This is a genomic window from Parabacteroides sp. AF39-10AC (assembly GCF_003635405.1).
Taxonomy (GTDB): domain Bacteria; phylum Bacteroidota; class Bacteroidia; order Bacteroidales; family Tannerellaceae; genus Parabacteroides; species Parabacteroides distasonis.
The window spans coordinates 24,254-81,924 of sequence record NZ_QTLP01000006.1 but is presented as its reverse complement, the minus strand read 5'-3'; the positions used below and the strand labels follow the sequence as shown (position 1 = coordinate 81,924).

General features: G+C 45.4%; 56 protein-coding genes (1 of these 56 cut by a window edge). 25 read left to right on the top strand and 31 right to left on the bottom strand.

Annotated elements, in window-relative coordinates; translation table 11 throughout:
• The 4 genes from DW033_RS07230 to DW033_RS07215 all read right to left on the bottom strand — a co-directional run.
• Window positions 1-1,200, bottom strand: the 5' portion of a protein-coding gene (locus DW033_RS07230) for an efflux RND transporter permease subunit (protein WP_048928037.1). Its footprint begins 1,959 nt before the window's first position; 1,200 of the gene's 3,159 nt are visible here — the first part of the coding sequence; it begins with the start codon at window positions 1,198-1,200; the stop codon falls past the left edge of the window.
• Window positions 1,201-1,205: 5 nt separating this feature from the next.
• On the bottom strand, window positions 1,206-2,369 hold the full coding sequence (locus DW033_RS07225) for an efflux RND transporter periplasmic adaptor subunit (RefSeq protein WP_005865934.1): 1,164 nt from the start codon (window positions 2,367-2,369) through the stop codon (window positions 1,206-1,208).
• An 89-nt stretch (window positions 2,370-2,458) separates the two neighbouring features.
• A complete protein-coding gene (locus tag DW033_RS07220) occupies window positions 2,459-2,839 on the bottom strand; it encodes a hypothetical protein (protein WP_048928036.1) in 381 nt (126 codons plus the stop codon).
• Window positions 2,840-3,006: 167 nt separating this feature from the next.
• Complete coding sequence (locus DW033_RS07215; protein WP_048928035.1) at window positions 3,007-3,738, bottom strand: copper homeostasis protein CutC; 732 nt, start codon at window positions 3,736-3,738, stop codon at window positions 3,007-3,009.
• Window positions 3,739-4,115: 377 nt separating this feature from the next.
• Between DW033_RS07215 and atpD the strand changes: the two genes are divergently transcribed.
• The 13 genes from atpD to thrC all read left to right on the top strand — a co-directional run bounded on the left by atpD (window position 4,116) and on the right by thrC (window position 17,536).
• A complete protein-coding gene (gene atpD, locus DW033_RS07210; RefSeq protein WP_048928034.1) occupies window positions 4,116-5,633 on the top strand; it encodes a F0F1 ATP synthase subunit beta in 1,518 nt (505 codons plus the stop codon).
• A gap of 5 nt (window positions 5,634-5,638) precedes the next feature.
• Window positions 5,639-5,872: an ATP synthase F1 subunit epsilon gene (gene atpC, locus DW033_RS07205; RefSeq protein ID WP_005861798.1), complete on the top strand. Its 234-nt coding sequence runs from the start codon at window positions 5,639-5,641 to the stop codon at window positions 5,870-5,872.
• 12 nt (window positions 5,873-5,884) lie between these two features.
• The gene (locus DW033_RS07200) at window positions 5,885-6,316 is read left to right on the top strand and encodes a hypothetical protein (RefSeq protein ID WP_008774073.1); all 432 of its coding nucleotides are present in this window, start codon (window positions 5,885-5,887) and stop codon (window positions 6,314-6,316) included.
• Window positions 6,294-7,343 carry a F0F1 ATP synthase subunit A gene (gene atpB / locus DW033_RS07195; RefSeq protein ID WP_008774074.1) on the top strand — a complete coding sequence of 350 codons (1,050 nt, stop codon included), beginning with the start codon at window positions 6,294-6,296 and terminating at the stop codon, window positions 7,341-7,343. The genes DW033_RS07200 and atpB overlap by 23 nt, the downstream gene beginning before the upstream one ends.
• A 62-nt stretch (window positions 7,344-7,405) precedes the next feature.
• Window positions 7,406-7,660, top strand: coding sequence for an ATP synthase F0 subunit C (gene atpE, locus DW033_RS07190; protein WP_005861792.1), 255 nt, complete (start codon window positions 7,406-7,408; stop codon window positions 7,658-7,660).
• A gap of 14 nt (window positions 7,661-7,674) precedes the next feature.
• Window positions 7,675-8,175: a F0F1 ATP synthase subunit B gene (atpF, locus tag DW033_RS07185; protein WP_005861790.1), complete on the top strand. Its 501-nt coding sequence runs from the start codon at window positions 7,675-7,677 to the stop codon at window positions 8,173-8,175.
• A 3-nt stretch (window positions 8,176-8,178) separates the two neighbouring features.
• The gene (locus DW033_RS07180; RefSeq protein ID WP_005865923.1) at window positions 8,179-8,721 is read left to right on the top strand and encodes a F0F1 ATP synthase subunit delta; all 543 of its coding nucleotides are present in this window, start codon (window positions 8,179-8,181) and stop codon (window positions 8,719-8,721) included.
• A gap of 12 nt (window positions 8,722-8,733) precedes the next feature.
• Complete coding sequence (gene atpA / locus DW033_RS07175) at window positions 8,734-10,311, top strand: F0F1 ATP synthase subunit alpha (protein ID WP_005861786.1); 1,578 nt, start codon at window positions 8,734-8,736, stop codon at window positions 10,309-10,311.
• Entirely contained in the window at window positions 10,299-11,162 is an 864-nt protein-coding gene (locus DW033_RS07170; RefSeq protein ID WP_122380995.1) for a F0F1 ATP synthase subunit gamma, read from the top strand. The genes atpA and DW033_RS07170 overlap by 13 nt, the downstream gene beginning before the upstream one ends.
• Before the next feature lie 156 nt (window positions 11,163-11,318).
• A complete protein-coding gene (locus tag DW033_RS07165; RefSeq protein WP_005865917.1) occupies window positions 11,319-12,284 on the top strand; it encodes a DMT family transporter in 966 nt (321 codons plus the stop codon).
• A 282-nt stretch (window positions 12,285-12,566) separates the two neighbouring features.
• Window positions 12,567-15,008: a bifunctional aspartate kinase/homoserine dehydrogenase I gene (gene thrA / locus DW033_RS07160; protein ID WP_057329079.1), complete on the top strand. Its 2,442-nt coding sequence runs from the start codon at window positions 12,567-12,569 to the stop codon at window positions 15,006-15,008.
• 2 nt (window positions 15,009-15,010) lie between these two features.
• Window positions 15,011-16,219 (top strand): cofactor-independent phosphoglycerate mutase, encoded by a 1,209-nt coding sequence (locus DW033_RS07155; RefSeq protein WP_122382603.1) that lies wholly within the window; start codon window positions 15,011-15,013, stop codon window positions 16,217-16,219.
• A gap of 3 nt (window positions 16,220-16,222) precedes the next feature.
• Window positions 16,223-17,536 carry a threonine synthase gene (thrC, locus tag DW033_RS07150; protein ID WP_122144278.1) on the top strand — a complete coding sequence of 438 codons (1,314 nt, stop codon included), beginning with the start codon at window positions 16,223-16,225 and terminating at the stop codon, window positions 17,534-17,536.
• A gap of 996 nt (window positions 17,537-18,532) precedes the next feature.
• On the opposite strand, the gene DW033_RS07145 is transcribed toward thrC, so the two are convergent.
• Both DW033_RS07145 and DW033_RS07140 read right to left on the bottom strand, forming a co-directional pair.
• The gene (locus tag DW033_RS07145) at window positions 18,533-18,973 is read right to left on the bottom strand and encodes a DUF695 domain-containing protein (RefSeq protein WP_005861774.1); all 441 of its coding nucleotides are present in this window, start codon (window positions 18,971-18,973) and stop codon (window positions 18,533-18,535) included.
• 118 nt (window positions 18,974-19,091) lie between these two features.
• Window positions 19,092-19,574: a ferritin gene (locus DW033_RS07140; protein ID WP_005861772.1), complete on the bottom strand. Its 483-nt coding sequence runs from the start codon at window positions 19,572-19,574 to the stop codon at window positions 19,092-19,094.
• Window positions 19,575-19,731: 157 nt separating this feature from the next.
• Between DW033_RS07140 and DW033_RS07135 the strand changes: the two genes are divergently transcribed.
• The gene (locus tag DW033_RS07135; RefSeq protein WP_048928115.1) at window positions 19,732-20,235 is read left to right on the top strand and encodes a methylated-DNA--[protein]-cysteine S-methyltransferase; all 504 of its coding nucleotides are present in this window, start codon (window positions 19,732-19,734) and stop codon (window positions 20,233-20,235) included.
• Window positions 20,236-20,280: 45 nt separating this feature from the next.
• Here the strand turns inward: DW033_RS07135 and DW033_RS07130 are convergent, their stop codons facing one another.
• The 7 genes from DW033_RS07130 to DW033_RS07100 form a co-directional block, all read right to left on the bottom strand.
• Window positions 20,281-21,561, bottom strand: a complete 1,281-nt coding sequence (locus tag DW033_RS07130) for a DUF2262 domain-containing protein (RefSeq protein ID WP_121961270.1) — start codon at window positions 21,559-21,561, stop codon at window positions 20,281-20,283.
• 90 nt (window positions 21,562-21,651) lie between these two features.
• A complete protein-coding gene (locus DW033_RS07125; RefSeq protein WP_048928027.1) occupies window positions 21,652-22,602 on the bottom strand; it encodes a transporter in 951 nt (316 codons plus the stop codon).
• A 112-nt stretch (window positions 22,603-22,714) separates the two neighbouring features.
• Window positions 22,715-25,285, bottom strand: a complete 2,571-nt coding sequence (locus DW033_RS07120; RefSeq protein ID WP_048928026.1) for a glycoside hydrolase family 38 C-terminal domain-containing protein — start codon at window positions 25,283-25,285, stop codon at window positions 22,715-22,717.
• Window positions 25,286-25,352: 67 nt separating this feature from the next.
• Window positions 25,353-26,738, bottom strand: coding sequence for an SGNH/GDSL hydrolase family protein (locus tag DW033_RS07115; RefSeq protein ID WP_048928025.1), 1,386 nt, complete (start codon window positions 26,736-26,738; stop codon window positions 25,353-25,355).
• Between the two features lie 163 nt (window positions 26,739-26,901).
• Window positions 26,902-28,416, bottom strand: coding sequence for a RagB/SusD family nutrient uptake outer membrane protein (locus DW033_RS07110; RefSeq protein ID WP_048928024.1), 1,515 nt, complete (start codon window positions 28,414-28,416; stop codon window positions 26,902-26,904).
• Window positions 28,417-28,449: 33 nt separating this feature from the next.
• Entirely contained in the window at window positions 28,450-31,710 is a 3,261-nt protein-coding gene (locus tag DW033_RS07105; RefSeq protein ID WP_233554148.1) for a TonB-dependent receptor, read from the bottom strand.
• Window positions 31,711-31,956: 246 nt separating this feature from the next.
• Window positions 31,957-32,997 (bottom strand): FecR family protein, encoded by a 1,041-nt coding sequence (locus DW033_RS07100; RefSeq protein ID WP_005865901.1) that lies wholly within the window; start codon window positions 32,995-32,997, stop codon window positions 31,957-31,959.
• A 338-nt stretch (window positions 32,998-33,335) separates the two neighbouring features.
• Between DW033_RS07100 and DW033_RS07095 the strand changes: the two genes are divergently transcribed.
• Window positions 33,336-34,631: a site-specific integrase gene (locus tag DW033_RS07095; protein ID WP_117599391.1), complete on the top strand. Its 1,296-nt coding sequence runs from the start codon at window positions 33,336-33,338 to the stop codon at window positions 34,629-34,631.
• 93 nt (window positions 34,632-34,724) lie between these two features.
• On the opposite strand, the gene DW033_RS07090 is transcribed toward DW033_RS07095, so the two are convergent.
• Together DW033_RS07090 and DW033_RS07085 are read right to left on the bottom strand one after the other, a co-directional pair.
• The gene (locus DW033_RS07090) at window positions 34,725-35,042 is read right to left on the bottom strand and encodes a helix-turn-helix domain-containing protein (protein ID WP_005858007.1); all 318 of its coding nucleotides are present in this window, start codon (window positions 35,040-35,042) and stop codon (window positions 34,725-34,727) included.
• A gap of 1 nt (window position 35,043) precedes the next feature.
• Window positions 35,044-35,337: a helix-turn-helix domain-containing protein gene (locus DW033_RS07085; RefSeq protein ID WP_008629224.1), complete on the bottom strand. Its 294-nt coding sequence runs from the start codon at window positions 35,335-35,337 to the stop codon at window positions 35,044-35,046.
• A gap of 242 nt (window positions 35,338-35,579) precedes the next feature.
• Between DW033_RS07085 and DW033_RS07070 the strand changes: the two genes are divergently transcribed.
• From DW033_RS07070 to DW033_RS07055, 4 genes are all read left to right on the top strand, one after another.
• Window positions 35,580-36,422, top strand: a complete 843-nt coding sequence (locus DW033_RS07070) for a ComF family protein (protein ID WP_233554146.1) — start codon at window positions 35,580-35,582, stop codon at window positions 36,420-36,422.
• Between the two features lie 117 nt (window positions 36,423-36,539).
• Window positions 36,540-38,108, top strand: coding sequence for a tyrosine-type recombinase/integrase (locus DW033_RS07065; protein ID WP_122382600.1), 1,569 nt, complete (start codon window positions 36,540-36,542; stop codon window positions 38,106-38,108).
• Window positions 38,105-39,070: a tyrosine-type recombinase/integrase gene (locus DW033_RS07060; protein ID WP_122382599.1), complete on the top strand. Its 966-nt coding sequence runs from the start codon at window positions 38,105-38,107 to the stop codon at window positions 39,068-39,070. Before DW033_RS07065 ends, DW033_RS07060 begins: the two co-directional genes overlap by 4 nt.
• Complete coding sequence (locus DW033_RS07055) at window positions 39,060-40,079, top strand: tyrosine-type recombinase/integrase (protein ID WP_122382598.1); 1,020 nt, start codon at window positions 39,060-39,062, stop codon at window positions 40,077-40,079. The genes DW033_RS07060 and DW033_RS07055 overlap by 11 nt, the downstream gene beginning before the upstream one ends.
• 275 nt (window positions 40,080-40,354) lie before the next feature.
• On the opposite strand, the gene DW033_RS07045 is transcribed toward DW033_RS07055, so the two are convergent.
• The 16 genes from DW033_RS07045 to DW033_RS06965 all read right to left on the bottom strand — a co-directional run bounded on the left by DW033_RS07045 (window position 40,355) and on the right by DW033_RS06965 (window position 52,443).
• Entirely contained in the window at window positions 40,355-40,945 is a 591-nt protein-coding gene (locus DW033_RS07045) for a DUF4948 family protein (RefSeq protein WP_117599388.1), read from the bottom strand.
• Between the two features lie 18 nt (window positions 40,946-40,963).
• A complete protein-coding gene (locus tag DW033_RS07040) occupies window positions 40,964-41,635 on the bottom strand; it encodes a hypothetical protein (RefSeq protein WP_117599387.1) in 672 nt (223 codons plus the stop codon).
• Window positions 41,636-42,031: 396 nt separating this feature from the next.
• A complete protein-coding gene (locus DW033_RS25300; protein ID WP_117599385.1) occupies window positions 42,032-42,868 on the bottom strand; it encodes a hypothetical protein in 837 nt (278 codons plus the stop codon).
• 183 nt (window positions 42,869-43,051) lie between these two features.
• Window positions 43,052-43,705, bottom strand: coding sequence for an ankyrin repeat domain-containing protein (locus DW033_RS07025; RefSeq protein WP_122382597.1), 654 nt, complete (start codon window positions 43,703-43,705; stop codon window positions 43,052-43,054).
• A 57-nt stretch (window positions 43,706-43,762) separates the two neighbouring features.
• Window positions 43,763-44,374, bottom strand: a complete 612-nt coding sequence (locus DW033_RS07020) for a hypothetical protein (protein ID WP_117873676.1) — start codon at window positions 44,372-44,374, stop codon at window positions 43,763-43,765.
• 63 nt (window positions 44,375-44,437) lie between these two features.
• A complete protein-coding gene (locus tag DW033_RS07015; protein WP_117873675.1) occupies window positions 44,438-44,773 on the bottom strand; it encodes a hypothetical protein in 336 nt (111 codons plus the stop codon).
• Between the two features lie 89 nt (window positions 44,774-44,862).
• Entirely contained in the window at window positions 44,863-45,369 is a 507-nt protein-coding gene (locus tag DW033_RS07010) for a hypothetical protein (RefSeq protein ID WP_117513391.1), read from the bottom strand.
• Window positions 45,370-45,450: 81 nt separating this feature from the next.
• A complete protein-coding gene (locus DW033_RS07005; protein ID WP_004326133.1) occupies window positions 45,451-45,942 on the bottom strand; it encodes a hypothetical protein in 492 nt (163 codons plus the stop codon).
• A 76-nt stretch (window positions 45,943-46,018) separates the two neighbouring features.
• A complete protein-coding gene (locus DW033_RS07000; protein WP_032581402.1) occupies window positions 46,019-46,372 on the bottom strand; it encodes a hypothetical protein in 354 nt (117 codons plus the stop codon).
• Between the two features lie 65 nt (window positions 46,373-46,437).
• Window positions 46,438-47,013 carry a hypothetical protein gene (locus DW033_RS06995; protein ID WP_118419577.1) on the bottom strand — a complete coding sequence of 192 codons (576 nt, stop codon included), beginning with the start codon at window positions 47,011-47,013 and terminating at the stop codon, window positions 46,438-46,440.
• Between the two features lie 108 nt (window positions 47,014-47,121).
• Window positions 47,122-47,409 (bottom strand): hypothetical protein, encoded by a 288-nt coding sequence (locus DW033_RS06990; RefSeq protein ID WP_233554144.1) that lies wholly within the window; start codon window positions 47,407-47,409, stop codon window positions 47,122-47,124.
• 48 nt (window positions 47,410-47,457) lie between these two features.
• A complete protein-coding gene (locus tag DW033_RS06985) occupies window positions 47,458-49,338 on the bottom strand; it encodes a P-loop NTPase fold protein (RefSeq protein ID WP_122382629.1) in 1,881 nt (626 codons plus the stop codon).
• A gap of 96 nt (window positions 49,339-49,434) precedes the next feature.
• Window positions 49,435-49,983 (bottom strand): hypothetical protein, encoded by a 549-nt coding sequence (locus tag DW033_RS06980; RefSeq protein WP_009041193.1) that lies wholly within the window; start codon window positions 49,981-49,983, stop codon window positions 49,435-49,437.
• 73 nt (window positions 49,984-50,056) lie between these two features.
• A complete protein-coding gene (locus DW033_RS06975) occupies window positions 50,057-51,076 on the bottom strand; it encodes a hypothetical protein (protein ID WP_122382595.1) in 1,020 nt (339 codons plus the stop codon).
• Entirely contained in the window at window positions 51,073-51,762 is a 690-nt protein-coding gene (locus DW033_RS06970) for a hypothetical protein (RefSeq protein ID WP_008620113.1), read from the bottom strand. Before DW033_RS06970 ends, DW033_RS06975 begins: the two co-directional genes overlap by 4 nt.
• A 54-nt stretch (window positions 51,763-51,816) precedes the next feature.
• On the bottom strand, window positions 51,817-52,443 hold the full coding sequence (locus tag DW033_RS06965; protein WP_122332407.1) for an SMI1/KNR4 family protein: 627 nt from the start codon (window positions 52,441-52,443) through the stop codon (window positions 51,817-51,819).
• 109 nt (window positions 52,444-52,552) lie between these two features.
• Between DW033_RS06965 and DW033_RS24620 the strand changes: the two genes are divergently transcribed.
• From DW033_RS24620 to DW033_RS06935, 6 genes are all read left to right on the top strand, one after another.
• Complete coding sequence (locus DW033_RS24620; protein ID WP_199712365.1) at window positions 52,553-52,900, top strand: hypothetical protein; 348 nt, start codon at window positions 52,553-52,555, stop codon at window positions 52,898-52,900.
• A 371-nt stretch (window positions 52,901-53,271) separates the two neighbouring features.
• Complete coding sequence (locus tag DW033_RS06955; RefSeq protein ID WP_122382594.1) at window positions 53,272-54,246, top strand: ArdC family protein; 975 nt, start codon at window positions 53,272-53,274, stop codon at window positions 54,244-54,246.
• A 69-nt stretch (window positions 54,247-54,315) separates the two neighbouring features.
• On the top strand, window positions 54,316-54,954 hold the full coding sequence (locus DW033_RS06950) for a hypothetical protein (protein WP_122382593.1): 639 nt from the start codon (window positions 54,316-54,318) through the stop codon (window positions 54,952-54,954).
• A gap of 54 nt (window positions 54,955-55,008) precedes the next feature.
• The gene (locus tag DW033_RS06945; RefSeq protein ID WP_008629237.1) at window positions 55,009-55,218 is read left to right on the top strand and encodes a hypothetical protein; all 210 of its coding nucleotides are present in this window, start codon (window positions 55,009-55,011) and stop codon (window positions 55,216-55,218) included.
• 11 nt (window positions 55,219-55,229) lie between these two features.
• Window positions 55,230-55,778, top strand: coding sequence for an SLOG family protein (locus DW033_RS06940; RefSeq protein WP_122382592.1), 549 nt, complete (start codon window positions 55,230-55,232; stop codon window positions 55,776-55,778).
• A gap of 149 nt (window positions 55,779-55,927) precedes the next feature.
• Complete coding sequence (locus tag DW033_RS06935; protein ID WP_122382591.1) at window positions 55,928-57,640, top strand: ParB/RepB/Spo0J family partition protein; 1,713 nt, start codon at window positions 55,928-55,930, stop codon at window positions 57,638-57,640.
• Window positions 57,641-57,671: the final 31 nt, after the last annotated feature.

Sequence of the window (57,671 nt, the reverse complement as noted above, 5' to 3'; positions counted from 1 at the left end):
CAAGGCAAACAAAGTCAGCATATTGATTGAGAAACCCAGCATCTGCATAAAGAAGAACGTACCGATCAACGATACCGGAACGGCGATAGCGGGTATCAGCGTAGACCGGAAATCCTGCAAGAAAAGATACACCACGATAAATACCAAGATAAACGCCTCCAGCAAGGTCTTGAGCACGACCGATATGGAAGCGTCCAAGAAACGGGATACGTCGTACGAGATATTATATTCCATACCCGGAGCAAACGTCGTTTCCTTCAATTCCTCCATCTTCGCCTTGATCTGCTGGATCACCTCACGGGCGTTCGAGCCCGGACGCTGCTTGATCATGATAGAGGCCGAGGGCTTTCCGTCCGTCATGGAGATCATATTATAATCCTCGGAATCAAACTCGATCGTAGCCACGTCTTTCAGGCGAAGCACGGAACCGTCCGGCAGGGCTTTCAAGACGATCTCGCCATATTCCTCCGGCGTGCTGAACTTACCGCTATACTGCAAGACGTATTGCAATTGCTGCGGGATCTTGTCGGAGCTGATACCCGTCTTACCCGGCGCCGCCTCGATATTCTGCGAGCGGATCGCCTCCGTAACCTCTTGCGGCGACATATTATAAGCCGCCAACCGGTTCGGGTTCAGCCATACACGCATCGCATAGTCGCGGCTACCCATGATCTCCACGAATCCCACGCCATCGATGCGCTTCAACTCACGCAAGATATTGATATCGGCAAAGTTATATACGAATTTCTCCGTATGGGTACTATCCGAGCTCATGATGTTCAGGTACATCAACATACTGTTTACCTCCTTCTCCGTAATCACGCCGGCACGGATCACCTCTTCCGGAAGCTCATCCAGCACGGTGGTCACACGGTTCTGCACATTCACGGAAGCTACGTCCGGGTCGGTACCGACCTTGAAATAGATCGTAGTCAAGGACATACCGTCGTTCGTACAAACAGAGGTCATATAGGTCATTCCGGGCACGCCGTTGATGGCACGCTCCAGCGGGGTCGCCACCGTTTTCGCCATCACGTCGGCGTTCGCTCCAGTATAACGGGCGGTAACGGTAACGGATGGGGGCACGATATCCGGGAATTGGGTGATCGGCAAAGAGTTGATCGCCAGCAATCCCAAGAAGACAATTACCACCGAGATCACGCCCGATAAGATAGGGCGTCTGATAAATATTTCAAACATAGGGCTTACTTATTATTCTCGATTTCGTTAGACGATTCCAATTGGCGACGGATCGTGGCTCCATCTACCATATCGGGATTGATAGTCATGCCGTCCGTGATCATCTGAACACCCTCGTAGACGATGACGGTCTGGTCCGGCAAATCCTGTGTCACGTAATAAGAACCGTGGCGGGCCAACGGCTCGAAGCTACGTACGCTCACCTTTCCATCTTCCGCTACCGTATATACATAGGTAAAATCCTGTATCTCGAAAGTGGATTGCTGAGGAACCAAGACGACGTTCTCCATCTTGGTCAGCATCCGGATCTTACCGGATACGCCATGTCGCAGCAAACGTTCCGGGTTCGCGAAACGGGCACGGAAAGCGATCGATCCGGTACCCCGCTCAAAGTCGCCCTCCACGGTCTCTACCTTCCCTTTATACCGATAGGTGGATTGGTCGGAAAGGATCAGCTCCAGATTATTATACTCCGGCTGGTCGATACCGCTCAACTGCGTCCGTTTATATTCCAGATACTCCTTCTCGTTGATCTTGAAATAGGCGAACATATCCGATACGTCCGTCAAGGAGGTCAATAAGCTGCTCGGCGTAACCAAACTTCCCACCTTAAAGGGGATGCGGTCCACGTATCCCTCGAAAGGAGCCGTGATCGTCGTGTACGAGAAATTAGTCTCCGCACGTTGCAAACGGGATTTGGCCTGTTGCACCTGCAAGCGTGCCACGTCCGCCTCGGCCATCGCCTGCTCCAGACGGATCGGCGAGATGATATCTTTCTCCACCAAACGCTTGATGCGGTCTACCTCTACCTCCGCCATCTTCAACTCGGCTTGGGCCTGTTTGTGATGGGCTTGCGCCTCTTTCACCTCCTCGTACAATTCCGCCGAGGAAAGCTTGAAAAGCACCTGCCCTTTCTTCACGTGCTCGCCCTCGTCCACAAGGACGGCCTCCACGAATCCTTCCACTTTAGGTTTCACCTCTACAAACTGTACGGCTTGTACATCCGCTACATACGACTGCGGCACCTCGATCGTGGTCGTGGTTAACCGCATCACCGGCGTATGATCTTTCTTCCCGGACTTTTTCTCCCGGTTTTGGCTACAAGATACCCATACACAAGCCGTTAAGCATAGTAAGGGTAAATAGTTAGAAAACAATTTTATCCTCATAAAACTTATAGATTTATAATTATTTGAATACAACGAAAAGCACATGGCGAATCACCCCATGCGCGACAATAAGAAACAGGTAAGTTCTACTAAATCAGATAGGAACAGAACCAAACGAAATTCTGTGCTTTGTGTAGGTTATAAAATAAAGGAAGCTTGGCGCATTGCCGTAGTTCCAAGGAATGAATTAATTCATGTAAATCCAGAATCGTAAACAGGTCCCATATCAAATCGATCTCCAAGGCACGGATTTGCACTTGCTCTTGACGTACCGTTCGCAAGGAGGCGTTATCGTCAAAATCCAACAATACATCGGGCGCCTCTTGATCGACCATTTCCATTGAGGTAGTGGTAATATTCTCCGGAAAGAAATCGCTTCCAATGGAATAAAACTGTAACAGCACCAACATGATCATAAGCATGATACGCTGGTGAAGCCCAAAACGATTATTCACTGTTACATTTAGCATCTTTTATCCAATGGAGGCGCAAAGATAAACAATCTTTTTGGGAAGAAAAAACATTTCACCCGCATACGAGTATTGGTATCGCCCCACGCCAGTATAGGCATGAGGCGATGCCGGTATAGGCGTAGGGCTACACCAATACCGACACAGGCTCACGCCTATACCAGCACTTAAATATATGCCTTTACCTTCTCCCGATCCGTTTGCACCGTCTCGAATTCGGAGGAGACGATACAGCTTCCCATCGGGACATTTTCATTGCGGTATTCCATTTTACTATATACGATACTTCGGGCGGACGTATGAAACTCTTTCGCTCCTGTCTCCGCCTCTATTTTCCCGATATTATTCTCACGTACGCCACATCCCGGCATGATGATGATCCGTCCGTCCGCACGTTTCACCAGCTCGGCGATCAAGGGGATTCCTTTCACGGCATCCGATTGCTGGCCGGAGGTCAAGATACGGTCGCATCCCAACTCGATTAGCTGCTCTAACGCAGTGAATGGGTCCCGGCAAACATCGAAAGCACGATGACAAGTTACGGACAGAGGTTTTGCCGCCTCGATCAAGCGCCGCATCAAGGGTACATCGATATCCCCGTCTTTCGTAAGACAGCCGAAAACGACGCCATGCACTTTTAGCTCCTTGCACAGTTCTATATCCAATAGCATGGATTGCACCTCGGCTTCCGTATACAAGAAATCACCGCCTCTCGGACGGATAATCACATTGATATCGATCTTGGAAGTCAGAGCCTTCGCCGTCTTGATCTCTCCATAACTAGGTGTAGTTCCCCCTTCGGGTATCCCGGCGCAAAGCTCTACACGGGTAGCGCCTCCCGCCTCCGCCTCCACACAGCTTTGAGCGGAGTTCGCGCATATCTCAATAATTCGTTTCATGTTTATTTAGTATTGTTGACGTACAAAATTACATAAATATCACCACTTGCTCAACAGAACCACAAATAACTATCCGATACCATTAAAAACACCCCTATTATGGATTAACAAAATAAAACAGAACTGTCACCTTTACTATCAAAAAGGTAGCAAATTCGTATCTCCTTATCTATCTATGCCTTAGAAATTTGACTATAGCTTTCTGATTCGTCCAAATAAGAAACAAATTGGTCTATTTCGGAACTATAGCTAAATAGTTTAAAGTTTAACTAATCTCAAAAAGACACAAAAAGTTCTATTTTCAAGGATCGAAACGCCATAAAACGTAATATTGCAACGACATTTTAATAGGTTAAGATAAATAACAAATAGGCTTTATGGGAGAAATAAAAGGCTATATCTCACAGGTTATCGGCCCGGTAGTGGATATCCACTTTGATTATGGGACAGAAGAAACAGTAACCCTCCCCCGTATCCACGACGCCATGGAGATTTCCCGTCCGAACGGAAATATCTTGATCGTCGAAGTTCAGCAACACATCGGGGAAAACACCGTCCGTACCGTAGCGATGGATACGACCGACGGATTGAGACGAGGCATGGAGGCCGTGTCATACGGAATGCCCATCACCATGCCGACCGGCGACCAAGTCAAAGGACGTTTAATGAATGTCACCGGCGACCCTATCGATGGCATGGCCCAGCTTACTAAAGACGGGGCTCTTCCCATCCATCGTGAGCCTCCTAAATTCGAGGATCTGACAACGACCCAAGAGGTCTTGTACACGGGTATTAAAGTAATCGATTTATTGGAACCTTACGCCAAAGGAGGTAAGATCGGACTTTTCGGAGGAGCCGGAGTGGGCAAAACGGTATTGATCATGGAATTGATCAACAACATCGCAAAGAAAAACAACGGATTCTCCGTCTTCGCCGGTGTGGGTGAACGTACACGTGAAGGAAATGACCTATTGCGTGAAATGATCCAATCCGGTGTCATCCGATACGGCGAGGAGTTTAAGAAGAGTATGGAGGCAGGTAACTGGGACTTGTCGAAGATCGATTACGATGAATTGGCTAAGTCGCAAGCTACCTTGGTATTCGGGCAGATGAACGAACCGCCGGGCGCCCGCTCGTCCGTAGCCTTATCCGGTTTGACGATCGCCGAATCCTTCCGTGACAAAGCCTCTGAGGGAGAAAGAAAAGATATATTATTCTTCATCGATAATATCTTCCGTTTCACCCAAGCCGGTTCCGAGGTTTCCGCCTTGCTGGGGCGTATGCCTTCCGCCGTAGGTTACCAACCGACATTGGCCACGGAAATGGGAGCTATGCAAGAGCGTATCACTTCAACCAAGAAGGGCTCCATCACCTCCGTACAGGCGGTGTATGTTCCTGCCGATGACTTGACGGACCCGGCTCCGGCGACTACCTTTACGCATTTGGACGCAACAACCGTCCTCAGCCGCAAGATCACGGAACTCGGTATCTATCCGGCCGTAGACCCGCTGGAATCTACATCCCGCATCCTTGATCCGCTGATCGTAGGCAAGGAGCATTACGACACAGCGCAACGGGTAAAACAAATCCTGCAACGGAACAAGGAACTTCAAGATATCATATCCATCCTCGGTATGGAAGAACTTTCCGACGAGGACAGGCTAACGGTCAACCGGGCCCGCCGTGTACAACGTTTTCTGTCCCAGCCCTTCTCCGTGGCGGAACAATTCACTGGCGTACCCGGTGTCATGGTCTCTATAGAGGATACGATCCGGGGATTCAAGATGATCATGGACGGGGAAACGGATGACATACCCGAACAGGCATTCTTAAACGTAGGAACCATCGAGGATGTCTTGGAGAAGGCCAAGCAGCTGAAAGAACAAGCAAATTAATCGATATGAAACTGGAAATTGTATCACCGGACGGCATTCTTTTCGAAGGCGAGACCGAATCTGTCTCATTCCCGGGAGTTGCCGGTTCATTCGATATCTTGCCTCATCACGCCCCATTGATAGCAGCGTTGAAGGCGGGTACGATCCGGTTCGAGGCAAACGGCAAAAGACAAGAACAAACGATACAAAGCGGATTCGTAGAGGTAAAAGACGACATCCTATCCGTTTGCGTCGAATAAAAACATACGACAATGAATGGCAGATTAAAAATGAGGTTAATGGGTTTGATCACGTTTATCAACGTGGCAATAGGCGTTTCATTGGGTGGTTTATTATATACCATCTGGCCGGAACACTATTTCTCGTGGTATCCGTCCATTCCCTTCTTTTACTGGGTCATGGCCATGGCGATGACTTTCTTCCTAGACCGGGTAAAAAGGAAAAACGGAGATGTGACCGTAACCATGTACATGCTAGTCCGGTTGTGTAAGTTCACGCTCGCTTTCGTCTTCTTATGGATGTACGCGGCGTTTGTCGGGCAACAATTAAAGACATTTGGTTTCACGTTGATGTTATTCTATTTCATTTACCTCGGACTGGAGACTTACATTTTATATCTGTTTGAAAAGAAAAGAATGAAAAGAGAGAAAAGGGAAAAGGATGATGAGTACAATCAAAGATAACAAATACATATGGATCGCTTTCTGGATGTGGCTCAGCTTTCTCACTCCGGCAAAAGCGGCGTCCGGCGAGATAGACGTGCAGGATATCGTCTTCTCCCACATTCAAGACGCCTATACATGGCATATCACGGAATGGAACGGACAAGAGATTGCGATTCCCCTGCCTATCTTGGTAAAAAGCGAGGAAAGAGGATGGGATTTATTCCTGTCATCCCATCTACATCAAGGCCGGACGCATCACAATTATTATATCGCCGGGGAAGGTGAGCATGCGGGAAAGGTTGTTGAGAAGAACAGTGCCGGAGAAGAGGTTCGCCCGATGGATTTCTCATTGACCAAGAATGTTTGCGGACTGTTCCTCAGTTGCGGTCTCTTGCTTTTCATCGTTCTCCGAACCGCCCATTGGTATAAAAAGCACCCGAACGAGGCGCCGGGCGGATTTATCGGATTGATGGAAATGGCCATCTCCTACATACAAGACGGGGTGATCAAAGAGGCGATCGGAAAAGAATATAAGCCGTTCTCGTCCTATTTGCTGACGGTATTTTTCTTTATCTTGATCAACAACCTGATCGGAATCATACCTATTTTCCCGGGAGGCGCTAATATTACGGGAAATATAGCGGTAACAGGCGTATTGGCACTTTGTACGTTTATAGCGGTCAACCTGTTCGCCACGAAAGCGTACTGGAAAGAGATCTTTTGGCCCAAAGCGCCGATCTACTTGAAACTGCCCTTGCCGATCATGCCGTTCGTGGAGTTCTTCGGGGTATTCACCAAGCCGTTCGCGTTGATGATCCGTCTGTTCGCCAACATCATGGCGGGCCATACGATTATCTTGGCGCTAACCTGTTTGATATTCATAACGGCAACCATGGGAGTAGCCGTGAATTTCGGTATGACGATCGTATCCGTCTTGTTCTGTGCGTTCATGAACTGTCTGGAATTGTTAGTGGCTTGCTTGCAAGCTTATATTTTCACCCTGCTGTCGGCCAACTATATCGGATTGGCCAAGGTAAGGGAATAAATCCAAAGAAATTAAGGTATTAGAATTATATTATTAAGGTTACTAATTTAAAATTAAACACTATGTTATCGACTATTTTATTACAAGCGGCAGCCGGGATGGGCGTAGCGAAGATGGGAGCCACTATAGGAGCGGGATTCGCCGCCATAGGTGCAGGTATCGGAATCGGATTGATCGGTAAAGGTGCCGTTGAAGCTATTGGACGCCAGCCGTCGGCCGCAGGAGAGATCCGTACCTCGATGTTGATTATGGGAGCGTTGGTAGAAGGTGTGGCATTGTTCGCTATTGTCGTATGTTTCTTAGCGTTGTTCCAATAAAAAAGTAACAAACTATGTCTTTATTAACACCGGATTCAGGGCTTCTATTCTGGATGATCGTTTCATTCGGGATTGTCTTCGTGATCCTTTCCAAATACGGTTTTCCCGTGATCGTCAAGGCAATCGAACAACGGAAAGCTTACATTGACAATTCCTTAGAGACGGCACGTCAGGCGAATGAGCGACTTGCCCATATCCAAGCCGAGGGCGAGAAGATGCTAGCCGAGGCCAAGGAAAAGCAAAACGCCGTCCTGAAGGAAGCCTTTGCCGAAAAGGAGCGGATCATCGAGGAGGCACGTAAAAAGGCCGTCTCCGAGGCACATCTGCAGATAGAGGAGGCTACCCGGCGTATCCGCGAAGAAAAAGAGAAAGCTATTCGCGAAGTCCGCTCGGAGATAGCGGATCTGTCTATCGCTATCGCAGAGAAAGTAATGAAAGAGAAAATCGGCCGGGATAAGGAACAACAACAGATGATCGACCGGCTGCTGGATGAGGTATCGTTTAGTAAATCGTAAGGTATGGATATAGGAACTATTTCTTCCCGGTATGCCAAGGCGCTTTTCTCCCTAGCGAAAGACAAGGGACAGGAAAGCCGGGTATATGATGATATGAAGATGTTGGCGGACAGCTTCTCGATGGAGCCGGAGCTTAGGGGTGCCTTGAGCAACCCGATCGTTTCCGTACCGGAGAAAGTGAAATTGCTTACGGCGGCGGGGGGTATCGAGGTATGCGAGCTATATACACGTTTTATCAATCTGGTATTAGCCCATAAACGGGAGACACTACTGCCCTTCATCGCATACATTTATATCCATTTGTACCGGAAAGAGAAGAAGATTACCCGGGTACGATTCGACACAGCCGTAACGGTAGACGATGCGGTCAAGTCTCACCTGCAAGACAAGCTGCGGAAAGAGACGGGATGCACGATCGAGTTCTCCGGCCACGTGGAACCGGAACTAATCGGGGGCTTCCGCCTACGCATCGGCAATTACCGGATAGACGCCAGCTATGCGACGCAACTACGGGATATCCGTACCGGGCTACTCGAAAACAGATAAAAAAGAAGAAGTATGACAGAACAGATAAAAGTGAGTGAAGTCTCCTCCATCCTGCGCCAGCAATTGGAAGGAATCCATACCAGCATCAAGCTGGAGGAGGTCGGGACCGTATTGCAGGTGAGTGACGGCGTGGCCCGCATCTACGGGCTGGATAATGCGGAGGCGAACGAGTTGCTTCAATTCGATAACGGGATGGAAGCGATCGTGATGAACTTGGAGGAAGATAATGTAGGCGCCGTCCTTTTAGGTCCGACCGACCAAATCAAGGAGGGCGACACCGTAAAACGCACGGGCCGTATTGCCTCTATCGATGTCAGCGAGGGGATGATCGGGCGTGTGATCGATCCGTTGGGAAACCCGATCGACGGGAAAGGCGAGATCCTTGGCGAGACTTGCGAGATGCCGCTTGAGCGCAAGGCTCCGGGCGTGATCTTCCGTCAGCCGGTAAACGAGCCTTTGCAAACCGGTATCAAGGCCGTAGACGCTATGATCCCTATCGGAAGGGGGCAACGTGAGTTGATCATCGGCGACAGGCAGACGGGAAAGACCTCGATCGCTATCGATACCATCATCAACCAACGTAGCAACTACGAGGCAGGGAACCCGGTTTACTGTATTTACGTGGCGATCGGGCAAAAGGGTTCCACGGTAGCGGCCTTGGTGAACACCTTGCAAGAGAAAGGCGCCATGGACTATACGATTGTCGTAAGCGCGACCGCCTCCGACCCGGCAGCCATGCAATATTTCGCCCCGTTCGCCGGAGCGGCCATCGGAGAGTACTTCCGGGATAGCGGACGACACGCCTTGGTAGTCTACGACGATCTGTCCAAGCAAGCGGTCGCCTACCGTGAGGTCTCCTTAATCCTTCGCCGTCCTTCCGGGCGTGAGGCGTACCCGGGTGATATCTTTTACCTGCACTCCCGCCTATTGGAACGTGCCGCCAAGATCATCAACCAGCCGGAGGTAGCCCGTGAGATGAACGATCTCCCCGAAAGCATGAGAGACAAGGTGAAAGGCGGTGGCTCCTTGACCGCTTTACCGATCATCGAGACTCAGGCGGGAGACGTATCGGCTTATATCCCGACCAACGTGATCTCTATCACCGACGGACAGATATTCCTTGAGACCGATTTATTCAACCAAGGGAACCGCCCGGCTATCAACGTCGGAATCTCTGTTTCCCGTGTAGGCGGTAACGCGCAATTAAAGGCGATGAAAAAGGTAGCGGGTACCTTGAAAATCGATCAGGCTCAGTTCCGTGAATTGGAATCATTCTCCAAGTTCGGGGGCGAGATGGATGCCGTCACCGCTTTCACGATCGATAAGGGGCAGAAGAATACCCAGTTACTGATACAGCCTCAATATAGCCCGATGCCGGTGGAAGAGCAAATCTCGATCCTTTATTGCGGAACGCAAGGTCTGCTGAAAGAGGTTCCATTGGACAAGGTGCATGAGTTCGAGGCAAGGTTCTTGCAAGAGTTACGTACCTCTCACCAACGGGACGTACTGGATGTCTTAAAGACCGGCGTTATCAATGATGAGATACGAGGCATATTGGAAAAAACAGCGAAGGAGCTATGGGTTCATTGAAAGAAATAAAAGTCCGGATCGCCTCTATACGGAGCACGCAGAAGATCACCGCCGCCATGAAAATGGTATCGTCGGCCAAGCTTCATCATGCCCAGACGCAAACCGAGCATACACTTACATATGCTAATAAACTATCCGCTATCTTAAACGGTCTTCTTTCGGCGGAATGCGACCTAGACTCACCTTACACCGAACAGCGTAAGGTGAGCAAGGTGGCTATCGCCGTATTCGCCTCGAGCACGGGTTTATGCGGGACATTCAATGCCAATATATGGAAAGAGTTATCCGCCACGATCCAGACTTATAAGAACCAGCAAATAGAGGTAGGCCTCTACCCTATCGGCAAGAAAATAGCGGATGAGCTTCATAAAGCGGGGTATAGCTTCGACACTGATTTCGTCACGATCGGCGAAAAGCCGTCTTATGAAAGCGCCGTATCCTTGGCGAACCGTCTCATGGAGCTGTTCGTCACGGGTAAAGCGGACCGGGTGGAATTACTGTATCACCATTTCAAGAACATGGCGACACAAGTCGTAACCCACAAGACGTATCTTCCCCTTTCCCTCTCGGATACGGAAGCGGCGGAAACAGCCACCGACTACATCCTTGAGCCCTCGGCGGAAGAGTTGCGTAACCGGCTTTTCCCGAAATTGCTGAACCTAACCATCTATACGATCCTACTCGACACCTCGACCGCCGAGCACGCCGCCCGTATGATGGCTATGCAGACCGCCAACGACAACGCGAACGATTTAATCCAACAATTAACTTTGCAATATAATAAAACCCGCCAGCAAGCCATCACCAACGAATTGCTGGATATCATGGGAGGAGCGGCCGTTTCATCGTAATAAAAACGGGATGCATCCTTGACTAAACAGACAATGATCCGTATGTAAAACACTTTACTAACGGATCATTTCTTATTTACAAAAAAAAGTAAGACCTTTGCTCACCAAAACATAAGCCTGTATACATTTATATTATACCAATCAAGGATCGTACTTATGATGAATCAAGAAAAGCTAAAGGGGCATCTCCTTATTTTAGCGGCCAACATCCTGTTCGCCATTAATATGCCCGTATCCAAATATCTACTCCCCGAGCATGTGCAACCCGAGGCGTTAACCAGTATGCGGATGAGCTTCGCTTGCGTGATGTTCTGGATCACCTCCCTATTCGTTCCCTATGAGAAAGTGCCGTTGAAGGACTTGGGACTTCTATGCCTTTGCGCCCTTTGCGGAGTAGGCTTGAACCAAGGGCTGTTTATCTGGGGATTGAATACCACGTCGCCGGTAGACGCTTCCATCATAGCGACCGCCGTCCCCATCTTTGTCATGATCTTGGCGGCCTTGATCCTAAAGGAACCTATCACACGGATGAAAACGTTCGGGGTACTGCTTGGTATATGCGGGGCGATCTCCTTAATACTACAATCCACGCAAGGTTCCAATCAAGCGAGCAGTCTAGGGGGAAACCTCTTGATTACGGTTAGCGGATTCATGTACTCGATCTATTTGGTAGTATCCAAGCCACTAACACTCAAGTACTCATCCGTCACGATGATGAAATGGATGTTCCTGTTCTCCACGCTGATTACCCTGCCTTTCGCTATCGAGTCCATCTGGAATACCCCGGCTTTCCATAAAGAGGTCTTCGACGGCCAAGAGCTGGGAGCCATTTTCTTCGTGCTATTCGGGGCCACGTTCGTACCCTATTTATTAATACCGCTGGCCTTAAAGCGAATCCGCCCGACTACCGTCAGCATGTACAATTATATCCAACCGATCGTAGCTTCCTTTATCGCCGTATTCATCGGTCAGGATAGTTTTAGCGTAACGAAACTAGTATCGGCCGCACTTGTTTTCTCCGGCGTCTATTTAGTGACCCAAAGCAAGAGCCGGGCGGACCTTGAACAACAAAATAGTCAATCTTTTGACAAAAACGCTTGCAATATGAAAAATAATGCGTAATATTGCCCCCATAATATAAAAGAATAAGTAGCATACAAAATCAATGATGAGTGTAGAGTCCTCATATTATACATGGGCATTGATGACCCCTTGGGGGGTTAGAATCTATTAATAAGCATTCGCGTAGACCACGTCACGCTATGTCGCAATCTCGTATTGCATCCTTTTTTATTTCTCCTTTTACATAAATAAGTTTAATCAATCGGTTATTGTCGGTTGTTAATCATGAAAAAGCCTTTTCTTGATTGTCAATCCTCGATGAACCATTAAAAATACATATCGATGAAAGTATTAAAATTCGGCGGAACATCCGTAGGTTCCGTGAATAGTATCTTAAGTGTAAAGAAAATAGTAGAGGCTATCGAAGAGCCCGTAATCGTGGTTGTCTCCGCCTTAGGGGGCATCACCGATAAATTACTGGCCACTTCTACCATGGCTTCTAAAGGCGACCTTGCCTACGAGAAAGAATTATCGGAGATCATCGCCCGCCATCTGGACGTGATCGAGGGAGTGATAGAGGACAAGGAGGTACGCATAGATGTCCAGAAGAAAGTGATGGCTTTACTGGATGAATTGAGCAATATTTTCAAAGGTGTTTATTTGATTAACGATTTATCCGCCAAGACATCCGATACGATCGTAAGTTATGGCGAGCGCCTATCTTCCTTGATCGTCTCGAACGTGATCAAGGACGCTAAGTTGTTCGACTCACGCAAATATATCAAGACAGTCAAGCAATTCAACAAGCATATCGTGGATTTCGACTTGACCAACAAGCTCATAAAAGAGACCTTCTCGCCGCTGCCTAAGGTTTCCTTGGTGCCCGGATTCATCTCTTCCAGCACGGAAACCGGAGAGGTTACGAACCTCGGACGAGGGGGATCGGATTATACCGCCTCCATCTTGGCGACCGCCTTAGACGCTAACACCTTGGAGATCTGGACAGACGTGGATGGTTTCATGACCGCCGATCCCCGTGTGATCAGCTCCGCCTACGTAATCGACCGGCTTACTTTCACGGAGGCGATGGAGTTGTGTAACTTCGGGGCGAAAGTAATCTATCCGCCGACGATCTATCCGGTTTATCATAAGAATATCCCGATCCGTATCTTGAATACCTTCAACCCGACCGCTCCCGGAACCTATATTTCGAAAGAGCGGGTGAAAGAGGAAGGCAAGGCCATCATCAAGGGTATCTCCTCCATCAACGATACCTGTTTGATCACGGTACAAGGTTTAGGTATGGTGGGCGTGATCGGCGTGAACTACCGGATCTTTAAGACGCTCGCCAAGAATGGCATCAGCGTATTTATGGTATCGCAGGCCAGCTCCGAGAATAATACGACTTTCGCCGTACGTAACGCCGACGCTGATTTGGCCGTACAAGTATTGAACGACGAGTTCGCCTTGGAACGTGCGCAGGGTGATATGAACGATACCGTAGCGGAGAAGGATCTGGCTACCGTCGCTATTGTAGGCGAGAACATGAAACGTACCCCGGGTATCGCCGGGAAGCTGTTCGGTACGCTGGGACGTGCGGGCATCAGCGTGATCGCTTGCGCCCAAGGCGCTTCCGAGACGAATATCTCTTTCGTTATCAAGCATAAATACCTTCGCAAGGCGTTGAACTCCATTCATGACTCTTTTTTCCTATCCGAATATAAGGTATTGAACCTTTTCATCGCCGGTGTAGGAACCGTAGGCGGCAATTTATTGGAACAGATACGCATCCAGCAACCGAAACTGATGCGGCAAAACGGTTTGAAGCTGAATGTCGTAGGTATCTCAAACTCCAAGAAAGCCCTTTTATGCCGGGAAGGGATCAACCTCGACAATTATCTGGAGGAGCTGAAGGAGAACGGGGAAGAGAGCAACCCGGAGCATCTGTGCGAAGAGATCGTAAAGATGAATATCTTCAACTCCGTATTCGTGGATTGCACGGCAAGCCCGGACGTAGCGGCTCTTTACGAGACGTTGATGAACAATAACGTATCCGTCGTGGCGGCTAATAAAGAAGCGGCTTCCTCCTCCTACGATAATTATACCAAGCTCAAGGAGACCGCCCGCCACCGAGACATCAAGTTCTTGTTCGAGACGAACGTAGGCGCCGGCCTCCCGATCATCAATACGATGAACGACTTGATCAATAGCGGCGACCATATATTGAAACTGGAGGCCGTACTTTCCGGTACGCTGAATTATATCTTTAATACGATCAGCGCCGATATTCCTTTCAGCGAGGCGATCCATATGGCAAAGGAAGCCGGATACGCCGAGCCGGACCCACGTATCGACCTTAGCGGCAAAGACGTAATCCGTAAGCTGGTTATCTTGGCTCGTGAGGCCGGTTATCCAGTGGAGCAAGCCGACGTAAAACGGAACCTGTTCATCCCGGAAAAGTACTTCGAGGGTTCCCTTGAGGACTTCTGGAAGAATATCAAGGATACAGATGCCGGTTTCGAGGAGAAACGCCAGCTACTGGAAGCGGAAGGCAAACGCTTCCGTTTCGTGGCGAAGATGGAGAACGGCGCTTGCGAGGTAGGCCTACAAGCCGTAGACAGCCACCATCCGTTCTATGAACTGGAGGGCAGCAACAATATTATCATGATCTCCACCGAGAGATATCATGAATATCCAATGATCATCAAGGGATATGGTGCCGGAGCCGACGTGACAGCCGCTGGCGTATTCGCCGACATCATATCCATTGCTAATATTCGATAGGTATGAAGCACATTATCATTTTAGGCGATGGAATGGCCGACGAGCCGATAGAGGCTCTGGGAGGCAAGACCCCGATGCAATACGCCAAGACTCCTTATATGGATAAATTGGCGGAACTGGGAGTAACCGGGCAGATGAAAACCGTAGCGGATGGTTTCCATCCCGGTAGCGAGGTCGCGAACATGGTGGTATTAGGCTATGACCTGCCCTCCGTATACGAGGGACGGGGTGTATTGGAAGCCGCCAGTATAGGCGTCGCCCTGCAACCCGGCGAGATGGCGATGCGTTGTAACTTAATCTGCGTAGAAGGCGACATCTTGAAGAATCACTCTTCCGGCCATATCTCCACGGAGGAAGCGGACGAGTTGATCCAATGCCTGAACGAGCGATTAGGCTCCGACCGTGTCAAGTTCTATACGGGTGTCTCCTACCGCCACCTATTGGTAATCAAAGGAGGCGATAAGCGTCTGGATTGCACGCCACCACACGACGTACCCCTCCATCCTTTCCGGCCTTTAATGATAAAACCGGAAGTTCCGGAAGCACGAGAGACCGCCGATTTATTAAACGAATTAATCCTCAAGTCCCAAGAGATCTTAAAGGATCACCCGGTGAACCTCAAACGTATGGCAGCGGGGAAAGATCCGGCGAACAGTATCTGGCCTTGGTCTCCGGGCTACCGTCCGGCCATGCGAACGATGCGGGAGATGTACGGCTTCGGGAAAGGTTCCGTGATCTCCGCCGTCGATCTCATCCGGGGAATCGGCGTTTACGCCGGCCTCGAGGTGCTTCACGTAGAGGGAGCTACCGGATTATACGACACGAACTACGAGGGAAAAGCGCACGCCGCCCTTGAGGCCCTCAAGACAAACGACTTCGTCTACCTGCATATCGAGGCAAGCGACGAGGCCGGGCATGAAGGAGACGTAGACCTAAAGATCAAGACGATAGAGTATCTGGACAACCGTGCCGTACGTATCATCTACGAGGAAACGCAAAAATGGGACGAGCCGGTAGCAATCGCTATCCTTCCGGACCACCCCACTCCTTGCTCCATACGTACGCATACGAATACCCCGGTTCCATTCCTGATTTACAAGCCGGGCGAGCAACCCGACTCCGTTACCACATTTGATGAGTTCTCCGTATCAAACGGCAAATATGGCATACTGGAAAAAGATCAATTTATAAAAGAATTTCTAAACGATTAGAGCATGAAATATTACAGCACAAACAAACAAGCCCCTGTAGCCAGCCTAGAAGAGGCCGTCGTAAAAGGTCTGGCCGGCGATAAGGGATTATATATGCCCGAGTATATCGACTCCTTGGACGAGGAGGTGATAGCCAACATGAAGAACCAGTCCTTCCACGAGATCGCCTGCACGGTAGCTCAGATGTTCTTCGGGGAAGACATCGAGCCGAAGGTATTGGACGGTATCGTAAAAGATACGCTCTCCTTCGAGACCCCGGTGGTACCCGTAAAGGATAATATCTATAGCTTAGAGTTATTTCACGGGCCTACATTGGCCTTTAAGGATGTAGGAGGGCGCTTCATGGCTCGTCTACTCGGTTATTTCATAAAGAAAGAGGGATTGAAACAAGTAAACGTATTGGTAGCTACTTCCGGCGATACGGGAAGCGCCGTCGCCAACGGATTCCTAGGCGTTCCGGGCATTCACGTGTATGTGCTTTATCCCAAGGGAAAGGTCAGCCCGATACAGGAATGCCAGTTCACGACATTAGGACAGAACATCACGGCATTGGAGATAGACGGCACGTTCGACGATTGCCAAGCGCTGGTTAAATCCGCCTTTATGGACGAGGAATTAAACCGTCATATGAAACTGACCTCGGCGAACTCCATCAACGTAGCCCGTTTCTTGCCCCAATCGTTCTACTATTTCAACGCTTACGCTCAGCTGGACAAGCTGGGAAAAGCGGACGAGCTGGTCGTTTGCGTGCCGAGCGGTAATTTCGGAAACATCACCGCCGGATTGTTCGCCTATTGGATGGGGCTCCCTATCAAGCGTTTCGTAGCGGCAAACAACCGTAACGACGTATTCTTGGAATACCTGAATACAGGAACTTATACACCCCGCCCATCAGTCGCCACCCTAGCGAACGCCATGGATGTAGGCGATCCGAGTAATTTCGCCCGTATCATCGACCTATTCGGCGCATTCAATGATCCCCATAAAGAAATATGCGCACTGATCTCCGGACATCGCTATACGGACGAGGAAATCGCCTCTACGATGCGAGCCGTCTATAAAGAGACGGGATATATCCTCGACCCGCACGGAGCCTGTGGCTACCAAGGATTACTAGACAGCGACCTAAGCGAGACCGAGACGGGTCTATTCCTCGAGACCGCCCATCCCGCCAAATTCAAAGGAACGGTCGATAAGATATTGGAGGCAGATATCGAGATCCCGGCGAAACTGAAAGCCTTCATGGAAGGAACCAAGCAAAGCATCGAGCTGGCAAAAGATTTCGAGGGATTCAAATCTTTCTTGATGAGCCGGTAAAAAGAAGAATAGTTTTCAAGTGATAAGGGGAGGTGTGGCAAATATCGATAATATCAATTTGCCACACCTTCCATTTTTATCACCTAGGACATACAAAAACAGGCGAGAATTTCAAAAAGAAATTCCGTAAGCAAGCTTTTCTTCCGAAAAGTCATGTTATTAAATTCGATTAATTATAAGCCAAATGTATAATTATTGGAGAAATAGAGTTTTTATAGGATCAGTCGATAATTGGTGGGGATAATTATTTTCATCTATTTAAAATCTCTACCTTTGCTCTATGGAAACGAATAAACTTTATACATTAGCTCAGAAAGTACTACCAAGTGCAGTTCTTACGTATTTTAATATCGTCAACATAGAAAGCACATCCACCGAGATTTTCATCCATCTTGATGAAAAGATGAGTGACAGTCTTAATATACATTAACCGTCTCTCCCCCGATGGTTATCGGGAAATGGCAGAGGAACTATAGATACAAGTGCCCCATTTGTCTTTTTGACAACTTGTAATCTGAAGTCCCGGAGAATCGATTATTCCGTACCCAAGTGCGTCTCGCTTCCAAATTCGAGAGAAAAAAACAGTAATTCTCTGTTTGATAGCTGTTTGCTGAAAAACGGCCTTTCGTTCCAGCCGAAATAATTCACCCTAGTTCATGTTTTACGGCCGTAAGGCGGTAATAATGCCCAACGCTACCGCATGTGAGGGCCGATGCCTATATATGTGTAGGCTTACGCCACTATATGTGTAGCTTGACGCAACTATATGTGTGGGTTGACACTGCTATATGTGTGAGTTGATACAGCCATATGTGTAGGTTGATACGTATATATTCGTTAAAAAGCGACGCTTATCATGTTAAAAAGCGGTTGTGGCAGCTTGTTCGCACTCCCCGCTTACGCTCGTTGGCTTTTATAGCCAGAGAGCCGTGTCGTAAAAAAGAAGGTATTTCAATCAAAAAGATACCTTTCACGCCAAACTCGAAGCATAGGATCTCAATCCACCGCCCACTCTTTCATCTCATACATATCCTTATATTCTTCCCAATCCGGATCCATCTCGGTATAAATAGAGATGGGCAGTAACTCGAAAGGAGCCAAGGCCTCATTCAAGCGTTCGCCGAATACACGCACGGTACGTGTGTAAAACACCCAGACCTTCTCTCCTCCTCCGGTATAGACACCCGTCAGGATAGCCAGCTTGTCTTTCTTTTCCATCGCCTTACGAAGCGCTTCCTCCACGGCCTCCATTTTCTCGCCAAGGTCATCGCTAGGAAGGCCTCTCCCATCTCCCTCGTATTTCCAAGTGATCTCGACACGTTCCTTGAACTTACCGGATTCGGTGAACTCATTCAACTCGTCCCGCCCGTAAACGGTAATCATTTGCCCTGACTCGTTTTCCGAGAGAGCCGTAAACCATACATCGCTTAATCTCATATTTATATTTTCTATTTATCTATAAGTATTCCTTACTGACTTTACCGGGTAAAAATACGACAAAAAAGGCTGCGTCCGGTGAAGATACAGCCTTTTTATATTTCTCGACGGAAATTTATTATCTCTTTCCTAATCTATGATCCATAATGGCGTAATGGCATTCCCCATAATTCTTCAATTGATCCACGATCTCTTTAGCCGTAGATTCTTCCTCTACTTGCTCGCGTACGAACCAGAACAAGAAATCACGGGAAGCATGATCCTTATCAGCCTCGGCGATATCAACCAATTTGTCGATCAACTCTGATACATAGCACTCGTGTTTGTAAACATGCTCGAATACCTCCAACGGATTTCCCCAGCCTGTCGGAACCACGTTGATCTGGCCGATCGTAATATCGCCGCCACGATCCAAGGCGTAATCGATCAACTTATGAGCATGCTCCAATTCCTCAGCCGCTTGTTTCTTCATCCAATGGGCGAAACCGTTCAACCCTGCTTTCTGGAAATACACGGACATTGACAAATACAAATTCGAAGACCACATCTCCGCATTAACTTGGGCATTGAACGCCTCTGATAAATTTCTACTTAAGATCATAATTTTATCATTGTTTAAAAATGTTGAAGTATTATCCGTTCACGAAATTTCACTATGCAAATATAAATAAAAGTAGGATTCCTTATCTCATTTCCGCCCTTAGATATTGGCTACTTTCGAAAATTTTTCTAACTTACGCCCTTATTTGATAAACATCATGCAATACACCGACAAATATCGATCTCCCTTAGGAGAAATAACCCTAGCTAGCGATGGCGACCACCTGACAGGATTATGGTTCGACGGGCAAAAATATTTTGCCACCACTTTATCGGCGGAACATCAAGAAAGAGAACTGCCGATATTCGAGCAAGCCAAAGAGTGGCTGGATAGCTATTTCATGGGTAAGATTCCCAGCTTCACCCCTCCTATCCATCTGGAGGATACGCCTTTCCGACTTGCGGTATGGGACTTATTGAGCAAAATACCTTATGGCGAAGTCGTAACCTACAAGGAGCTCGCCGGGGAAATCGCCCGGCAAAAAGGTATCCCGAGCATGTCTACACAAGCGATCGGAGGAGCGGTAGGCCATAACCCGATCAGTATCATCATCCCCTGCCACCGTGTCGTAGGCAGCGATGGCAGCTTAACCGGATACGCAGGAGGTATCGACAAAAAAAGGAGCCTGCTTACAATCGAACGGGCCCCAAAAGTATCGTAAAGAGACTTTACCTTGCAAATCCTTGTGGACAAACATAGAATGTAACTATCCCATTAACGTTATCTCCTTCACCTCATGGTCCTCAATATCAGCATATAGGAAGTGGCCGGCGAAAGTGTCTTCCGTGTCTTGGAAAAAAAGCTCCAGTTCGTAATGGATGGAGCCGTCTTCTTTCTCCTTGGTCTCTATATGAACAGATTGCAATTCTACCTGGGAGGCAAACTCCTCTCTGGACAATGCCGGAAGTTCACAATCTTCCCGCCATGCGTTTGCTGTCGGGAGCAATTCGTCGGCCATGCGCAATTGCCATATCGCTTCCCCTTCTTCTTCCAGCTTATTCATATAGCCACTAATAGCTTTCAGATGTTTCCGGATAAGGGATTCGTGCGGACAACGGGGCTCCAGGTTTTTACCGCATTGCTTCCGGATAAGTTTGATGGCCTCATTCAAACATTCAATCTTAGTACCGGTAGAGACCGAGGGCATTTCCCAAAGTCGCTCGTATAACTCCAATCGTTTTTCAAACGAGTGAAGGACAGACCTTGCTCCAATCTTTATATCAAGATAAGCATCATAGGCTTTAGACTCTTCCTTAGTCATATCTCGCTCAACGCCGTTTAGCTTATTCTGACCCTCATCCATGCGAGTAATGATGTCATTGGTAAATTTCACTAATTGACGTACCTGCTTGGGTGTTTTTATTTTGTTTTTCTTCGCATTTTTCTCTACGCTTTGCGCAAAGAATTGAATAGTGGCCATTGTAATTGAAATATTCGTATCCGCACGCATCAAATCATCCGGCAGTTGGACATTACGCACAAGGTCATATAATTCAATTTTATAAGGAATGAGCTGACTGATTTTTTCTTCAACGGGCAAATCCGGGTTGCTCCATATCTTGGTGTAGTCTTGAATGATTACCTTAATCCTCTCGGCGTTCATGTAATCCAAATAGCGTTGCTCTAACGCCTCGTCCACCTTAGGCGGCAGGAGTTTTTTGAGAGCTTTTATCTTCTTTTTGAGTTCGTCTACGTAGGCTTGCTGTTCCGGGGGAAGCAGCTCATTCTTACCTTTTGCCGATTTCTCTTCAATGATAGGTAATTTCTCGGTCGGTGTCTCCAAGGGAGCGATGGAGATGCATAGGTCTACCTCCCTCCCCCAAATCGTCGCTTTATACTCTTCGGGTGTTTGATAGCCACGAAACCATGTCTGGAGTGTACTAAGCCAAAACTCCGTATGCATTTCCAAGGTCATTTTGGAAAGATGGGCGATCTTATCTGTCAGATGAAATTCCCAACTATTTTCATCCGTTTGTTCCTTTCTCATAAATATGAATAATTATTATACTCAAACAGATAACATAACCGCCATTGAGTCAACAAGATTTTCCTCATAATCAACAACTCCGATATGTCTTTATTCAAGCTCATTCTTTCTCTTTTTCCATAACTGATAACTGTTAAACAGATTTTGCCAGAGCACGTAGCTTCCGGGGCCAACGGAGGATAGAGGGTTCAAATAGGTGTAAGACATCCAGATCGCTAACACGGTATTTTTTTGTCCCAAGGCTTGTCCGGCACTAATACGGTCATTGTATTTCGTGCCGATGCGCTTTCCCCAATAAAACTGCGCGATACAGGTTATCAAGCCGCCTAAAGCGATCAGGATTTCTACATAAATCTCCGCCTCGCTATTGACCAAGGATTTCACGGTCTGCCCGGTCACGATAGCTAGAGCGACGGCCCAGAGATAAAAGGCCATATCCCGAAGCCCCGCAAGGAAGCGATGGATAGGCGGCATGAATCTACGCAAGAACAAAGCGAGGAAAAACGGGAATAACAGCAATGGGAAGACTTTTCCCAAGATCTTCAAGAATGCGGCGAAGAAAGTAATCTCGGCATGCGGTTCCACTAATGGGAAGACCAGCGGCACGACAATCGCAGCTAATAGATTCGATAATAAGGTATAAGTAGTCAGACTAGAGGCGCTTCCCCCTAATTTACCCGTAATCACGGCGGCCGCCGTAGCGGTCGGGCAAATCAGGCAGACCATCGCTCCCTCGAACACATCCCGGTATTCCTCTCTCATTGGCAGCCAGAGCAATAAGGCGGCAAGCACCAAACTGGAAATCGCTTGGATAAGCAATAGCCAACCGTGCCAAGGGCTGGGCATCAATTCCCGGACAGAGATCTTACAGAAGGTCAGGAGCAACTGCGCAAAAATCAAAAAGGGCGTCAGATACGCTATTAAAGTGTACATGAACGGCTTTGTAGGCTCCAGAAAAGTAACATTGGCGAAAACAAAATACCCTATCGCACCCGCTAACATGGAGATAGGGAGTGTCCATGTCTTGAAGAATTTCAACATAACGCCTATTCTTTTAATTCGGGATGCAAAATAACATCTTTCCACCGAAAGAGGCAAGAGAAACGGGGATTAATTAGGGATAAAGAGAGACGGGACATGCCCCGTCTCTACATTAGATATTCTTACAGCTTAGTTTTAATGTCCTTATTCCGTAACGGGGGATAGAAAGACGCATTGAACTGGCGCCTTTCTTCTCGGTGACGGTTAAGTCCTCAACCAGACGGTTATCCAATTCCACCAAGCTCGCTTTCACGTCTTGTCCTTGGAAGGTTATCGTTTTAGGGGAGGCATCGCTTTGGGCATTGAATAGGCGGATGTAAAGGTCATTACCTTTATAGACCATGGAGACCAACTCGTAGGCATTATTCTCTATCCGGAAAAGGGAACCGGATGTCAAGGTAGCATCGCCGCCCAAGGTCGCGACCAAAGGCTCATTGCGTCGTTCGCTTTGTGTCCAAATACGGCTTTTCTCCCAAGTTCCGGCATGAGGGATCAAGGCATACGAGATCTCGGTCGGACGGTCTATGATATAATCCCGGCCCCACAAGCCTTTACCGGCGTATTGTACGTTCAAGGCCAATGGGAAATCCTTACCATGCGCATAGCTGGTCGTATGATCCGTGAATAATGACAGACCGCAAGAGTTATCTTTGCTCGCTACATCCACCCAATTCAAAATGATATTATGCTTGATGCTATCCCAACGATTGAAAAAGGTATTCTCCAACCGGCTCTCGCAAACATCGAACGGAGCATCCTTATAAATCTGTTGGTTGGCGATCTGGATAGGCAGATATACCAGAAGTTTGTAACGGTCGTCATAGAATGACTTACGAGGATTATCCGCACGGAATTCGATACCCGGCTCACCAATACGGGGGTTTCCTGTCCAATCCAGTTTAACACTCATATCGATGCGAGGCTCTCCCTGCGTTAACCGGATCGTTTGGGTAAATGAATACTTTCCGATCTTGCCTTTCACAGCCACCTTCACGAATAAGGGCCCTTGCTCCAACACGCTCACCTCAGCCGGTTGATCCATACTGGAAAGGAAACCGCCCTCATCGATAAAATATCCCCGAAGCTCATTAAACCCACGTTCATTCCGGTTATCCACGAATTCCTTGCCTCGTACGGCTTTCGCTTTCAAGCTTTCTATTACACCTCCTTTAGAGGGGTTTAGCACCAAGGTGTATAAATCACTTTCCATGCGAAACGTACCGTCTTTCTGTCTCTCAGCCTTCAAGGTTCCAGACTGTTTATCCTCTGCCTTCCGGATCGCATAAGAGGCATAACCGGCTGAGGGGACTTGCGCACGAAACAAGAGTTTTGAAATGCCGTCTTCCGTCAACCATTGAGCCGGTTGTTTCTTTCCTTGCTTATCAAGAACCACCCAATCCGAGTTTCTCCATGAGACGGGAACTTCCACCGCCACCAATTCATTCCGGTCGGTAGCCAAGGTATTATATACGTACACCGTGGATTCACCTTCCTTTTCTTTCAATAAGGACAAAGCGTTATCAATTATCTGACGGCTGTTTTGATTGGTCACCCCAGTCCAATCCGTAACCGTCTCCGCCCATGTCTTTTTCCCTTGTAATCGATTGTAAGGAACGATCCAGCAATCATGATGCTGCGACAATAGAAGCGTGCGCCATCCTTCATCGATACGTTCAGTCGGCCATTCCATGCCTTTGTATAAGCGAGCGTAAGCCGCCATTTTCTCCGCACGGACGATAGCGTTCTCGGCTACCCGTACCTCTCCGGCCAAACGCTGCATGACCTGCGTTCCCCACATCAAGCCACCTAGGACATTCTCTTGCGAGAAATGCCAATCATCCTGAGTAGTCCCGACGGAACAGTCTTGGATATAATTCCGCCAAGTCTTATAGGCGGTCGGCGTATAATAGCCCGTCGTATCCTGTCCCAGCCAAGGGCCTTTATCCCAACCATGGCTCCATGAGGCATCTTGGATACACATGCCGACCGGGTGCTGGATGCCGGCATCCAAGCATTTATGGATGTAGTCCTCCGTATTGAACCACGAGATGGACTGCCAACAAGAGCCGGGTTGTAAATCCTCGCAGGCGTAACGGGGGACGGTGGTAAATCTCGTACCATCCGGCCCTACCCAATTCACCAACTCACCTCCGTAGGCGCTTACGTAGCCACCCCACATCGTATTCGGGTTCTTAGTAGAGGCATACGAGAAGCCGAATGACTTCAATATATAGGGCAGGCAACTGGTAAAGCAAGGCTCCTCCGCCGAATAGGTGGTGAATACCGCCTCGGGGAAATGTTTCCGGATCAGCCGTATTCCATATTCGAATTGGCGGATAGCGCTCTCGCCGGATGTCCCGAAGAAATAACTTTGGGCATAGGTCGGGTTTACGTACTCGATCCGCCCGCTCTCCACGGATTGATCCTTAAATAAGCGCTTGAAAGCCTCGTAACCTTCAGGGTCTCGTTGCCGTACGACTTCCCATGATTCAGGCTCGATCTCGATATTGATATTCCAGTTGGGATTCTGCCTTAATTTCTGGGCGATAAAGGCGGTCTGCCCCACCGGGTAATGCCCGTAGATACCGCCATGATAGCCATCGATGAAATAGGCTTGTTGGGCATCTGCCCAACCGGCCAACAAGAATTGGCTTAATACGAATATCGCTAGTTTCTTTTTCATATAATATGTACTATTAATTCACATTTAGAATACTTCCAGTCGGTGGGAGACGGGGCACGCCCCGTCTCTACAAGTCTGTAAATTTCTTGATCTCTATTCGCAAGGGGATTGGTTTATTTTGCTCATAGATCTGGTTAACCAGATCCTGTTGCTCATTCACGCAATCCTCACGAATCCCCTTGTGCATGTATTGTAGCCAAAGGTCGCCGTTCCATTGCAAGAAGATGTCGTGGGGACGGTATTTGCGCAAGGTGTCCACGGCAGCCTCGTTGCAGGCCCAAAGCATGCCCGTCTTCCGCATCAAGTTATATTCCACCCAATAAAATTCACGCATCTTACGCTCTTTCAACCAGCGTTCCTCGTTCATCTGGCGGATCTTCATCGCTTGTTTATACTGCGGGGTATTCTGAAGAAGAGCCATATTGATGCCTCGCTCCAACTCCCTCGCCGTAAAACGACCGATAAACTCCCCACCGATCGTCAACCCGTAATATCCATCCGACAAACCGCTCACGGACAATCCCTCATAATTCATCTCATCCATAAAAGGGATAACACTCAAGGCATCTGCCTGCGTATGTTTCTCATTATCATAATAAGAGGTATCGATAGGATACGGAAGCGATTTCGCCTCGTACGTAAAAGTAAGGTTATCCGAGGAAACAGACAAATCCGAGACACGGCAATTATCCGAGCGAGTCACCTTTTTCCCCGCTCCGTCTATCCGGATATCGGCTACCGGCTTACCGGCCAGACCTTGCGCCTTCAAGAAGAGATAAGCCATGACCAGATGCCCGTCCGTAGAGGGATGTATACGATCCTTCCCGCATAAGGTATACATGGAATCCTCCGCTTGCTCCCATTGGTTGATCGCTACCATCGGGCGGTTAAAATCCACGAATCCCCATTGATTCTCCCGGGCCCGGGCATTCAGGAAATCCACGATCTCCAAGATTGGCGTATTCTTCCCCGGGAAAGCGACCTTATTGAAACGAGAAGTCTCGTCATAAGGAGAGCTTCCGATCAAGATTTTCCTCACCTCCGGATACTTCTTATAGACCTCCTCGATAAGGGCATAATCCCGGCAAGCTTTCTCTACCCGGTTCCGGGCGATCGTATCCGCCCCCGGCTTCCGAAAATCCATATAGCCGACATCGTTCATGCCAAAAGATAGCGTCACCACCGTAGGCTCATGTTCGAAAACCTTATCCAACCGCTGGTAAATCATCTCGGCTACATCCCCACCTACTCCCTCGTTAAAGATATCGATGCGTTGATCCGGGAAACGGGTCATATAATACAGCCAGATATATGAATGATAATGCCCACCGCAAGTAATGCTGTTTCCCACGAAGGCGATCCGATCTCCTTTCTGAAACGGAGCTATCGACTGAGCATATACTCCTGCAAGACCTGATAAAAGCAAACAGACAAACAAAACATATCTTTTCATCTCTATTTCTCTCTTCTCTAATTTTCTGTGATGAATAATATATACCGTGTTAAAAAATATTACTATCAATAGTAATCGTATTTATCATGGATAATAATCCGGATTACTACGGATAGTAATATCCTTCCACACACCTCTAGTCTAGAGAATCGCCCGCTTACTTTTAGCGAACGACATCCTCACCAAGCAGAGGGTTCAGTTCTTTCTCACGCAAAGGTACCGGGAAAACCAAATCCGATTCTTTAAACGGATACGTATGATTAACCGCCTGATAGCCGAATAAATCAACCATTTGCTTCGATACCGGATCAAACGCACGGTGAGTACGCAACATATCATACCATCCTGTAAACTCATAACAGAGTTCCCACGCACGCTCTTTCAATACTTGATCAACCGTGATTGAAGTCGGTCTCGCCTCATTGGGCAACGCACGGTGACGAACTTGGAAATAAGCATCCACAGCTATAGCGTCGGAAGTAGATCCACCATCCAAGGTAGCTTTTGCCTCCGCACACATTAATAGAACGTCCGCATAACGGTAAACCGGAATATTCGCCCCGCTCTTTCCTGTAGATTCGGCATTCTCATCCCAATATTTGCATAAATAAGGAACATCCAAAGTAATCGTTGTCTCCGGATCACCATATTTGGGTTTAGAAGTATAGAAAAACACCTCATTCCGTTTACGAATATCTTGGTCATCATAACTTTCATAAAACTCTTTACGAGGAGCCAAACCACCCCCATAAGCCGGAGTAATGGAAATCGGTTGTTCCGGATAAGGCAAAAGGCCAAAATGGAAAGGAGCCCCGGCATCTTGCGCCTCACGCTGGATCATAAAAATATGCTCACCACTATTTTCGTTCTCTGACGCACGCAAATCCTTATAATCAGCGAACAAGCTAAAGGCTCCACTATCAATAACCTCCTTGGCTTTCTCGTAAGCCAATTGATAATACTCATTTCCTTTTTGAAGCGGATAACCTGCCATTGTCAAATAAACCTTAGCTAAAAGGGTCTTGATCGCTCCCATAGAGACATGGCCTGTTTTATCACTCCAATCCAGCCCGGACTGCTCCGCCTTTTTCAAGTCTTCCACGATCTGGTTATAAATATCTTCCTTAGGAGACCTGGGGATCTTCACCGTATTCAGGTCTACCGTAGGTTCCGTCTTCAACGGGATATCCCCGAATAATTGTACCCCTTGGAAATAGTAATATGCCCGCAAGAAATAAGCCTCTCCCAGATACTTCGCTTTCTGGCTCTCGCTAATAATATCCGTAGCGGAAACATTTTGAATCACGCTATTACAGTTTTCCAAAGGAAAGAAAGTAGTCTTCCAGAAGTTACGAATAATGCCGTTACTCTCTTCCAAACCGGAAAGCAATAAGAACTGGTTCTGCTCATTACCGGCCGCACGAGGACGATAACTAGTACCTACAAGATATTCCAAGTTAAAAAGGTGAACTGTAGCAATCTCGAGGTCGGAACTCAACAGATCATCAAGCCCGTCATAAGTGCCATCCACAGCCGCCTTTATCTGGTTCTCTGTCGTATAATATTCAGAAGGACTCAAGAAGGTTTTCGGGTCTTCCTCTAAAAAATTCGTACAGGATGTAAAAGCCATTATTGCGGAAAGCAAGCCACACATCCATACAAGCGCTTTATTTTTCATATCTTAGTTTTTTACGAAGTAAAGATTAAATAATTAGAAATTAACACCTAAAGTAAATGAGTACGTACGAGGTTTGGGATAGGTATAAAAATCCACTCCCTGCTCAAATACGGCATCATAACTCGTTACCTCCGGATCACTACCAGAATAGTTCGTAATCAAGAACGCATTCTCCACATTGAATCCCAAGGATAAACTCTTGATGTGAGCGGCAGAAAGCATACGGGAACTAAAGTCATATTTCAAACCGATATTACGTAAACGCAAGAACGAACCCGGCTCACAACTCCAAGAATCTACGTCATTCTCATATCCATCTCCCGGAAGGCGCAAGCTAGGCACCATCGTGTTTTGGTTTTCCGGCGTCCAAGCGTTCACCGGAATGTCCGCATAAGCATTGGAGAATGTCACACGGTTACCCATCAACTGGCGAGTGAAGTTAATCAACTTATTACCATATACCCATTGCAAATCAAACATAAACGTGAAGCCTTTCCACGAGAATGTATTTGTCATATTCATCTCGAATTTAGGAGCGCCATTTCCGATATAGTCTTGGTCTTCGCCATCCTTCATTCCATTACCATTCTTGTCCCAATACTTGATATCGCCGGGTTTCTTATTATACTTAGCGGCTTCTTCCGCCTCATCAGTACCCCATGTACCTAGGCGAACATAGCCGTAAAGAGCATTTAAAGGATGTCCCTCTTCAATGCGTCCTCCCCACTTACCGATAATATTATCATTTATATCCAGTACCATCGAGCGGTTCATCGTATAATTCCAAGAGGTAGTCCATAAGAAATCACGGCTTTGGATATTGCGTGTATTCAAGCTCATCTCAAGACCTTGATTACGGATCTTACCCAAATTTGTCATAGTTTTCTCATATCCCGAGTTAGAAGGCAATTGTAGCTCATACAATAAATCAGTCGTAATCTTATGATAATAATCCGCCATAAACTCGATACGCCCATTAAAGAAACTCAAATCGATACCCGCGTCAAGTTGTCTGGATTTCTCCCAGCGTAAATCCGGATTTGCCATACTTTTCAACGTAACGATCGTCGCCATATCCTTGCCAAAAGGAAGGCGTTTATTCTCATAACGTGCCATAGACGCATAATCACCGATTTCCGCGTTACCCACCGTACCGTAGCTCAAACGGACTTTCATATCATCAATCACCTTTTTCGCGTTCTCGAAGAAATTCTCATTGGATACACGCCAAGCGGCCGAGAATGAAGGAAAGAAACCATATTGGTTATTCAAGCCAAAACGAGAAGAACCATCCTCACGGAAAGAAGCGCCCAATAAGTAACGATTGTCAAAATTATAGTTGATACGGGCATAGTAAGAATTCATCTTATTATCCGTATAGTCTGAGCCAACCTTAGAACGTACGGTACCGACTCCCATATTATTGTACTCAAAATAATCATCGAAGAAATTCTCGGCCCCTAGCTCGCTTTTCTCTGTTTTTGAGTAATACCAACTGGCTCCCGCTACGACATTCAAGTTATGCTTATTCCAGCTTTTATCAAAAGTCAAGTAGTCCTCATTCGTCCACGACATCGTATTTCGATGTGCTTTCTCCGCTTTACCCTTTTGAGTATCTCCATAGCCGAATAAGGTACTCGGGTTATAAGATGAATTGATATAAGAACCATCCTGGCGGCTGAAGCTAGTCGTTAACTTTAACCAAGAGGTAATCTTAAACGTACCAATCACGTTAGCCAACGTGTACTGATTCTTATCGATATTCTTACGTTCCTTTAAAATCCTCACGGGATTCTCCGTATCTTCCGCACCTGGATAATCTCCTTTACGGGAATAGGTACCATCCTCATATTGAACCGGAAGGAACGGTAATGCTTCCAATGTATACCGAGAGATCGCATTCTCCGAGTTTCGGGCATTACTAGATCCAACATTCAACATGGCCTGTAAATGGAACCATTCTTTCAAATCCCATCCTACATTGATAAACGCATTCAACTGACGTTTATAAGTCTCCAACATAATACCCTGATTATCTTTATAACTTACATTCGCCACAGCGGTCAGCTTATCGCTTCCTCCGGAGAAACTAAGTGAATGCTGATGAGAAAAAGCCGTACGGGTCACGGCATCCTGCCAGTCCGTATCATATTTCGGAGTCCCGTCCGGATTGAACAGGTCATTCTTATGCGTAAACATATTGCTCGGATCCAGATGGGGAGCGATACGTCCCGGTTGAGCCTCATAAGCACGCTTGAATACATCCAAAGCCTCTTCCGCATTTAAGACATCGACTTTACGAGCTAACGTTCCGGCAGACAAAACGGTATTATACGAGATATTCGTTGTATTTTTCTTACCTTCCTTCGTTGTTATCACCACAACACCATTCGCACCTCTCGCACCATAAATAGAAGAGGAAGTAGCGTCTTTCAAGATATCGATAGACTGAACTATATTCGGATCAATCTGGTCCGGATCCACGCCAACCACACCATCGACCACATATAGCGGTGTATTGGAAGAATTCAAAGAACCGATACCACGGATTTTTATCGCAGGGCTACCACCCGGCGCACCAGAATTCAAAGCGATATTAACACCCGCTACCTTTCCGGCCAATCCTTGGAATACGTTCGTGGCATTCGGACGCTCCAATAACTTCTCCGAGTCTACGGAACCCACTGAAGTTGACAAGTTTCGTTTCAACATCGTACCATATCCAACGACAACGACCTCTTCAAGCGCTTTATAATCCTCGGCCAACTTCACGTTAAACAGTGTACGATTCCCGACCTCGATCTCTTGCTCCGCATAGCCGATATAGGAAAATGACAGGATATCGTTATTAGCCGCATCCAAGCTAAACTTTCCATCCAGATCCGTAACGGTACCGACCGTCGTACCCTTAATCACGACATTGGCCCCGATAACCGGTATGCCATCCGGATCCGTAACGGTACCGGAGATCTTTTTCTTTTGTTGCTGTACGGCGTCTTTCTTCAAGATCGTGATGTGCTTACCTGATATGCGGTAGGTCAAGTTCGTGTTTTTCAACAACTCATTCAACACGTCGGTAACTTGGCGATTCTTCACCTGTATATCCACCTGCTTACTATTATCGATATCCTCGCTCTTATAGAAAAACATGAACTCGGTCTGTTTCTCAATCTCCGAGACGACATCATAGAACGTCCCGCTCTTTACTTCTACCGTAACTTGAGCTTTTTGCGCATAGGTATCCGCCGAGACATGCAATATACCCAGTATTAAAAAAAGCAATGTGATCTTCATGATTGATTTAAATTTTTTAGGTAATAGATCATCACTATTCCAAACTTTTTCCATAAATTTGTAAATGTTTTTTTATTAAGGACTTACCTCGATCGCACGGTTTCAGCGGACTGGCGAGAAAGGTGATTCATAAATTAAAAACGAATAAGGATCGGGGGTGAGTGGTGTCAGTCCCGATTCTTTTTTTGTGATCAAGTATTTGTCATAGGCAATTCCAATGTTTAAGGTTATACATCTATTATTTTGTTATTTGCTTCTCGCCGATATCAGAATATCTTTTCCGTCTTTCATGAAAGTGAATTGTTTCTCCGAGTTAATAATATCCAACACCTCTTGTATACCTTGATCCAAAGAGAAGGTTCCCGTGTAGCGGATGTTCCGCAGACTGTCATGCGCCAAGCGGATATTTACCCCATAGTAATTCTCCAGACGTTTTACGATAGAGACTAAGGTCTCATCCTTGAAACGATATTTCCCTCCTACCCAAGCGTTCGAGATCGAGGCATCTGTCTCTGACAAGAAAATAGAGCCGGTCCGGTTATCCGACCGGGCTTGTTGATTCGGCTTTAGCTTCATGCTACTCATTTTCCGTCCTTGAGCGTCAAAAGATTCCAACAGGATACTACCACTTAATAAGGTGGTGACGCTAAAGCGATCATCGTTGAAAGCCTGTATATTGAATGAGGTTCCGAGTACCGTGATTTGTTGGTTCTTTAGTTTTACGATGAAAGGTTTCGAATGATTCTTCGCAACCTCGAAATAGGCCTCACCCTCCAGATGAACCACACGCTCATCTCCATTAAAAGAGGTGGGGTATTTAAAACGGGTGGAGGCATTGAGTATGATCTTACTGCCGTCGGATAGCAATAGCGTGTTCGCACGTCCGCCTTTTTCCACTACGATCTCGTTATATTCCATATCGCCGGCATATAAACGATTGCTTATCCATTGATTCATACCCACACCTACTCCCATAGCGATTACGATAATCGCCGCATATCTCAAGAATGAAAGCCAGAACTGTTTGCCAAGGACCTTGGATTTCACAGATACGCCAGAGATCGCATCCAGCTTTCCAGCCATTCGCTCCCAACTACGCTCCACGGAATAATGGTTCAAGAACGCCACTTCTTTCCGAGTGTCAAAAAGCCCCTTAAGCTCAAAGAAGTGGGCTTTATTAGCGTCACTCTCATGAATCCAAGCATCCAACACCCGAAGTTCATCCTCTTGAATCTCGTTCTGCAAATAGCGTATGATCAGTTCTTCTATCGAATTATTAGATTCCATTTTCTGTTTCATTTATAATATATACGACCGGTTTCCTCTTTTTACTTACGTATTCTACCGTATTTTTTACTCAAAAATCGGCATAAGGCGCAAAGAAAAGCAAAGTTCTACATAAATAAATGCAGGTCAGCATCTTGTATGCAGAGCGGGTTGAAGCAGGCTTCGGCATAAAATGCCTGAAAACACCCCTTTCGGACAAAGTTCGGCTACTAAACAGCTACCGGTTCCGAAACGGGGTATATACAGCATAACAAGTTCTGTTTCATCGATTTGCCTTGTTTTGCATAGCTCTTGGTAAGAAATAAGTAACTACCTTTAGAAACGAAAATTTTAGAGTTATGGAAACAAAGAGAAGTACGTTTGCGACCTCGTTCTACATCAAGAGATCCGCAGTGAGAAACCGGGACGGGAAAGCCCCCATCATGGTGAAAATCTCCGTTGACGGGGATGACAAGGCGGTGGGAACCAAGCTGTTCGTCACTCCCGACCTCTGGGAGAACGGCAAGGCGAAAGGCAAGTCCGCAGAGGCAAACGAGATAAACGGGCAACTGAAGGAGGTCTCCGCCCGGCTCACCAACCACTACCACCGCATCCTCCGGGAAGAGGATTTCGTCACAGCCGAGAAGCTGCGCAACGCCTTCCTCGGTGTCGGCGTGATGGAGAACTGCATCCTCAAAGACTTCGGGAACATGAACCGGGAGTTTGAGGCGATGGTCGAGAAAGGGCAGCGAGCCAAGTCCACCTACAACAAGTATCTGGCTGTTTACAACCATTTCAAGACCTTCCTTTGGGAGAAGAAGAAGCGCACCGACATGGCTTACAAGGAGCTGACCAAGGAGATCATCGCCGATTTCGACAAGTACCTGCGGGTGGAGAAGGGATTGAGCGCCAACACCCTCTGGATATACACCATGCCCCTGCTCAGCCTGACCGACAAGGCGTGGCGGCGGGGCATCGTCCGCACCGACCCCTTCGGCGAGTACAGCCTTGAGATGCAGGAGACCGACCGGGGCTATCTCACGGAAGAGGAGCTGCGCACCTTGGCTAACGCCGTGTTCGTCAAGAAACAGACCAGCCTCGTGCGGGACATGTTCCTCTTCGGGTGTTTCACCGGGCTTAGCTACATTGACATAAAGACGCTCACCCATGACAAGATACAGCGCATGGACTTCGACGGCGAGGAATGGATCATCACCCGGCGCACCAAGACCCGTGTGTCGAGCAACGTCCCCCTCATGGAGATTGCCAAGGAGCTGATAGAACGTTACAGAGGGCTTGCCGGAGGCGACCTTGTCTTTCCCATGCCCAGCAACAGCGTGTGCAACAGGCATCTCAAACAGATAGCCAAAGCCTGCGGCATCCACAAGGAGATCGGCTTCCACCTAAGCCGCCACACCTTCGCCACGACCGTCTATCTCTGCAACGGCGGCACCATCGAGGCGCTCTCCAAGATACTCGGGCACAAGCACATTTCCACGACCCAGATCTACGCCGAGGTGACCAACAGGATGGTAAGCTCCGATTTCCGGGCGATCTCCGGCAACCTCGCCGCCATGCAGCGGAGCGTGCTGGAGAAGAAGGACAGGAGACAGGACGGAAAGCGGGTGCGCCGCTCCCTCCGGGAAACGGCTTGACGCCTTCCCCCGGTGCAGAATGCGGCAAAGGCAGGAACTTCCGATGCGGTGTCCCTGCTTTCGCTGCATTTCCCGATGCACACCCCCGTGCGTTTATGTTGGACTTTTCCCCCGTTTGCGCTTTGGGCGCATGTCCACGTAGTTCTCCTCCAGCATACGCAGCAGATCCGACTGGCGGTAGAGCGTCTTGCCCGGCAGCGATATGTACGGGATCAGCCGTTGCGTGCGGTAGTCCTGCAACGTCCTCGGCGTGATGTGCAGCAGCCTGCACACGTCCTCGCCCGTGAGATAGACCTCGCCGTTCATCGCCGGGCGGAAGTGCGCCGTTACCGTGTCGAGGTACCTCATGCCCTCTTCCAACGCCTCGAAGTACGCCCGTACCTCCTCCGTGTCCCTTGTGATCACTTCCATCTCACTCGTCCTCCGTCATTTCCCGGCTCATGGCTTCCACGAACGCCTCCACGTCCTCCGTCCGGTAGTAAATCTTGTGGTTGATCTGGCTGTACGGCAGCAGCCCCCGGTCACGGTAGGTCTGCAATGTCCGCTTGCTGATGCCCAGTTTCTCGCACACGTCCGCCCCGTCCATCCAGTTCATCTTTTCGGGCGGGCGGTAGCGGGCGCAAAGCTCCCTCACGTGCTGCGAGAAGCTGCCGAACCGTTCCTTCATCTCCTCGAAGGTCTTTCTCTCGATGCTTACTATTTCCATTGTCCCGATACGTTTTTATGGTTATACTTCCCTGCAAATATACCGGTCTGTATATGTCCGTGTATCAAAACCGTACCGCTTGTCCTCGTTTTGCTTCACGTTTGTAGCCTTGTCACGTTCCGGGCGGTGAAAAGCAGGGAGAAGCTCTACATATCCGCACGCCCTTCCGCATATTTCCCGCCCTTTCCGCTTGCCGTGTGCCGGACATTTCGCATATTTGTAACCGACCAAACATCATCACTATGGAAGAGGCTGTCTTTATCGCTCAATACACCTTCCTTGCCACTCCTGCGGTCATCGAGGAGGAGAGCCGCATCTTGGGCAAGATCGCACGCCGCCTGCGTTGCGAGTACGTCATCCGTTTCGAGGACGACGGCAAGTTCTATTTCCTTTTGGAGACCCGTTCCGGCTACGAGGAGCATTTCGCCCGGTGCGGCTGGTACATCGTCAGCCAGACCGACTTCAACAGCCGCCTGACCATCGGCATGGGCTTGTACGAGAGCGGGAACTTGGCGGGCTTCATGTACAGGCTCGATTCCGGCAGCGAGGACGAGGCACGTTTCTGGAACAATATCCTTGTCTTCACTTTCTTCAATGACTTCCGCAAGGCGTTCTTTCCGCTCGACAACCGCTTTCAGGGATTCTTCCGCTTGGACGGCAGCTTGTGTTTGTACCTTTATGACTATTGCCCCGTCCGGCGGAACGACAAGATCACCTTCGAGGGGAAGAAGGTGTCGAACGCCGTCTGGCGTTTCAAGAGCGGCGAGCAGACCGACCTTTTCGTCAAGCTCTTCTCCATCGCCGCCAGCCGCATCCGGGCGGTTCAGGAGAACAGGCACCGTGCCGTGCTGGTTCCCGTCCCGGCATCCACACGGGAGAAGCACCGCACCCGGTACGAGGCGTTCTGCCGCAAGCTCTCGGCGGATATGGGAGTAGCCGACGGGTACGGGGCGATAACCGTCGCTTATGACCGGGCGCAATACAAGGGCACGCACGGGAACGGAGACCGCACCGCCAATCTGGAGTTCCATCCCGAACGGTTCAGGGGGAAGTGCGTCTTGCTTGTGGACGAATATGTTGTGTAGAAAATTATGTTTTCATAGTAGCAGAAATCATTGTCATTTAATATATTCTATAAATCATACACAACATAATCTAATCTGTTTTTTTATCTTAGAGAGATAATTTAAATAGATTAGAATATGAAATTTGAAGATTATTTCAAAACAAAGAGCAGCTTAAATAAGCAGTTAAGCGCCCCTTTTCTAAAAGAGAGAATAAATTTTATTGATGAGAAAATTGCATCTGGTGTACAATCTAGCAATACAATTCGCTTTATTGCTTATGTATTACTTCCAATTGCAACAATGGCTTCTGATTACAAAGATTATGTACCGATACATGCTATTTGGAAATTAGCACATCCTGACAGCCATCAAATAAGTAAAATCCGTTCGTATTGTTTATTAGAATATTCGTTACCGTTTTTAAGGAATATACATAAATTAGATCCTTGCTATGATGACACCTCACTTATAATCAATAAATACTTGCGCCGTCCTCACTTTCGTGTAAAATACTTATCAGCTCCTAATTTGGATGAAAGAGAGAATTATCTTCTATATAAATTTAAGCGAGGTACATCCCTCAATACACTCGCAGAAATAATTCCTATTCTGTTGTCTGTACAGGATTATCTACAATTATTGCCTTTACGGGTTGTCACATTTGCAGAAGTGACAACCGCCGCCAATCGTTATGCCATAGAAAAAGGTAAATCTCCCAATTACGCTTTTATAATGTTTTTACGGGTTGCAAAGGATTGGTTGTCATATTTAGATTTATTGATATACGACAATACTCTTCTTGATATCCATGACATGGATAAGTTATGGTGCTATCTCAATTCTATGCATGACAGGGGACTATCGAAAAAAACAATACATCTGCACAAAAAACAACTTGTTCACTTTATGAGGTTTATTACCGGAAAAGATGAAGTGTTGGAAAATTTAAAGCCGGAAACGATTGATGAATATTTTGAATATTTAAGTAGTAATGGGGTTTCCAGACGAACCATATATCCGTTATCTTCAGTTATTAGGGTATATTTACGTTTCTGTGAAGAGAATAAATGGTGCAAGACAGGAATCAGTTCATTTATAAAAGCTCCGAGAATGTATCACTGTGAAACATTACCTTATCCTGTTCCTTGGGACAATGTCCGAATACTGATACAAAGCGTTGATACAGATAATCCTACAGATATAAGAAACAGAGCGATGTTTCTGCTACTTGCAGTATATGGTCTTAGAAGCAGTGAGGTAACTGGTTTACGTTTGGCTGATATTGATTGGGAGAATGAAGAGTTTTATTTGCGGCGTTCTAAAAATAGCATACCACAGAAACTGCCGTTATTTGCAATTGTAGGCAATGCCATTGTTAAATATTTACGGTTCGTGAGGAATAATGAAATAAAGTCCGATTATGTCTTTTTAGCCTTAAAAGCCCCTTATAATCCATTGACTGGGGGAGCCATATATCGTTTTCTTAGTGCTCAATTGAAATCGCAAGATTTACAATTGAGGCATTACGGGGCACATAGCTTACGTTACGGTTGTGCGACACATCTAATAAACACGGGACACACGTTTAAAGAAGTTGCAGACCTGCTTGGACATAAGATGCTGGAAACAACAAGAATATATGCAAAAGTAGATATGAACAACTTAAGTAAAGTTGCGGATATGAACTGGGAGGGGTTGCTATGAAAACATATGATGTAATAGAACGATACATTGTTTACAGACGTTCTCTTGGGGAAAAATATACCACATCCGCTTATATATTACGACAATATTATAATTACATAGGCAAAGATTTTGATTTTGCGAAAATTACAGAAGCCATGAATATGGACTATTTGTATAGAGGAGGTAAAAAAACTGTCACTTCTGGTTGGTTCAATAAATTTTCCGTTTTAAAAGGACTTTTTCAATGGGCATATCCGAGATTATTAATTTCAACGATTCCATTACCTGAACATCCACCCAAACGAGGGGAACATAGCTTGCCTTATGTTTATACTAATGAAGAACTCAAACGAGTATTCCACATCGCTGAGAATTTGCCGTGTTGTGAAAGTAAAAACTGCACACTCTATGGTAAATGTTTATCCGTGTTTTTAAAATTAACTTACGTGCTTGGATTACGTTCAAGAGAAACTATTTCTCTAAAATTAAAAGATTTGGATTTTGAGCAAAATTTTGTATTAATCAATGAGTCCAAATTTTATAAATCACGGAGAGTTCCATTTAACCATCAGGTTAAGATTTTCTTGCAAGAATATTTAAAATGGAGAAAGTCAGTGTCAATGCCAGAACATGGGGAAGCACCCCTATTTTATAAAAAGGACGGAAAACCGGAAACAGTTGCCCGCATGAGATATTTCTTTAAGAAAGTAAGGAATTTAGCGGATATTAAAAGGACAGATAAGAGTTTTCACCAACCAAGAATACATGACCTCCGTGGTACTTTTACGGTTCACCGGTTGACAGCATGGTATAAGGAAGGACGGAACGTGAATGATTTACTTCCGTTTCTTTCTACATTTCTCGGACATGACCGTTTGGTTCATACACAAGTTTATCTCACCATGACAGAAGAATTGTTTTGCGAGGCGAATAAAAAATTTGAAGAATATATAAAACTGAATATAGAGCATGAAGAATAATCAATCATTTTTAGGTTTTTGGATACGTCCTTTTCTTACTGAATATCTGATAACAATTAAGAATTATTCCATCAATACCGTTAGAAGTTATAGGGACAGTTTGAGCATGTTCTTAATCTTTATCAAAGATTCTACTAAAAAGAGAATGGAACAAATCAGGTTAGAGGATATAACTCCTACATTAGTTGAGAAATTTTTAAAATCAATAGAAGAGCAACGGAAATGTTCAGTTTCCACTAGAAACCAAAGACTTGCCGCAATACATTCATTGGCTCAATTTATTGCCTCTAAATGTCCGGAGCAGGTCGAATGGAGCCGTATGGTTCATACTGTTCCTCCTAAAAAGAAAGTCAGATCATTAATCACCTATCTTGAAAAAGAAGAAATGAATGTGTTACTCAATGCACCGAACAAAAAAAGCATACAGGGAAGAAAGGATTATGCCTTATTATTGTTCCTGTATAATAGCGGGGCAAGAGCGAGTGAGGTATGTAATCTCTTAATCAAGGACTTGTCATTACCACGAATCCAAACAAGTATGGCGATGGCTACAATTTGCGGAAAAGGGAATAAGACTCGCCGTTGTCCTTTATGGAATAGTACTACTACCGAATTAAAGAGATTGATAGAAAACAGGTCAGAAAATGAGCATGTTTTTCTTAATCGGTATGGAAATCCACTTACTCGTTTTGGGGTATTTGAAATGATAGACAGAGTGGTCAATATCGCCTCAAAAAAATACCCAAAACTTAAGGAGAAAAAAATATCTCCACATGTGATACGGCACACTACAGCCTCACATTTGTTACAAGCGGGAGTAGATATTAATACAATCAGAGTATGGCTTGGACATACATCTGTTGAAACAACAAATATTTATGCAGAAGTCAATATGGAGATGAAATCCAAGGCACTTAAAGAATGTGAGATTAGTACCTTGTCGAAAGATGAATCAAAATCAGACTGGAAAAATGATGAAGAATTGATGAGTTTTCTCAAAAAGCTTTGAAATTTATGTTGGCTAATATTTGCATAACTATATAATTATAAAGAAAATGCGATTAATAGCCAACATAATTTTCTACACAACATATTCATCATTATGTTGTACACAACATAATGATGACGTGCTTACTACCGGGGCTACTTTCATAGCGTTGCGGCGCAAGCTGATCAGGTACGGGGCAAAGTTCGTCATCGGCATGTTCCTTGCCAAGACCATTGCCTTCGAGGACGGGCGGAAGGAATAAGGCGAGAAAGCTCTCATGCGTTTATCATTTCAGGTTATCGTGAATGGTCTAACTCGATGTACCAGTCTCCCTTGACGGGCTTGTACAGCGTGGTGTCGTTGTATGTCCTGCGGTAGATCTCGTTCAGGTCGCCGTGTTCGGTGATACGGATGTTCCGGCGGCTTCTCAATCCGGGGTCGTAAACGAAACTCTTGGATGTTCCCGCATCCACGATGCCGTGGGAATAGTACGGCATAACGAGGCTCACGTATACCGAATCCGCCGTTTCCCATTCCCTGCGGTCAACAAGGACAAGACCGCATCCAATCTCTGACAACAAGGAATCGAGCTGTATTCGGTCTGGCTTCAGCAGCCCATATACCGGGAGGTCTTCTTCGTCATTCGTTTCATGGGATGTATCGCTTTGCTCTGTTGAATCAAGTATAATGACCTCTTCCGGAGAAAGCGGCGGATAGTGGAAACTGCCTTCTGAACTCTCTGACATGATTTCATACACCTTGCGGAACGCCGCCTCGTGCGTGGCGAAGTGGCGTATCATTTTCTCGTCGCTCGGCGGCATGGGCGGCTCTCCGCAGCTTGCGGCAAACAGGCTTGCTAAAAGCAAAATTGTGATGGGTATTTTCATTTTTGCTCCCAATGTTTTTCAAATTACTGATATATATCTGACAGCAATGCCTTTGAGTTCTTCTACACTGACTTTTCGGCATGTTTCTAAATTCAATCTCTCTAAATTATACAAATTTGCGATTGTTGGTTTTAGGTTTGTGAGAGCCGTACACCTTTGTAGAAAAAGAGTTTTTAGATTGACACACTTTTCCAAACCTTCGATCGAAGTAAATGAACCTCCGATAATACGCAAATACTGTAAACTAATGGTCTTTTCTAAAAATGAAAGGTTGTCTGTCCTAACTTTGCTTAGCTGAAGCCAATTTAATTGATGCAGCATTTCCCAACCACTGATTTTTGCATCATAACTGATATTGACTTTCTCTAATACTGGAAAAAGAGATAAATCCAAGTCAAAATTATTATCTACTCCCCAACGGAAATCTTTCAGTTTTGAAAGATGATATAATCCAGTAATGTTCGACCTTTTAGAAAGAGAAACGATCCAATGAAATGTTTGTATAAAATCCCGCCCATTTAGAAAATCAAAGTTTACAACTCTTTTTATATCATTCTTTTCAGAGCGGACTAAAACATCTTTGATATTATGTCTTTGGGCATAATCAAGACCTTCTTCTAAAGAATCAAAATCTATCGTTATGCCTTTAAAATAAGAAAACTCACTATAATCTACTTTGTATTTTTCCATAAATGCAATTCTTTTCAAAAATAGGTAGTGATTTGCTTTTTCGCTGTAATCTTCGCTTCAAGCCTTGATATGCAGCTATTTTTTCCGTTCAATTACAAATATATACCATAAGGACGAAACTTCGGAATATTCGGTCTTCCTTTTTTCAAGGTATGCTCAAAAGCAGTTTTTGCGGGCGGTTGTTTGGGCGTTCCCCTTCGGGTCGGGCTTTCCGCTGCAAGTCCTCGCTATGCTGTGGGCTTTCCCCTGCAATCCCTAACGTGGGTGAAAGGGCTTTCACTATCTTGCGCTTACACCTTGGCGCACGGCGACATGGGTGGATCTCCGGATACAACCGCTAAAAACAATGTTATGACAGATTTCTTCATTCTATTTATTGGGTATGTTGCTGATTATTCAAAATTCCGTATCTTCTGTCCATTCCAGAGAGTCCACCGGACAAAGTCCGGCGTTATTCACTTCGTACCACCCGGTCAGCAGTACCCTTATGCTGTCCGGCGTATATCCCTTGACCCATGTGCATTCGACAAACTTCCGTCTGCCGTCTTGGATTTCCTCAAAGGTGGCGTGGTTCAGCAACCCTGCACGAAACTCTCCGCCCATATCTCCCTCTGTTGCCCTTACCTGCATGACATAGACCGGTTGCCCGTAGCGGGAGGTGCGACCGTCCTGATTGATCAGATATAGCAAGGCTTCGCTGGGTACTTCCTGACGGGCTCCTACCGTGATATGCAGCGCAAGGTAATCCCTCCACCTTTGTGGAACTTCCGTCCGTGTGTTCTCCACCGGCTCCGCCTTGCGCCCGTCTATCCGCATCAGTGTGCTTGGCAACAGGTTAATTTCGGCAATAATCAGAAAGACGAGGGAGAACAGGAAGAAGTAACATCTGAAGGGGCTGAACCTGCGTCCTTCATAGTGCTGCATGACCGCTTGCCTTCGTGAAAACGGGTATATCCAGCCGCGCGAAACACAGTGATGGACTACGACGATTCCAACTATCATGGCGACTGTAAACCACCCAAATGCCGGGGAACCGTAAAGAAAATGAGCGGTTGTAAGGAATATCGGCTCATAGATAAATATCATGATGCAAAGCATCAGCATGGACTCCCCGTCGGGGCGTCTTGGCTCACCCTTATAATGCCATTGTGCCATTTCTCCCAACCAGAACAGATAGTCGAAGAAATAATAATGCCGTTGTCGTTCTTGCTCCTTATATTCCCGTTTCTTCATTCTAAATATATTGCATGGGTAATGTTTGATAGTGCTCCGCTTATTCAGCCAGTTTGCTATTAAACCGCCTACTATTTACTTTTATTTATTGTAAATACCTTGTTTTCCTCATTTATATCATAAAGCCCATCAAGATGAATGTGATAATCATCTTCATTTTCATATCCAATCATATCGTACATCCTACTTTTCTCTATTGCATAGATTTAATAAATTCTTAGCCCATTTGATTTTTGCATTAAACCCCTCCCAAGATGCAGACTGCTCTTTCCAATAATCAGGGATATCAGTATTGGCACCATGCTCCAAAAGGAGTGTGAATACTTCTTTGAATCTTTGATAAGCTATATTTACATCAAATTCCGGATTCCAAATTAGAGTATCAGGCAGATCGGATTCAAACATATCCGATGTCGAATGTATCATTGAGTGAGAGAGATTTACTCCATGAAAGAAACTATTAACTCCATTGTTATCTGTAAGGTTGATGTCCATCCGATGTTCAATAAGAGACTTCAATATTTTTAAAGAATCTTCGTGTGTACCGCATTGTAACCCATATTTGGGTATGCAATGTGTAACAGCGGTATAGACAGCTTGGTGACTTATATACATATCATCTTTGGGAGTATAGTCATTTACATTCGCACCCGCATCTATTAAGAAACAGACAATATCATAGTGACAATTCTTGATTGCTATGCGTAAAGGGCACAAACCTTCATCCCTTTTGCGCCATCCTTTTTCTATGCTATTGATAAGAACAGGATTTTTTTCTATCACTTGCTTAACTGTATCGAAATCTCCTTTATTTATCGCATCAAATAACTTTTTCATTACTATCCTTTATTATTAGATGTACAATTTCCGGCGAATAATCTCTTCTTTAAATATTTATCCGTTTGTTATTGTTATACGATTTGTTTGTACTTCTTTAAATCTCAAAAATTCATTTGCTTTATACAAATGAAGTAATCGCATTTTCATATTCTCATTGACAATGCTTTTATAAAAGCCATATTTATTCCAACCTTTTAAAAAGAATCCATCGACAGATTGAGGTATTTTAGATTCATCTAATACGAGAGTACTCAAACAATCAAATTCTTCTATTTTAGAATGGATATTATCAATACAATCAACAACTTCGTTAAAAATAAGTACCATATAATTGAACGGGAAATCTCCATGCACTGAAACTCTTTTAAAAGAAATGCCATTTATAGAAGATAAATCATTTATATTCAAGACATCTTCTCTAATAAGAAACAAATGGCTAACTTCAGCAAATTCTGGCATCCTTATTTGCTCAAAATCAGATATACTTTTAGCCGTTAGCCCTTTACCTTTGACAAGGGCTTTTATCTGGCACTCTTTCTTTGAAGATGAACCTATAATTTCTTGAAAATTAATTTCTTCATTTTCATGCATAAATTCCCATGAATATGTGATACATTTCTTCCAAATTTGGTTTTCTCCATTCAAATATACTTTATACCATTTCATATTGTCATTGTTAATCGGTAATATGTTCGACAGCGTTCCCGCTTTTAGTAGTGATGCTGTTTGTTATCTGCTTTTTCGAGTCATTACAATATCATCAAAACTTAATAGCAAAGACTGACCGTTTGGTCTATATTCCTTCCAATCTTCAATGTTGGGACTTTCATAATCCATCATTATATGATAAAAGGAGTATAGACCGGAGTTTTCTTGAGGTAAATCCGGCAGACTATGTATGTCATAACATCCAACATCTTCCAATCCTTTTTCTTCAATCCGTTTCAACCATCCTAAAGCCTTATCTATTTGTTGAAGATAGGAAAGTTCCTGCTGATTGCCATGCTTCAGGGCATCAACAGTTTTTATTCGTTCTTTTTGTAATAACTCAATTATATCTTTCATTTTATTTCTTATCGGTAATGCTTGGCAGCGTTTCGCTTTAAGCGGTAGTGCTGTTTGTTATCTAAATCTTAATGTCTTTATTGGCAAAATCAAGGCACTATTTCGTAAACGGTTCGCTCATTGTTCCTGAAAATGGTCTGCTCAATCTGGCTTCCGACCTTTACGATACTGTCTATGTCCGCATTGACTTTCAGGCTAAGGACGGGAGCGTATTTCAGATGTTCGTAATCGACCGGAGTATTGTTATAGGTTGTTTCGACAATAGGATAATTATGTTCCTTTGCGAACTGTTTCAAGGTATCTATGTAGGGAAGCTGCTCTTTACCCATAGCTTCAAAATCTATGTAAAATTTTCCGTTCTCCAGCACAAAGTAGATGCAGTCCACACCATTGGAACAAATACCTATAAAATCATAATCAGTATTTCCTGCCTGCACGTTTCTCAATACATCCGGCAGTTTGTCTATCGTAATCCGGGCAGCAACCGGGATATTGGAGTTTATACCGTCGTTTTGCGTCACTCGTTTATTCCCATGCCCGCAACTCAATAAACTTAAGATAGAAGTAAATATTCCCATAATTTTTAAGAATCTCATAGTTTTATGCTTATTATTAAATAGATAATGGTTTGCAGCTTGCCGCCGTGAGGTGGCACAGGTGCTTGTTATCAGTCACTTTTATTTCAAATCTTCTTTATTTATAGTAATTATTCTATTCGGTATAAAGAATTGAGATGCTTCCACATCTATGCTGTTTGATATATAGCACTTCCAAAATTTCACGTATAGAAATTTCTTTTTGATTTTACGAAAAAACTTGGAAACCATTTGAGAAAAATCATTATTATCAGAACAGCAATAAAAACGTCCAGCAATGTATGCCATATCTTCCCTTTGAAAAGGAACTCTATATTCTAAAACTGGACTTTTCACATAGTCCAATACTTCAGCTGTTGTTCCATCATAATATTCATGTGTATAATATGATATATATTGTTGGAAAGATTTTCCGGTCAAATACATCTTCCGGTCATTAGCACAAATGTCAAAAGGAGATAAATCTCCTTTATAATGTGGGACACACAACAACTCTCCAAATACACTTCTAAGCGTATTTGCAATCATCTCATCATCATTTTTATGCGAATAGAATTCAAATTGCTTTCCCATGTTCTACTGGTTTTAATGACTGATAATGTTTGGCAGCGTTCCGCTTATTCAGTCGGTTTGCTGTTTGTTAGCATCATCAGAAATCCATAAACGTATCATTTTCCATATAATAGTTCAACGCATCAATATAGTCATTAATTGATGCAGTTTCTTTTTGATCAAATACGGACATCAATACATCTTCAAATTGTTGCCCGTAATAAAATAAATCCAAAGACTTATCTCTTACAAAATCTGGATATACTTCCTCATCATTATCATCTATCGTAGGATATAGTTCCAAATAGCATAATTGATTCAATTGGGCTGTACCCTCATTGGAGTATAAGCAATAGTTAGAGTCAGTGAAGCCATTATTAGCTATATTTTTAGAAACTATTTCGATAATTTCTTGTAAACGATATGGTTTTCTTAATTCTAATTCTTTCATAATTTCAATTTTATATGATGCTAATGTTTGGCAGCGTTCCGCTTATTCAGTCGGTTTGCTGTTTGTTAACGGACTCTTTCTATCTTATTAAAAAATATTCTTCCTTTTTCTATCTTAAAATAAGATGGTATATTGTCTGTCGCATACAATATTCTGCGTCGGGCAACTTTTTCTCCTATTATTATATCACTGACATAGAATGTGTCAGCTTCCATAATAGCTTCATCCTCCATTCTTATGTTTAAGATACCTTGAGGACATATTTCATACCATTGATTACAAGTTGGACATTTGTCTTTCATGTAAAGATTGGTATTATAATCATAGTCATATCTGACTATATTATTACAGCGTAATAGAAAATAATGCGGACTTTTAGGTAATGGGATAAAATCAAGCCCTTTAAGATTGTATTTATTATATATTTCAACGAAACGCTCTGATACAATCGTTTCTCCATCCCATGTATCCGACATTAAATATTTTCCTTTTTTACGATAAATTGCGATACTTTGTTCTCTTGCTTTTTCCCGATTAGTGAGCAGTCCACAAGTCGGACAATATTCCAACTGTACTTGTTCGTCCTTGTCATAATAGAAACAAGTATCATTATCTCTTGAATGTACACGGTAATAATTCATATTTCAGTCCGTTAACATGTAATTATCTACGTTTTCCGCTATTATCTTCGCTCAATTACAAATATATATCATAAGGGCGAAACTTCGGAATATTCGGTCTTCCTTTTTTCAAGGTATGCTCAAAAGCAGTTTTTGCGGGCGGTTGTTTGGGCGTTCCCCTTCGGGTCGGGCTTTCCGCTGCAAGTCCTCGCTATGCTGTGGGCTTTCCCCTGCAATCCCTAACGTGGGTGAAAGGGTTTTCACTGTCTTGCGCTTAAACCTTGGCGCACGGGCTGTCCCGTCCCGGCGTCCGTTTCCGACCACTCCGTGAGGCTGCATGGCCGAAGCCGGACATCGGGGCGGAAGGACAAACGGAACACGTCCGTCCGTGCCGTCACACGGAATGAAGTTCATCATCGGCATATCCCTTGCCAGACCATCGCTTTCGAGGATGAACGGGAATAGCTATTTCACTTTTGCGGTAATTTCGTCTATCAGGTTTGTAATTTTCTCAATGGAATACTTTTCTATCAATCTTCTGGTTGCCGCTTCTGTCTTTAATTTCTCATTGATTAATTTTAGTTGGGGCAGATCCGATTGGCAGCATTCGTTCAAGTATTCTATTTCAGTGCCATAGGAGGTATATTTATAACGAGACTGCAAAAAATGCAGAAAGGTGTTGCGTGATTCGTTAGACAATCCCAAAATACTTTTTGAAACCTTGTCCGCATCAGCCTCTTGGAATATTGAAGTATCCCTATAAAGACGCTGTTTGACCGGGACTACATCATTCAATGCCAGATTCAGGCGTTCGCAAGTTTCATCCGTCAGATTTTCCAGCATGGCAGACACTTTATTAGGACATTTCTCAAATCTTTGCTCGAATAGTTTTTGAAAATACGCAACCAGTACATTCAAAATTCGATCTGAACCAATATTAGAATGATTCCTTCTTGCACCCGCATGTACCTTTGAGCTACAATTCAACAAACCCTCCATGTCGTTGATACCTTCCATCAGCCTGTCTATGGAGTGCTTGCCTTGGGCAATGATGTCTTCCTCGGATACGTGAATAAGGTTGTCGCTATATAAAACCGATAGTATAGATATAATGACAAACAATTCTTTTAGATCAACGCTTTTATCCGCAAAGTAATACCGTACCGTTTCCTCGTAATGTTTCTCGTATTCTTCGTTATCCAGTCTCCAATAATCATATAGATAGTCCCAACTATTCAAACTTGCGTCTTCGGCAGCAAAGTATTGCTGCAAATAGGTTGTGTCAAAATACCCGCTTTCCAGATAGCAGACAATTTCATTGACGATAAAATCACTGAAAATATCCAACCGCTTGCCTATCTCTATAAAATGGTATTTGGAGAGGATTTTTTCACGCTCCTCATTTTTCTCTTTATCTGGGAACATATTGTACAGGCTGTTGAACAGGCTCGCAATTTCGGTATTTCCACCCTTATACTCGCAGTAAACGGCGACAAAATTTGCCAATAGTGATGTTATGATAAGTTTGTATTTGGGAGATTCATGATAATGTTCCGGCAAAGCCATGATTATCCTGTGGTAATCGTTCAGACATTGCCGAAGGACTCTTAAATTATCGAATTTAGAGGCATGGAATATCTTGATTATAAGCTCTTTGTTCTCAGACAAGAGGTTTCTGTTGTTGGCGGATATTTCGCCAATGAAAAAATCGAGTGTCTCCTCTATATTCACTTTAATCTCGAAAGTGCGCCCGATGGTCTTTTCCTTGAAATCCTTGAATTTCAAATTAGATTTTTCGCCCTCTTTTTCGGAAATCTTGTTCTCATCGCCAATGATGATGACCTTGCATTTACAATGTTCCGAAAAGTAATTGATGTATCCCAACAAGGTTTCCAGTTTTACATCACATCTTTCAAGGTCGTCAAAAATCAGAATCTTGTTTCCTTTTATTTCGGAATTTTCTTCTTTCAACAACAAAATGGAGTCCAAGTCACAGGTTACACTTCCTTCATCCTTGCCGTCACCGTCAATGTCGTATTTCAAAGCGATTTTCGAGGCGGCTTTTAATATATTCTTGGCAAGTTTCATTCCCTTGCTGTACAACCACGGGGATATTTCCTTGTTGATTTGTTCTGTGATTTGCTGGGTAGTGGTCAAACCGTATAAAGACACATAAATGGGCTGCCATTTTAACTTGTCCGCATCTCTGTTATTTTTCAGTTGCTCCATCCATTGACGGATGAAAAACGTTTTGCCGCATCCCCAAGCGCCTCGCAACATGATGGCATATTGCGGATCGGGTATTTCCGCATATTCATTTAAAAAGGTGAGTATGTTTCTATTCATAACCATGTTCATTAGAGGTTTCGAAGTTACGGAAAAGAGTCGTAATGTTCGGCAACCTTCCGCTTATTCAGTCGGTTTGCTGTTTGTTATAATCAATCATATCACCGAAAAATCATTAATAGGCTTATAAGAGTATTTCACCCTAAAGCCTTCATCATCCCAGTTTCGGGCGGCGATAATCGCATGTGTCAAATCCAGCCGATATGTTTTAAGGCATGATTTGATTGCGGATACAGCCCGTTCTTCCTCCACGACTATACAATAAATATTCAATTTGCCGTTATCTATTGCAAAACTTTCGACTACACCTATACCTCGCCAGCCCAAATGTTCTTTTAGATACTCTGAAACTTTGTCTTTTAACCATTTATCCCGTTTGTTCCCATCCTTGCTTTTCAATAGATATTGAACTACTATCGTACATAATTGATTTTCGGACAACTTTGTATATCCTTCACTCGCACATACATTACTAAAATCCTGTAAACGTATAGCTGCTTCTTTCTCTGTCATACTTGTTTTCGCAATAGTTCCAACATATCCAACTTTTCCAGAATGCTCAATTAGAACCTTATCGGCATTTTCATACCACATTTCCTTGTAGTATAGACCTTTTGTTTCAATTTGTTTATATAGCGTTATCATGATATGATTGGTTATAATGTTTTGCAGCGTTCCGCTTTAAATGTTTCACCTGTTTGTCAGCAATCTTGTTTTTTTACCATATACCAACTTCACAAATACCCTTGAATCTATCTAATACCATTCCGTTTTTTTTATCACTTCCCAAATTTACACTTATATGCTTGAGGTTAGGAAGATTTTCAGGAATTATATTATCCAATACATCAAAAGGCAATTGCAAGAGTAAGTTTTTTAAATTCTCGTGATATAAAGGAAAACTTTGTAACCGTTTCATATTGGCAAGAGACATACCGGTTAAAGAATGAAGGTTGCTTAAATCCGGCATTTCTTCAACATTGCTAAGTCCGTCTAAACCAATAGATCTTAGTTCTTTCAAGTCCAATAAAAAATTAAGATTCAATATTTTCGGAGAACGGTATATATCTATGCTTCTTAAATTTGGTGTCTTAATACCTAAATGTGTCCCATCCTTTAAATTAAAACAAGTTAATGTTTCCAAGTTTGGTAAGCAGGACAACATGTTCGAATCTAACCCTTTTATTTTTAATCGTTTCAGTCTGTTCAGCTTGTTCAATGTAGGATATTGATATTTCGTTATAGGATAAAAACTCATACAGAGTTCTTCCAGTTTCTCCAATGAAACAAGTTCGTCAATACAGAGTTTATTATCATATAGTGCATCAATAACTATACTCCTCAAATTTCTGAATATTGAAATTCCTTCAATTGTTTTCAGAATATTCTCGGTGTAATTATACGATTCAACTCCTATTATATTGTCACTTATACATTCAAAATAGGAGAAAGCAATCAGATTGTTGTTATTTGAACGCATTACCAATGTTACTTCTGTCGTTTCATTGATTATAGCTTCTTTTAGAAGTTTCAATTTCTCTATGTCAGGTTGTTCTTCTATCAACAATCGCAACTTATTATCTTCATGCTTTAATCCGATAATCTGTTCTTCTGTATATTGATTTAATTTTTCAATGAACATATAATTTGTATTTACAGGGTTGCTAATGTTTGGTGGATAACCGACCATTTCGAGAGCAATTAATCCGCTTTTATCTGCCCATTCTATTCTTCTCATTGTTCAAAATGGATATTATTCTCTGCGACATATTTCTTAATCGGCTCAACTATATCGGTAACGTAGTTTGTGCACTTAAAAAATTCTCTAAATATCCAACCTCCTTCACTTGCTTTGGCTAATGGAACCAAAGTTTCTTCAATGAACTCTTCATGGTTGCACAAGAGAGAACAGATTACTCCTAAGCTAAACTGTTTATCTGCATATATATGTTGAATATGACCCGAATTTGAGTAAAAATCTATAATTTTTGTATATTGTTTGACAAAAGGTATGATATACGGAAAAAAATCCTTTTTCAAATCGTTTAAGAATCTCTCAACGTTAGGAGTCTTGTCACTCTTATTCCCGAAAAAATAATCCATATCCATTAGATGCTGCTTAAACCAATCAATATTATTATCAAAGCAAACAATGATGTTACCACCAGCGTCTTTTTTATTTAATGGTTCTAATACAAGACTACATAAATATGGATTCTTTATTTTAGCTGATACACCCATACAGAAAGTGTTTTTACCGGCATATCCACCTTGGGTTGTTTGAAAGTAAAACTCAATACTACAATCGTTTTCCACTATGTAAGTAAAGTAGTCTTTATTCTTTTTTGCTTTGACCACATTTACAGGAAGCATCTCTTGTATTCTTGTAAACATGTATTTTAGGACTTCCGCTTTAGTTTCCATATCACTTTTTTTAGTTCATATTATTGGGCAGATAATGTCCGACAGCGTTCCGCTTTAAGCGGTAGTGCTGTGTGTTAGTGATTCATTTATGTTCTCAATTTCCATATCAAGAAAGGTTACATACCATTCTATAAATGATATTCTTTGCCCATCTTTCAATTTCGGTACAAGTCCACTATAATCAGCTCGTCCATCAAACCAAATATGTCCTTTTTCATTTCCATTCACCACCAATAGAAATGTACATCCATGTCCGAAATGACTTATTTGCAGACAGCCTGCAATATGTGCGGTACTAATATACGCATTAACAATTTCCGTTTCCGGGTATCCCTCGTTCCAATTAAAGGAGGTTATCCATTCTTCATTCCAACTATCTTGATATGGGAATTTTTCATTCAAGGAAATATTAGGTTTGTCTCTTAATTTGAAATCAACAATAGCTTTATCAAGAGGCAATAATCCATATCCCGGTCCGAAACCTCCATTTCCTATTTCAGAAATAAAAGTTCTGTAATCATCAGGAAGAGTTATACAATGTTTATGCTCAAACTCCTTAATATCTTCTTCAGATAGACAAGGATTATAAGATACCTCTTGTTCCTTTACTCCAAAAGATGCAAATTCTTTATGGCGTCTTATGAAAGCCAATTTTTCTAATATTTCCTTTTTTTGATTCATAATCACTGACATGTAATTATCTACGTTTTCCGCTATTATCTTCGCTCAATCACAAATATATATCATAAGGACAAAACTTCGGAGCGTTCGGTCGTCTTTTTTTCAAGGTATGCTCAAAAGCAGTTTTTTCGGGTGGTTGTTTGGGCGTTCCCCTTCGGGTCGGGCTTTCCGCTGCAAGTCCTCGCTATGCTGTGGGCTTTCCCCTGCAATCCCTAACGTGGGTGAAAGGGCTTTCACTGTCTTGCACTTGCACCTTGGCGCACGGGCTGTCCCGTCCCGGCGTCCGTTTCCGACCACTTCGGCAGGCTGCATGGCCGAAGCCGGACATCGGGCGGAAGGACAAACGGAACACATCCGTCCGTGCCGTCACACGGGGCTTCGGCTGTTCGCCGAAACCTCCCGTGCCCCGTACCGCCCGAAAGAGTTCCCCGGCGTTTGTCCGGCAGCCGGAACCTGACCGTGCTCACATATACTTCTCCCGCCCGTATCTCCTTGTCTTGGGAAACGGGCGTTCCCGGCTCTCCGGAAGGCTTCTTTTTTCCTGCACCCGGCAAGTAACTTACCATTGACTGGAATAGACTGACAGGGCATTTTTTCCCTAAGCTGATTGGAAAAACATTGACGAAGGTAGGCGGAGGTGAAAGCAAATCCGCAAAAAATGCCAAATCTCCACCCGGCGGGTAGTATTTACCATTTTTTCAGATGGTTGCAATTCACCTTTTCCGCTTTCAATGATGGTCAATGTTCTTCCCAATCAGCCAAGGGAAAAAAATTGGTTGGGGCGACAAGCGATGAAAACAGAGTAATAACGATTAAAATTTGTGAGTTATGGCAACAACGAACAGCACCATCGAAAAGATTGCACCGATGTTCACCGATTTGTTAATCAAGAAAATCGAGTGCTTGAAAACGGATTGGCAAAAACCGTGGATAGCGAGCCTTGAACAAGGTTTGCCCCGCAACATCAGAGGAACGCTCTATAACGGCGGCAATGTCTTGATGTTATTGTTCTACACCGAGTTTATGAAATTCACTTTGCCCGTGTTCCTCACCTTCAACCAAGCAAAGGAGGAGGACTTGAGCGTCAGCAAGGGCGCACGTTCGTTCCCCGTCTATTATTGGTTCAAGTTCGTGGTACACAAGGAGACGAAAAAGACAATCAAGTACGAGGAATACCGCAAGCTGCCCGCAACCGAGCAGGAAAATTACAAGGTCATCCCGCAGATGAAGTATTACAATGTCTTCAACATCGACCAGACCGATTTTGCAGGGAAATACCCCGAACGCTACGAGCGCATGAAAAAGGGAGAGCAGCCCGAAGACTATTCGGACGGGATGATTTACGAGGCGTTGGACGAGCTTGTCTGTCTGCAAAATTGGTATTGCCCTATCAAGGTGCAGTATTCGGACAGTGCCTACTATTCGCCCTCTTCCGACCATATCATTTGCCCGCAGCGTGAGCAGTTCCCGCAGGGAGCGGAATATTACGGCACGCTTCTGCATGAAATGGCGCACAGCACGGGAAATCCCCAACGGTTGAACCGCACGTTCGGCAGCTTCTTCGGGGATGCGCTCTACGCCCGTGAGGAACTTGTCGCCGAACTCACTGCCGCCCTTTGCGGTGCGTTCTTCGGCTACGCAGCCGCACCGCAGGAGAACAACGCCGCCTATCTGAAACACTGGCTCACCAAGCTAAAGGAAGAACCCGCCTTTTTGGTGGAGATATTGGGGGACGTGAACAAGGCGGCGAAGATGATTGCCGACAAGGTAACAGAACCGGTGAACGAACCCGCAGCAGCCTAAGCGGGACAACAAAGAACAAGAGTATCAACCAACGGGCGGAGCAGTCCGCCCCACTAAAGACATAAGACGATGAAAACATTATCGGAAAAGGAATTTAACGGGTTAAACATAAAAGTTATGTTTAACGAGAAGGTGGAACAGGCAAAAAAAGAGCTGTCTCCACTCATGCAGGAGATAAGGAAGTACATGCCCCAAGCGGAATACGGCTACCACGTGGTAAGCGGTGAATACCCCGCATTTTACGGCGTGCGCATAGAGTTCACGTACAACGGCATCCGTTTTCATGTGTACAAGATAAACAAAGAGAACAAGTACAAGATAGCCGCCGACATGGAACACTTTGAATATGTCAACCGCTACGACATCGAAAGGGCGGGCAGCCAATACGAAAAGCCGTGCAATATCGGCGTGTTCACCGCCAAGAAAATAAACGATTGGATAAACTACTGCACGCAGATATACAGGCAGGTGGAGCAGGAAAATGCGGAGAACGCCCGAAAGGTAGCCGACTTCTTGAAAAGTATCGAGAACGAACCCGTAAGCTGGGAACGTAGAAACTATGCGAAAGGAACGATAACCCGCAACGGCTTGCGCTTCACTTTCTACATAGAGAAAGGACACCTCTCCTTTGAACTGTCCCTAAGTTATCGGGGAACGGCTGATTACGACACGTTCCGGCTGTTGGCTGATAACCGCTATATCCCGTAAGGGAACTGTTAAAGAACCACGGGCGGAGCAATCCGCCCGACAATACCCAAGAACATGAAAACGGCATTTGTTTACAAACTGATATACCGCCTAATCCTTTGGGCTTCGGCGGCTTATTTCCTTACCACCGCCGCAGGGCAGCTTTTCGCCTTGTTGCTTGTCGTGGCTCTGTTTTACTTCGTGGCACGGCTTGTTTTCGCCCTTGCGTGGCGGCTGTTTGTCGGCTTCGTGTTCGTACTGATAATCATTCTTTTAATATTCTAATATTTACCGATATGGAAACAAGGACATGGACAGAAAACGGAACACCCGTTACCAAAGAAAAGACGGTAGCCTTTTCGGGACACCGCACCAACCGTATAGCCAAGTTCACGGCAGACCGTGAGAAACTCTTCAGGGAGGTGGCGTTCGACACGTTCGCAGCCATCGAAAGTTATTGTATCAAAAAAGGCTACGACACCTTTTTGTCGGGAATGTGCGAGGGCTTCGACCTTATCGCAGCAGAGGAAGTATTGAACCTCAAAAAGAGATACCCGCATATCCGTCTGAAATGCGTTGTCCCCTTCAAGGGACAAGCCGAACGATACACCCAAGCCGACAAGCGGCGTTACGACACCATTTTGGCGCAAGCCGATGAAGTGGTAACCTTGCAGGACGGATATACCGAGGGCTGTTTCCTGCGCCGTAACGACTACCTTTTGGAAAACTCCGCTTTTCTGATAGTCTATTACGATACGGTAGCCATAGGCGGCACGTTCTACACCCTCAAACGGGCAGTAGAGCAGAAAAAGAAGTTCGCGAACGTATGCTATAACCGCAGGTAGCCCCGTAAGGGCGGATTTTCCGCCCGCTACTTTCTTTCGTGAGCCGGAGCGGGGAAAGAAAGATAGCAAAGAAACCGATTTTCCGAACGGAACGGTTTATTAAAATCAAAAAGAACAACTATAAACAATCAACTTAAAAATAACAGATTATGAAGACAAAAGCAAATCAATCAGCAGCAGAGAAAAACATCACGATGGTAGCATTGGCAGACATTCAGCCGAGCGGCTTCAACCCACGCAAACGCTTCGATGAAGCAGCCCTTTACGAACTTGCCGAGAGCATCAAACGGCAGGGCGTGTTGCAGCCCATCACCGTACGCCCCGTTGACGGAACAGACCGTTACGGGATTGTTTTCGGGGAACGCCGTTACCGTGCGTCCGTCATTGCGGGCAGGGACGAAATTCCCGCAATCGTAACCGAGTTGTCGGACGAGGAAGCCGAGGAAATGGCGATTACCGAGAACTTGCAGCGCAAGGACGTAACACCCGTGGAGGAAGCCGCAGCCTATCAGCGGCTTATCGAGAGCGGACGCCATACCGTGCAGACCTTGGCGCAACTCTTCGGAAAGAACGAGAACTACATCCGCACACGGCTGAAATTCACCGCCCTTATCCCCGAAATCGCCGCCCTTTTGGAAGCGGACGAGCTGACCATCAGCGTGGCGGCTGAAATCTGCCGATACGGGGAGGACATTCAGCGTGAGGTGTACGAGAAGCATTTGCAGGATGAGGGAACGTATAACAGTTGGCGGGGACTGAAAGCCGCCGATGTCGCAAGGCGCATCGAACAGAACTTCACCACCGACCTGCAATACTACCGCTTCGACAAGACCGAGTGCGCCACGTGCGCACACAACACCAACAACCTGCTGCTGTTCCGTGACGGCGGGTGCGGGCATTGCGCCAACCGCACGTGCCTTGCCGAAATGAACGCATCCTACCTCATGGAGCGGGCTGTGCAAATCATGCAGACCCAGCCGGGCGTGTCGCTCTGCCGTGACCGCTACTGCACCAACGAAACGGTGGCAGAACGGCTAACCGCTTCGGGCTACGAGGTGGAGACCCTTGACAGGTACACCGCCTTTCCAAGCTGCCCGAAAGAACCCAAAGCCGAAAATTTCAACGACCCAGAACGCTACGGGGAAGCCCGTACCCGCTACGAGCAGCAATGGGCGGACTACATGGAGCAGGAGGAGGAAATCACCCGCAGGAGCGAAGCGGGGGAAATCACCGTCTATGCCAAAATCGGGCAGAAGGAGATTGACTTCTGCTATGTGGAGAACGTGACCGAAGCGCAGACAGCGGACGGAACGCCCGCACCCGCACCGCTCTCACCCGTGGAGAAATTGGAGAAGCAGGACGAGCGCAACAAGGAAATCGCACTCGAACGCACGGTAGAAGACACCAAGAAACAAATCCTCGAAGCCGACATCACGGGCGGCAAGTTCAGTGCGGACGAAGATACCATGTTGTACTTCTTCCTTCTGTCCTCGCTCCGTAAGGAACATTTCGCAGCCGTGGGGATTGCGGAAGACAAGCAGTATATCACGGACGAGGACAAGATGGGGATTATCGGCAACCTCACCGTGAGGATGAAGACCATCATCCGCAGGGACTTCCTTGTAGCCAATTTCAAGGGAGCATACGGCAGCAACACCGTGGCGACCCTCTTGCTTGACTTCGCACGCAGGCACATGCCGGAGGAACTCGCCAACATCGAAAGGGAGTACAACGGAGTGTACGAGAAGCGGCATCAGCGCATCGAGGAAAAGAAAGCCGTCCTCTTGGTGCAGGAACGGGCAAGGGAGCGCAAGGTAACGCAACCCGAAGAAGAACCGCAAACCGAAGAGATTGCAGCCTAAGGACAAAGGGCAGGGCGGAGAAATCCGCCCG

What these genes read in the sequence shown, in the direction of transcription:
- DW033_RS07010 (WP_117513391.1), bottom strand. Translation starts at nt 45,369, where the DNA reads ATGAGATTCTTAAAAATTATGGGAATATTTACTTCTATCTTAAGTTTA.
- DW033_RS07095 (WP_117599391.1), top strand. Translation starts at nt 33,336, where the DNA reads ATGGAAACAAAGAGAAGTACGTTTGCGACCTCGTTCTACATCAAGAGA.
- DW033_RS06980 (WP_009041193.1), bottom strand. Translation starts at nt 49,983, where the DNA reads ATGATAACGCTATATAAACAAATTGAAACAAAAGGTCTATACTACAAG.
- DW033_RS06975 (WP_122382595.1), bottom strand. Translation starts at nt 51,076, where the DNA reads ATGAGAAGAATAGAATGGGCAGATAAAAGCGGATTAATTGCTCTCGAA.
- DW033_RS07170 (WP_122380995.1), top strand. Translation starts at nt 10,299, where the DNA reads ATGGGTTCATTGAAAGAAATAAAAGTCCGGATCGCCTCTATACGGAGC.
- DW033_RS07140 (WP_005861772.1), bottom strand. Translation starts at nt 19,574, where the DNA reads ATGATCTTAAGTAGAAATTTATCAGAGGCGTTCAATGCCCAAGTTAAT.
- DW033_RS07100 (WP_005865901.1), bottom strand. Translation starts at nt 32,997, where the DNA reads ATGGAATCTAATAATTCGATAGAAGAACTGATCATACGCTATTTGCAG.
- DW033_RS07005 (WP_004326133.1), bottom strand. Translation starts at nt 45,942, where the DNA reads ATGGGAAAGCAATTTGAATTCTATTCGCATAAAAATGATGATGAGATG.
- DW033_RS07105 (WP_233554148.1), bottom strand. Translation starts at nt 31,710, where the DNA reads ATGAAGATCACATTGCTTTTTTTAATACTGGGTATATTGCATGTCTCG.
- DW033_RS07045 (WP_117599388.1), bottom strand. Translation starts at nt 40,945, where the DNA reads ATGAAAATACCCATCACAATTTTGCTTTTAGCAAGCCTGTTTGCCGCA.
- thrC (WP_122144278.1), top strand. Translation starts at nt 16,223, where the DNA reads ATGAAATATTACAGCACAAACAAACAAGCCCCTGTAGCCAGCCTAGAA.
- DW033_RS06995 (WP_118419577.1), bottom strand. Translation starts at nt 47,013, where the DNA reads ATGAATTATTACCGTGTACATTCAAGAGATAATGATACTTGTTTCTAT.
- DW033_RS06935 (WP_122382591.1), top strand. Translation starts at nt 55,928, where the DNA reads ATGAAGACAAAAGCAAATCAATCAGCAGCAGAGAAAAACATCACGATG.
- DW033_RS07115 (WP_048928025.1), bottom strand. Translation starts at nt 26,738, where the DNA reads ATGAAAAGATATGTTTTGTTTGTCTGTTTGCTTTTATCAGGTCTTGCA.
- DW033_RS25300 (WP_117599385.1), bottom strand. Translation starts at nt 42,868, where the DNA reads ATGAAGAAACGGGAATATAAGGAGCAAGAACGACAACGGCATTATTAT.
- atpB (WP_008774074.1), top strand. Translation starts at nt 6,294, where the DNA reads ATGATGAGTACAATCAAAGATAACAAATACATATGGATCGCTTTCTGG.
- DW033_RS07120 (WP_048928026.1), bottom strand. Translation starts at nt 25,285, where the DNA reads ATGAAAAAGAAACTAGCGATATTCGTATTAAGCCAATTCTTGTTGGCC.
- atpA (WP_005861786.1), top strand. Translation starts at nt 8,734, where the DNA reads ATGACAGAACAGATAAAAGTGAGTGAAGTCTCCTCCATCCTGCGCCAG.
- DW033_RS06955 (WP_122382594.1), top strand. Translation starts at nt 53,272, where the DNA reads ATGGCAACAACGAACAGCACCATCGAAAAGATTGCACCGATGTTCACC.
- DW033_RS06965 (WP_122332407.1), bottom strand. Translation starts at nt 52,443, where the DNA reads ATGAATCAAAAAAAGGAAATATTAGAAAAATTGGCTTTCATAAGACGC.
- atpD (WP_048928034.1), top strand. Translation starts at nt 4,116, where the DNA reads ATGGGAGAAATAAAAGGCTATATCTCACAGGTTATCGGCCCGGTAGTG.
- DW033_RS06945 (WP_008629237.1), top strand. Translation starts at nt 55,009, where the DNA reads ATGAAAACGGCATTTGTTTACAAACTGATATACCGCCTAATCCTTTGG.
- DW033_RS07025 (WP_122382597.1), bottom strand. Translation starts at nt 43,705, where the DNA reads ATGAAAAAGTTATTTGATGCGATAAATAAAGGAGATTTCGATACAGTT.
- DW033_RS07110 (WP_048928024.1), bottom strand. Translation starts at nt 28,416, where the DNA reads ATGAAAAATAAAGCGCTTGTATGGATGTGTGGCTTGCTTTCCGCAATA.
- DW033_RS07000 (WP_032581402.1), bottom strand. Translation starts at nt 46,372, where the DNA reads ATGAAAGAATTAGAATTAAGAAAACCATATCGTTTACAAGAAATTATC.
- DW033_RS07135 (WP_048928115.1), top strand. Translation starts at nt 19,732, where the DNA reads ATGCAATACACCGACAAATATCGATCTCCCTTAGGAGAAATAACCCTA.
- DW033_RS07200 (WP_008774073.1), top strand. Translation starts at nt 5,885, where the DNA reads ATGAATGGCAGATTAAAAATGAGGTTAATGGGTTTGATCACGTTTATC.
- DW033_RS07145 (WP_005861774.1), bottom strand. Translation starts at nt 18,973, where the DNA reads ATGAGATTAAGCGATGTATGGTTTACGGCTCTCTCGGAAAACGAGTCA.
- DW033_RS06985 (WP_122382629.1), bottom strand. Translation starts at nt 49,338, where the DNA reads ATGAATAGAAACATACTCACCTTTTTAAATGAATATGCGGAAATACCC.
- DW033_RS07090 (WP_005858007.1), bottom strand. Translation starts at nt 35,042, where the DNA reads ATGGAAGTGATCACAAGGGACACGGAGGAGGTACGGGCGTACTTCGAG.
- DW033_RS07165 (WP_005865917.1), top strand. Translation starts at nt 11,319, where the DNA reads ATGATGAATCAAGAAAAGCTAAAGGGGCATCTCCTTATTTTAGCGGCC.
- DW033_RS07055 (WP_122382598.1), top strand. Translation starts at nt 39,060, where the DNA reads ATGAAGAATAATCAATCATTTTTAGGTTTTTGGATACGTCCTTTTCTT.
- thrA (WP_057329079.1), top strand. Translation starts at nt 12,567, where the DNA reads ATGAAAGTATTAAAATTCGGCGGAACATCCGTAGGTTCCGTGAATAGT.
- DW033_RS07065 (WP_122382600.1), top strand. Translation starts at nt 36,540, where the DNA reads ATGAAATTTGAAGATTATTTCAAAACAAAGAGCAGCTTAAATAAGCAG.
- DW033_RS07155 (WP_122382603.1), top strand. Translation starts at nt 15,011, where the DNA reads ATGAAGCACATTATCATTTTAGGCGATGGAATGGCCGACGAGCCGATA.
- DW033_RS07225 (WP_005865934.1), bottom strand. Translation starts at nt 2,369, where the DNA reads ATGAGGATAAAATTGTTTTCTAACTATTTACCCTTACTATGCTTAACG.
- DW033_RS07060 (WP_122382599.1), top strand. Translation starts at nt 38,105, where the DNA reads ATGAAAACATATGATGTAATAGAACGATACATTGTTTACAGACGTTCT.
- DW033_RS07015 (WP_117873675.1), bottom strand. Translation starts at nt 44,773, where the DNA reads ATGAAAGATATAATTGAGTTATTACAAAAAGAACGAATAAAAACTGTT.
- DW033_RS07085 (WP_008629224.1), bottom strand. Translation starts at nt 35,337, where the DNA reads ATGGAAATAGTAAGCATCGAGAGAAAGACCTTCGAGGAGATGAAGGAA.
- DW033_RS24620 (WP_199712365.1), top strand. Translation starts at nt 52,553, where the DNA reads ATGCTCAAAAGCAGTTTTTTCGGGTGGTTGTTTGGGCGTTCCCCTTCG.
- DW033_RS06970 (WP_008620113.1), bottom strand. Translation starts at nt 51,762, where the DNA reads ATGGAAACTAAAGCGGAAGTCCTAAAATACATGTTTACAAGAATACAA.
- atpF (WP_005861790.1), top strand. Translation starts at nt 7,675, where the DNA reads ATGTCTTTATTAACACCGGATTCAGGGCTTCTATTCTGGATGATCGTT.
- DW033_RS07040 (WP_117599387.1), bottom strand. Translation starts at nt 41,635, where the DNA reads ATGGAAAAATACAAAGTAGATTATAGTGAGTTTTCTTATTTTAAAGGC.
- atpC (WP_005861798.1), top strand. Translation starts at nt 5,639, where the DNA reads ATGAAACTGGAAATTGTATCACCGGACGGCATTCTTTTCGAAGGCGAG.
- DW033_RS07070 (WP_233554146.1), top strand. Translation starts at nt 35,580, where the DNA reads ATGGAAGAGGCTGTCTTTATCGCTCAATACACCTTCCTTGCCACTCCT.
- DW033_RS07215 (WP_048928035.1), bottom strand. Translation starts at nt 3,738, where the DNA reads ATGAAACGAATTATTGAGATATGCGCGAACTCCGCTCAAAGCTGTGTG.
- DW033_RS07180 (WP_005865923.1), top strand. Translation starts at nt 8,179, where the DNA reads ATGGATATAGGAACTATTTCTTCCCGGTATGCCAAGGCGCTTTTCTCC.
- atpE (WP_005861792.1), top strand. Translation starts at nt 7,406, where the DNA reads ATGTTATCGACTATTTTATTACAAGCGGCAGCCGGGATGGGCGTAGCG.
- DW033_RS07220 (WP_048928036.1), bottom strand. Translation starts at nt 2,839, where the DNA reads ATGCTAAATGTAACAGTGAATAATCGTTTTGGGCTTCACCAGCGTATC.
- DW033_RS06950 (WP_122382593.1), top strand. Translation starts at nt 54,316, where the DNA reads ATGAAAACATTATCGGAAAAGGAATTTAACGGGTTAAACATAAAAGTT.
- DW033_RS07125 (WP_048928027.1), bottom strand. Translation starts at nt 22,602, where the DNA reads ATGTTGAAATTCTTCAAGACATGGACACTCCCTATCTCCATGTTAGCG.
- DW033_RS07130 (WP_121961270.1), bottom strand. Translation starts at nt 21,561, where the DNA reads ATGAGAAAGGAACAAACGGATGAAAATAGTTGGGAATTTCATCTGACA.
- DW033_RS06990 (WP_233554144.1), bottom strand. Translation starts at nt 47,409, where the DNA reads ATGATGAACTTCATTCCGTGTGACGGCACGGACGGACGTGTTCCGTTT.
- DW033_RS07020 (WP_117873676.1), bottom strand. Translation starts at nt 44,374, where the DNA reads ATGAAATGGTATAAAGTATATTTGAATGGAGAAAACCAAATTTGGAAG.
- DW033_RS06940 (WP_122382592.1), top strand. Translation starts at nt 55,230, where the DNA reads ATGGAAACAAGGACATGGACAGAAAACGGAACACCCGTTACCAAAGAA.